Raw genomic sequence first — 56,464 nt, 5'->3', positions numbered from 1 at the left:
TAGGCCTTTTTCTATGTCTATTGCGGTGTGCTCGTCGCTATATGCTCCGGAAGTGTCATATAATAACAGCTCTGGTACGGGCGCTGTTTCGGCTAATGTGACTTCTCGTGCCGGAACCTTTATATCTGGGAATAGTTGCCCGCTAATATATAGTTTTTTTGAAGAAGGGAAAGGGCCAGTGCTAACTGTTAGGTTATCGCTAGCTGTTAGGGTGGTTTCGTGCATTTTTATACCCTGTTTAAGCAGTTCTGGAATAATATTTATCTAATATAGTATAATAATTAAATCTGCACGTAAAGGATATTATATAAAAAAAGCCCGACTAAACGCCGGGCTCAAGAGTATAGTTAAAGTTGATATTAGAATTTGTAGCCTACATGTAACAATGCTTGAATTTCATGTTTGCCTTTCAAGAAATTCGTTCTTGGGGCAGTTGTGCCAACAGTAAATGTCGTATTGTCATGCCAAGCAACATAAGAAAGTTCTGGTACGATTACGAAACCATTTGCTAGCCTGTATTCAATGTTTGCAGAAGCAGCAACAGTATTTACAGATGTAAAGCCAAGCTGGCCATTGATGTCAGCCTTAGGGGTCATTTTATAGGTAGCACCTACTAAACCTTGCCATCTGCCATCCCAATCTGCATAAGGGCTTCTTACGCTATTACGTAGGAAATATTTATCGCCTAGCAGCTTACCTAGCTCGCTAGTGTCTGCGGTTCCATCAGGCTTAATATTAGTAATATGCGCATCTTTCAGATTCTTTACAGAAGCCATGGCCCATAGGGTCATTCTGTCATTGATCTTGCCATCTACGCGTAGACGTCCAGAAAGACTTTCGTAATAACCGTCATAAGCGGCGGCGGCAATAATGTCACCCCAACCTTGCGCGTATTTTACACCAGCAACTAGGTTAAGATCTTCACCTTTACGACGTGTATCTGTCACTTTGTGTATGCCATCTCTTTGTAACCTGTCAACAGCTTTGTTGTAAGTTTCTGCGCCGATTATAGCAGATACACCGTTTTTAGCATTGAATGTATAATTCACTGTGCCCATTACTGTGCCAACTAGTGGGTTAAGTATGGTGTTGTTTTCTACTGCACCGAAAACGCCTGTCCAAGTATTAAAGATCGATTCATCAATACCAAAGCGAACGCCACCGATTTCAGCATATGCGAAGTGAACCTTAACGCCATTTGATTCTGCTTCGCGTTTTTCTTGATCAGCAAGGCCAATAAAGCCCAAACCGCTACCATAACCACCGCGAAGTTCTGCATAGGTATGTAATCTGCCTAGAGAAGTTGCTGTCATGGTAGATGCGCCAAGACGGCCTTGAAAGCTTATGCCTGCTCTTGCGTCGGTGTTAGTTTTGAATGTTGTGAAATAATCTGCATTCAAAGTGCTACCTAGCATAAGGTCACCTAGAAGACGGCCATTAAACTTTAGGCAAGTTGATGTGCCAGGAATTGTGAAATATCCAGGACCAAATGCATTGCAAGAGCGTAAAACAGTGTTTGCCACTACAGGCGCTTTTACTATTACCTTTTTAACTGGCTTATTTACTGCAGCTTTCTTTTTGTGATGCTCTACAGTTTTTGCCTTATGCTTTGCCTTTGCTTCATGCTTTGTTTTTTCTGCATGATGCACAGCTTGCTGTTTGTTAGCCGACTGCTCAGTTTTTTCTGCTTGTGCAGATGCCGAGGCGATTGTTAGAAGTAGCGTTGCTGTGGTGCTCAGCAATATACTTTTGATATTCATAATTTGACCTCCAGTCAAAATTTACACATTAGTTACCATACCAAAGAAATTAACAATAAATCAATCTTCTTTAATGTGATGTCAGAATACCCATCTGATTCAGGGATGCAATAGCTAATTGTAAAATAGTTTATTCTGTTGCAAAAAAGTCACTCTTGCTGTCGAGCATAGCTTTTAGCCATCAAAAATATTATTTGACAATAGGGTTGTTCTGTAATAAATATTTGAATAATCTAGGAGAGGTGGCCGAGTGGTCGAAGGCGCTCCCCTGCTAAGGGAGTAGGGCTCAAAAGGCTCTCATGGGTTCGAATCCCATCCTCTCCGCCAGTTTTTGGTTAGTGTGCTGGCCTGCCTTTGAGGTCGCTGACGATGTCCATGCGGCCTATTAGTTTTGTTTTATAAATTTCGTAATTTTCTAGCACGCGCATTACATAATTACGTGTTTCCGAGTAGGGTATTCGTTCAACCCAATCTATTTCTTGATAAAGATTCATTTTGCGCGGGTCGCCATAGCGCGCGACCCATTGGGCAGTGCGGTGCGGGCCTGCGTTATAAGCGGCAAAGGTTAGTAGATAAGAACCGTTGAAATTGTTTATTTGTTGTTGTAGAAAATTGAGCCCTAGTTTAATGTTGTAGGATGCGCTGCTTGTAAGTTTTTCGAGCGAGAATTTTTGCCCTGTTTTACGTGCAATCTCTTTTGCTGTTTGCGGCACTAGTTGCATTATGCCTAGCGCTCCAGCGCTGGAGACAGCTTTTGGGTTAAATTCGCTTTCTTGACGGGCAATGGCATAGGCCAGGGCTTTGTCTTGCGGCTTTAGCTTTAATTCTGAGGGTATGGCGCCAGTTATATGTGTAAGAATTCCTATGTCCATATTGCGGGCAGCAGCTATTTTAGCTATTTTTAAAGCGGCGTAATAATCCTTATATTCACACATTTTCTTTATTAATATGATAATTTCCTCGCGCGAATTTAAGTTATTAGCCAGGCTTATTGCCCAGATTCTGCTGTGGTCAATTGCGGTTATTTTATTGAGCTTATTTAAGATTTGCGCTTGAAAACTAGGGAGTTTTATATTTGCCGTGTCTTTTGGCATAGTTAGCGCTAGTTTGGTTTGGCCTAGGGCTGCTGCACTTAATTGACCATAATAATTGGTGTTAAATTTTGCCGAATTTTGGTAATAAGCTTGCGCTAATTTTGGCTTGCCTAATTTTTGATAGCATCTGCCAAGCCAATAATATGTTTTAGCTGCGTGCTTTTTATCTTTCTCATAGTTTAGTACATGCAGAAAATGTGCAATAGCCTTGGTAGGATTATTTAAAAATCTTAGACAAAGCCAGCCTGCCCGCAATTCTTGCTCTGCGGCTTGGTATGTGTTTTTTATGCTAGGCTTATTTATAAGTTCATATGCTAATTTTGGTTTGCCTGCATCCAGCAATTCCCAGCTTAGAGCCATGCGCAGGTGCCACCAAATAGTAGGATATACTAGAAAAGCATTTGTTTGCGGTAGATGATTTAGTCGCTCTGCGGCGAGTTGGTAGCTGTGGTTGTGTCTTAGATATTCTATATAAGCATATTGATATAGCGTACCAGTTTGCCATTTTTTTGGTATTTTTTTAAGAATTTCCAGGCTGTTTTTGTTATTTTTGGCTACGGCGATAAAAGCGCTAGTTATAGGCGCTGCATAGGCTAGGGGCGCTAATTGCTTCGCTTCTTCAAAATGGCGTGTAAGCAATAGCATACGCAGACGTTTCAAATGGTCTATAGAGCTTAATAGCTTCCCGCCATTGGCTAATATCAATTTTTGTATTGGTGTGCAAAAAGGTGTGGTATACCAATAATTTGCCAATTTGCTATAGGCGACCTGGGGTTGGTGCTTATAGGTGGCGCTTGCTACTAGCAGGGCCATGCCTTCTGGGGTTAGTGGGGTTTTTTCTTGGAAGAATTTTAAAATATCGCTGGCTTGTGCATTATTGATTTTTAGACTCATGGTAGAATTGTGTTGCGATAGCTCTGCATACAAGGCTTTTTCAAAATTCGCTTTCATTTTATTTTGCGCTGGCCATGTTTTTAATTCCTGTAGCGCTAGTTTAATAAGTTGGCTGGGCGTATTTTTTAATTCGCTTGTTGCCATGGCCCAAAGCATTAGTTTTGCTTCAATGGAATTTTTAGGTAGCGTATTTTGTATAATTATTGCCTTAACTATATCTTGCGCTTTTATGGCGGCAAGGCCAGTTTTTAAGTTTGCTAACGGTGTAGCGTAGGCTGTAGACAGATAGATATTTGCTGTTATATAGAAAATTATTGGACAGTAAAACAAACGCATTATAAAAAATATTACCAACAGTATTTTATATGACATTGTTAGTCTTATATATTATACTGGGCTAGTATAGCAACAAAATAAATTACTGATAGAATATTTATGTTGTTTGCTACTGTTGGTGTATGAATATGTGTACAATATGGAGCTAAACGATGGTAAAAGGAGCTTTAACCGCCCTTATAACGCCTTTCCAAGAAGATGGGGAGCTGGATGTCAATGCTTTTGAAAAGCTAATAGAATGGCAAATTAGTCAGAATATCCATGGTTTAGTACCCACTGGTACTACTGGAGAATCTCCAACACTTAGCCACGAAGAGCATAGATTAATAATTAAGCGCTGTGTCGAGATAGTTAATGGGCGTGTGCCAGTAATAGCGGGTACTGGTTCAAATAGCACGCGTGAGGCAGTTGCTTTGGCGCAATATGCGCAAGATAATGGCGCTGATGGTGTATTGGTAGTTACACCATATTATAATAAGCCAAATCAACAAGGCTTATTAGAGCATTACGGGGCTATTGCAAGAGCTATAACCATTCCTGTGTTGATTTATAATATTCCTGGGCGCTCTGTTATTGATATGAATGAGCAAACCATGCGAGCTTTGCACTTTGAGTATAGTAATATAATTGGCGTAAAGGATGCTACAGGAAATCTAGAGCGAGCTGTTAGTCAGCGCATAGTTTGTGGGCCAAATTTTAAGCAATTTAGCGGTAATGATTGCACAGCGCTTGCGTTTAACGCGCAAGGCGGAATTGGCTGTGTTTCGGTAACGTCTAATGTGGCGCCTAAGCTTTGTTCGCTTTTGCAAGAAGCTTGTGCGGCCGGGGATTATAAGCAGGCTTTGCAAATTAATGATCTTTTAGCGCCTTTAAATAATGCTTTGTTTGTAGAGCCTAATCCAACAGGTATAAAATATGCTGTTCATTTATTGGGTTTAGTTCAGCCGCATGTGCGCTTGCCTATGGTCCCCTTAACAGAGCAAACAAAGCGTGATATACGAGCTGGTATGGAGCATGCAGGACTTTTTTAAAAAATGGCACAAAAAAAGATTATAGCAGAAAATCGCAAGGCGCGTTTTAATTATGAAATAGCTGATCCGATAGAAGCAGGGATAGAGTTAAAAGGTACTGAGGTTAAGGCTTTGAGAGAAGCTAAGGGCAATATTGCCGAATCTTATGCTGCTTTTGAAGCTGGCGAATTGTGGCTTATAAATTCTTATATTAGCGATTATGAAGCTGGCAATAGATTTAATCACGACAATCGCCGTTTGCGTAAGCTTTTATTGGCTAAGCGAGAATTAAAGCGCTTATTTATTTCTGTAACGCGGGAGGGTATGACTATAGTGCCGCTTAAGCTCTATTTTAATCAAAGGGGGCGTGTGAAACTTGAAATTGCTTTGGCTAAGGGTAAAAAGCTATATGACAAGCGCGAAACAGAAAAGAAACGCGATTGGGGGCGGGAAAAGGCCAGGTTATTAAAAAGCTTAGCTTAATTCTACGGTTTGTTTAATGTTTTCAAATAGTCGATGAAACATTTCTTCGGTTAATCTGCCTGTATTTGTGTTATAGCGCGAGCAGTGATAACTAGAAAAAAGATATAGAGATTTTTTTGTTTTTATTTGGTATTTTCTATTATGCCCAAATGGGTAAAGACTAGTTTTTAGCCCTAGGGCTCTTAATGTTGAGTTATGTGCTATTGACCCTAAGGTCAAGATGGCTTTTAGTTTTGGTAGGGCAAAAATTATTGGTGCAAAAAATTGCCGGCAATTATTTATCTCTGCCCCAAGCGGTTTGTTAAGCGGTGGAACACAGCGTACCGAATTAACAATTGCTGTTTTTATTAGCTCTAGGCTATCGTTAACCTTAGCTTCATACTCACCTTTAGCAAGGCCATAGAGTTTTAAAGTGCTATATAGTAAATCACCAGCATAATCTGCTGTAAATGGTCGCCCTGTACGGTTTGCGCCGCGTAAACCAGGGGCCAGCCCGATTATTAATAATTGTGTATTTGCAGCGTTATCTGTAGGGTAAAACGGGGCTACCGGTTGATTATGCCAAGTTGGTTCTTGTTGCCGATTTTCTAAACGAAATTGAGATAGCCGTGGGCATATTTCACAATTGGTGGGCGGCTCAAACTTATCAAATATTACATTCTGGTTCATTTGCTAACGCTAGCATGATTTTTTTGCTTGGACAAGATAATAAAACTTGTATATAGCTTTAACATGTAATATAGTGACAAGTAACAAGTCAATATTCTTAAAAGAGGTGTCTATGGCCCGCGTAACCGTTGAAAACTGTATAGATAAAGTTGATAATCGGTTTGATTTAGTGTTGTTGGCTGCACATAGGGCAAAGCAATTGTCTAAAGGTGCTCTTTTAACGCTTGATAGAAACGGGGATAAAAACCCAGTTATAGCTTTGCGTGAAATAGCAGCCGAAACAGTAACGCCAACTTCATTGAAAGAAGATTTGATACATTCCTTGCAAAAGCATGTTGATGTTGATGAGCCAAAATTATATGGCTATCAATTGTTGGAAGGGCAATCTAGCACTGCGGCTTCTGAGCAAGTTAAGAGCTTTGATGCGTTGTCCGAAGAAGAGTTATTGGAAAAAATAGAAAAATTGGTGCCGCCAGAAAAGACTGAGGAAGTTTAGCTCAATTATTCTATTTGCAAATATTAGGTGAATAGAGTTTATGATTCCTGTAGAACAACTTATAGAACGTATAGGTTTTTATAAGTCACATGTAAACTCAGATCTTTTAGTTAAAGCCTATAATTACGCCAAGGAAAAGCACAAGCATCAGGTGCGCGCAAGTGGTGAGGCTTATTTTTCTCACCCCATAGCTGTTGCGCTTATTTTAACACAATTGCGTTTAGACGAAGCAACCATAGCTGTTGCCTTATTGCATGATACTATAGAAGATACTACAGCTACTAAGGCAGAGCTCGAAGAGCTTTTTGGCCAAGAGATAGCTGACTTGGTTGAGGGCTTGACGCATTTAAAAAAGCTAGACCTGATTTCTAAAAAAGCTATACAGGCAGAAAATTTACGAAAACTTCTTTTGGCTATTGCCAAGGATATACGTGTTTTATTGGTTAAGTTGGCTGACCGTCTGCATAATATGCGTACCTTGGCTGCGTTATCGCCGCAGCGTCAGCATAATATTGCGCAAGAAACATTAGATATTTATGCCCCTCTAGCTGGTCGTATGGGTATGCAGGATATTCGTGAAGAGCTAGAGGATTTGTCTTTTTGTTACCTGAATGATAAAGCCTATCATGTAATAAAAACTAGGTTGGATAAAATTTCTAGCGAAAATAAGAATTTACTAGAAATTATAGGAAATGAGTTACAATCCTTATTTACACAGCATAAAGTGACAGCCATTATTAAGCGGCGTATGAAAAAGCCATATGCTATTTTTCATAAAATGGAAACTAAAGGGCTAAAATTTGAAGAGCTCTCGGATATTTTTGGCTTTCGTGTAATTGTACCAGATATTATAGCTTGCTACCAGGTATTGGGGTTGATTCATACTAGGTGGACCATGGTGCCTGGGCGGTTTAAGGACTATATCTCAACGCCAAAGCAAAATGATTACCAGTCGATACATACTACAGTAATAAGCCATTTGGGGCAGCGTATAGAGTTACAGATTCGTACTGATGATATGGATGAGATAGCAGAGTATGGTATAGCAGCTTATGCTAGTTATAAAGGGCAAGATGTTTTTGCCGAGCTAGGTAAAATAGGCAATACCAAAGCTTATGCTTGGTTGCGCAAAACTATTGAGCTTTTGAATGAGGGCGAAGGGCCTGAGGAATTTTTAGAACATACCAAATTGGAGCTGTTTCAAGATCAGGTATTTTGTTTTACGCCTAGAGGTAAGTTAGTTATATTACCGTTGGGTGCTACAGTTTTAGACTTTGCTTATGCTGTACATACCGATGTAGGCAATAGTTGTGCTGGGGCTAAAATTAATGGACGAGTGGTTTCGCTTGTTACGGAGCTGCAGAATGGTGATGAAGTAGAAATTTTATGCGAGCCAGATGCAAAAACTTATCTAGTTTATGAGCAATTTGTGCGTACAGCTAAAGCTCGTAGCGCTATTCGTAAAGCGACAAAAAACGCTGCTTACGAGAAATATTGTACTATAGGCTATATAAAATTAACACGATATTTTAAGAAATATAAGCATTCTTTTGTTAAAGAATCTTTGCATAAATTATTAGAACAATTTTCTTATAAGGACATTAATAGCTTACTGGCGGCCGTGGGACGTGATGAGCTGAAAAGTAGAGATATATTTACAGCTCTTTATCCAACCGCGTTGGCGGGCTTGGTGTCTGTGCCTGCTAAAAAACGCCCAAGGCTTAAATTTGCATGGCGTAGCTTACCCAAGCTTGCTAATTTATCTTTTATTCGTTTGCGTAAGATCAAAAAGCGAAGGGCGCAACGTAAACCTTCGCAGTTATATCTGCATGGTAAGGATTATCCTATTTACGGCATTAACAATGACATCAAAGTTAGTTATGCTGCAAAGGGAATTGTGCCTGGCGATAAAATTATAGGTTTACTTGATAAAGCTACAAAAGAAATGGTAATTTATCCGATAAAAGCAAAATTACCTCACCAATCTTACCAAGATGGGCAAGTAATTGATATTGTTTGGTCTGACGAATTGCCGTGTGAGCGATATAGGGCGCATATTTGTGTTTATGTCGCCAATACGCCAGGCGCGCTTAATAAGATAATGGCAATTATCGCCGCTAATGACGTAAACGTTAAAGACGTAAAGATAGTTGATGCACAGGCTGATATAGGGAAAATTGAATTTATTGTAGAAGTTTGGAATGGCAAGCAATTAAAACGTGTTTTGTCGCAAATAAAAGATGAGCCTTTAGTTAGTAAGGCGTTGCGACTTTATGATTAGATAAAGGAATTTTATGAATAGCGAAGATGTTTTAGCAATATTTAGTAAAGCAGGAGCGATACTAGAAGGACATTTTATACTTACCTCTGGTCGTAGAAGTGCTACCTATATGCAAAAGGCAAAAGTGTTTATGCATGCTGATTTAACCGAGCAGCTTTGCCAGGGTTTAGCGGCAAAAATAAAAGCTGAAATTGCGCAGCCTATAGATTATTTAGTCGGTCCGGCCATTGGCGGTCTTATACCTGCTTATGAAACATCACGACATATGCATCTACCAGCTATCTGGGTTGAACGTGTAAACGGACAATTTTGTTTAAAGCGTTTTGATATAAAGCCGGGCGCTAAAATAGTGATAATAGAAGATATAGTGACTACGGGGTTGTCTATAAAAGAAACTATTGCCGCTATGCTGGCTGCTGGAGCAAAAGTTTTGGCCGCTGCATGTATTATAGATCGTTCTGCTGGTGCTGTGGATGTGGGGGTGCCATTGATTTCTCTATGTAGCTACAATGTTCCATCTTATTCGGCTGATGAGTTACCAGCAGAGCTTGCTGCAATTCCTCCGGTTAAACCGGGAAGTAGGTATAATTAGCGTGTTATGATTTCGGTAGAAAAGCTGCGATAATATTAGCAGCGATTCTACCGAATAGCTATGCCTCAGAGCTTAGGTTATTATATTTTTATCTTCGAAATTTGGTAAAAATATAGCTAATATACCCAATATCGGTAAAAATGAGCATAAGATAAAGAGCTTATGCAAGCCAATATAGTCTCCGATATATCCCATAACAGCCGAAGAAAGCGCAGCTATGCCGAAGGAAAGTCCGTACATGGCCCCGCCTATAGTACCAACTTTGCCAGGTATTAATTCTTGTGCATATACTACAATAGCAGGAAAAGCAGAAGCTAATATCGCTCCTATTATTACCGATAGAATTGCTGTAGGAATTAGCCCAACAAAAGGCAGTATAAGAGTAAATGGCAATACACCCAATATCGAGATCCATATAACTACTCTAGCTCCTATTTTATCCCCTATAGGACCGCCAAAGATAGTACCAATAGCTACGCCACTAAGGAATAAAAATAACATCAACTGGGCTTGTTTTACGCTTACTCCAAATTTTTCTATTACATAAAGCGTATAATAATTTTGAAAAGTGCTCAAATAAACATATTTCGCAAACATTAGGCCTATAAGTATCGCCAGGCTGGTGGCTATAGCAGATTTGCTAAGTGTGTGTGTGGCCGTAGTTTCGGTACGCTTTGTTTTTTGCTTTAATTGCCCGATATACCAATTACTAGCATATTTCAATAACATGGCCCCAATTACAGCAAAAGGCGCTATCCAAACTAATTGCTGTTGGCGTGAAATAAATAAAGCGGCTATTAATGGGCCAACAGCTGTGCCAGTATTGCCGCCTATTTGGAATACAGATTGTGCAAAGCCATAGCGACCGCCAGATGCTGTGCGGGTAACGCGCGCGGCTTCTGGATGAAATAGCGAGGATCCAAGGCCCAACAAGGCTGAGCCTAAGATAAATAAGCTATAATTCTGTGCAAAGGCTAGACTCAGAATGCCAAGTAGAGAGAAAACAAATGATATTGGTAACGCTATAGGCATGGCAGTTTTATCGCCATAAAACCCAACAATTGGCTGCAATAATGAGCCAGTGATTTGGTAGGTTGCGGTGATTAAACCTACCTGTAAGAAGCTTAAGGCGTATTTATCGTGCAAAATAGGATAAATAGATGGTAGTAAAGATTGCATAGCATCATTGATGAAGTGTCCAGCACAAATAACCAATATTATTGACATGACGCGTTGATTAGCAGAGGAAGCGACGGCTTGCATGAAGACAGACCTTTAAAATGTGTAAGATAAATGTTATGGATCTTATAGCAGAAGATTTTTGAAAAGTATAGAAAATTTTATTTACAGGAAATTAAAAAATGATTATCGGCATAGGCAGCGATATAGTAGATATACGTCGTATTTCTGGGCTTTTGCTGCGATATAACCAGGTATTTATAACTAAATTATTTACAAATGCTGAAAGGTGCGCGGCATCTTCGCAATTTAGCGAGGCAGCGCATTATGCTAAACGTTTTGCTGCTAAAGAAGCTTTGGTAAAGGCTTTGGGCGTTGGGTTTCGCAAAGGCATTAGATGGCGTGATATAGAGGTTAGAAATGACGCTTTTGGTAAACCACATATATATGTGTATGGTATGGCTGAACAAAGGCTAAAGCTTTTGGCAAATGGCCAAAACACTTCAGAATCAAAACAGCCTCGCTTACATTTGTCGCTAAGCGACGAATATCCTTATGCTCAGGCAATGGTTGTGTTAGAAATATGAATAAAATATATTGTATTTGCCATGTTATGAGTTTAATATAGCTTAAATTATTTAAATTAAGGCATAGAACATGGAAGAAGCTACAGCATCGCAAGATAGTAAAATTGTTTTTAAGAAAAAAGAAAATAGCACTTTAGAACATATTAGCGTTTTTGTGCAAGCTATATTAGTTGCGTTGCTTATTAGGACATTTTTATTTCAGCCTTTTGTTATACCTTCAGGATCTATGCGCCCCACTTTGCTTGTTGGGGACTATATATTTGTTTCAAAATATTCTTATGGCTATTCGCGCTTTAGTTTACCTTATGGTTTACCTTTATTACACGGTCGTATATTTGGCCATCAGCCAAATCGCGGTGATGTTGTTGTATTTAGTCATGTAGACACTTATGACAGCCAACGCAAGGATTTTATTAAACGTCTTATTGGCCTACCAGGAGATCGCATCCAGGTGCGGGACGGTGTGTTATATATAAATGATAAGATGGTTTCGCGGCGTAAATTATACGCTGTTAATGATTATGACGTAACAGGACATTATGGCCCGGTTGATTGCTATTTGGAGACCTTGCCGAATGGGATAAGCTATAATACTTTGGATTTGGACCCGCAGATGCGTGGTAATAATACTCAGCTATTCACGGTGCCTGCAGAACATTATTTTATGATGGGTGATAATCGAGATGATTCTGAGGATAGTCGCTTTTCGTTGCATTATATAGCTAAGGAAGAATTGGTTGGGCGGGCGAACTTAATATTTTTTTCTTTGGGTAAAAATACAAGTGGCTATCAGTTTTGGCGTTGGCCTAGTTCCATTCGGTGGAATCGATTATTTACTTTTGTAAATAAACTTAATTATAATGTTTAATGGCTTTGAAACATCTATAATTAAGCGATTAGAGCAACTTGCTGGGCATAAATTTGTCAATACTGAATTATTGAGCCAAGCTTTGACGCATTCGAGCTTCTGTGCTAATGAGATAAATAGGCATAAAAAAAATTACGAGCGGCTTGAATTTTTGGGCGATAGGGTATTAGGCCTATGTGTAGCCAATATGCTGTATGCTAATTTTCCTGATGCTAAGGAAGGCGAGCTTTCAAAGCGCTTTAACGCTTTGGTCAATACTGAAATATGTGCTAAAATAGCAGAAGAAATAGGGCTGATATCTTTGGTGCGGTTGGGTAGCGAGCTGCAAAATAATAACGATAAGCCGCATATTAATATTTATGCTGATATCATAGAATCTTTTATTGCTGCTATTTTTTTGGATGCTGGGTTAGAAACAGCCTGTAGTTTTGTAGAACAATATTGGCAGTCTTTAGTACAAGAAGATTATGCAGAAAAATCTGATGCCAAAACTGCTTTGCAAGAATGGGCCCATAAGCAAAATGGTGCTCAACCAGTATATCGCTTATTAGAGCGAAGGGGCTCTGATCATGACCCCATATTCTTAATAGAACTGGCTGTTGTTGGCTTCGAACCAGTGCGCGCAGAGGGTGCGTCAAAACGTAAGGCTCAGAGTAAAGCCGCTAAAAAAATGCTGCAACGGGAAGGAATTTGGTAGTTATGGCTGAAATTGAAGAATTATCGCGCGCGGGGTTTGTTGCTTTAATAGGGGCTTCAAATGCTGGTAAATCTACTTTTCTTAATAAGCTAGTTGGATCCAAGGTTTCTATCGTAACGCATAAGGTGCAAACTACACGCACCAAAATACGCGGCATTGTAAATTATAAAAACGGGCAAATTGTATTTATTGATACTCCTGGCTTGTTTGAGCCCAAATCGCATATGGATAAACTTATGGTGCACTCTGCTTGGGGCGGAGCTGAAGATGCAGATATTGTTACCATATGCGTAGATGTCTCTGTAGGGTTAAATAGCGAAAATATAATTATTTTGGATAGGGCAAAAACTTTAAAACAGCCAAAAATTCTAATATTAAATAAGATAGATTTAATAACTCATGCTAAATTATTAGCGCTTATAGCAGAGATCAGTACAATTTATGAATTTGCGCATATTTTTATGGTTTCGGCTTTAAAAGGTGTGGGTTGCGAAGATTATTTAAAAACTTTGGTATCTATGCTGCCTTTGGGGCCACATTATTATCCGGATGATCAAATTTCGGACATGGCTGTTCGGCAATTAGCCGCTGAAATTACTAGAGAAAAATTATATCTGCGTGTACATAAAGAATTGCCCTATAGCGCAGCTGTAATAACCGAAAGCTATACCGAGCAAACAGACGGCTCGATCCGGATTGAGCAAATTATTTATGTGGAGCGTCAGGGACAAAAGAAAATTGTTCTAGGCAAGCAGGGCGCTGTGATAAAGGCTATAGGGCTTGCTGCGCGAAAAGAATTATGTGACATTTTAGGCAAAAAGGTGCATTTATTTTTATTTGTTAAAACGCGGCCAAATTGGAAATCGCACGCGGAGGATTATATAGGCCATGAATAATATGTTCTAGGATTATAAATGAAATGGCAAGATGAGGCTATTATTTTGGGTAGCCGACCCTATGGTGAAACCAGTGTAATTTTAGAAGTTTTAACGAAAAATCATGGCTATCACGCTGGATTGGTAAAAGGCGGTGCCTCTAAGGTAAAGCGCTCGATATTACAGCCAGGCAATTTGGTACAAATTAATTGGCGCGCTAGGCTAGAAGAGCAGCTAGGGAATTTTTCGCTAGAGGTTGTTGTTTATTATGCTGTAAAATTAATGAATCATGCAGATTTGCTTTATGCTTTTTCTATTCTACGTTTTCATATAAATTTGCTTACTGAGCGAGTGAAGCATGAATTGCTATACGATATTTTGTTAATTTTGCTTGAATATGGTTTTAAAGCCGATGAGGCAAGTGCACGATTTTTTTTAGCTGAGTTAGTTTTGCGGTTTGAATTTGTTTATTTGGCAGAATTAGGTTTTGGCATTGATACCAATTCTTGTGCTGCAACTGGGACAACGGTAAATTTATGCTATGTTTCGCCTAAATCTGGGCAGGCTGTGTCTCGCGCAGCTGGCGAGCCGTGGAAGCACAAGCTGCTTTTATTGCCGCAATTTTTACTATATCGAGAACAAAGGTTAGATAAGATAGAGGATATTGAAGCTGGACAAAAACTGCTAACTTATTTTCTATATAAAAATATATGGCAACCAGACAATATCAAACCGCTTGCTACTAGAAGCTGGTTTTTTGAAAATATAATAGAAAATATTCAAAATCTATAAGCTAGTTAATAGTTACTATTTTCTCGCCTACGCGTATGATTTTTGCTTGTTCGAGATGATCTAACCGTAAGATAGCCAAAGCTTTTGCGCCTTTGGCTGTAGCTATAGTTCCAATAATCTTTTCATCGGCTAAGATAGCTTCGCCAGTATTTAGTGCTTGTTTGGCTGTAACTATGAATAGTCGTTTTTTTACGCTAGTTTTATGCTGCATTCTTGCTACTACCTCTTGGCCAATGTAGCAACCCTTGGTAAAAGAAACGCCTTGTAGCAAGTCATAATTTATATTATGGGGATAGATGCTGTTTGGCAGAAAATCGGCCCCCATTACTGCTATGCGATAATTTATGCGTAGCTCGTTAAAATCCTCTGCTAGAGTCTTGTTTTGATTAAGCCCACTATATTCTTGATGTAAAATTTTATAAATATGTCGAACATTTAACGGGGAAAATCTTGAGTCGTAAAAGCCATAATTCTGCTCGTTGGTGAGTATTATGTGCTCACTATCATGTTCTATAATTTCAACATTTGAGCGTAGCTTATACATAGCAAGACGCTGTAAAAAACTCTCTTTATATTGCTTATTTATAGTAAGATAAAATGAGCTGTTATTGGTGGTGAGTAAAAAGTCAAAAATAATTTTGCCCTGTGCATTTAATAATGCGGCAGGATAAAAATGATTTTCTGAAATTGCTGCTACATCAGCGGTAATGAGCGATTGTAAAAATTTTTGCGCGTCTTCGCCTCGTATTTCTAAAAGGCTGCTAGCTTCAGTACTATAATATTTAATATTGTCCATTTATAAAATTTAGCATAAAATGTAAAAAAGATAAATAAGCTAGAGGATCTCTTATGGTTTTTTCGCCTGATGATATGCGCTTCGATAAAATTTTTAGCAATGGTACTGTTGTTACGCCCGCAGGGGTTATGCGGTGTGATGTTGGTGTTGTGGGTGAAACTATAGCTTATTTGGGTGATTTAAATAAAGCCGCGGCTGAAGAGATTATTGATTGCACAGATTTACATATTTTACCTGGTGTTATAGATAGCCAGGTGCATTTTCGTGAGCCAGGGGCGGAACATAAGGAAAATTTGGTGTCTGGTTCACGTGCGGCTGTTTTGGGTGGCGTAACTTCTGTTTTTGAAATGCCCAATACAAATCCGCCAACAGTTAGCGCAGAAGCTTTGCAAGATAAGGTTGCCCGAGCTGTGAATAGGATGCATTGTGACTTTGCTTTTTGGGTAGGCGGCACGCATGAAAATGCGGCTAATGTTGGTGAGCTAGAACGCTTGCCTGGTGCTGCCGGAATAAAGATATTTATGGGCTCCTCTACGGGTGATCTTTTAGTGGCTGATGATGCTGGTGTGCGTGCTATATTACAAAATACTAAGCGTCGCGTAGCTGTACATAGCGAAGAAGAATCACGGCTTAATGAGCGTAAAGATTTGCGCATAGCTGGTGACGCTTCCAGTCACCCTATTTGGCGTGATGAAACAGCAGCGATATTGTGTACCGAAAGGTTGGTGAAAATAGCACATGAAACAAATAGCCCTATTCATGTTTTGCATGTTTCTACTAAGCAGGAGATCGCGTTTTTACAGTTGCATAAGGATCTGGTAACTTTAGAAGCAACGCCGCATCATCTTACTTTTAGCAGTGATGATTATGCTAAATACGGAAATTTAATACAAATGAATCCACCAATTAGAGGCCCTGAGCATCGCGAGGCTGTTTGGTGGGGAGTAGAGCAAGGATTGATAGATGTTCTGGGCTCTGATCATGCCCCTCATACATTAGAAGAAAAGGCGAAGCCTTATCCCGCGTCTCCATCTGGCATGCCTGGCGTGCAAACTACACTACCTATTATGCTGAACTATGTAAATATGGGCAAATTAACTTTAGAGCGCTTGGTTGATTTGACATCCCATGGGCCAAATCGTATTTTTGGTATAAGTAGAAAAGGGCGCATAGCGGTTGGGTATGATGCAGATTTAGCTATAGTGGATCTAAATCGTGAAGAAATTATTACTAATGCTAGCTCTGCCTCTAAAGTGGCATGGACGCCTTACGATAAGATAAAAATTAAGGGTTGGCCTATAGCTACAGTGCTGAGAGGAAAAATCGTAATGTGGCAAGGTAAAGTAATTGGCGAAGCCATCGGGCGTGTGGTAAAATTTATATAAAATTTTCTCTAATCTTGATTTTGTCTTTGGCCAAGTTGTGTTATTAAAGAGGCACTTATTGCCAGAGCATCTGTTTTGTAGATATTGTATGCTTTGCGGGCAGACTGTGTGCAGCTTCTGTAATTAGTGCTAAACGCGTTATAGGAATCATTAAACGCTCCGAATAGATTCTTTTTTCTTAGGTCATTTAATTTTTCACTTTGTGCTAAATCTTCTGCTTTTTGCCTAAATTGCATCGTTTGTTCAAAGCATATATTAGTTAAAAAATGCAAAGCTCCAAGCGCGCTGTATAGCTGCGCTAATCTATCGTCGTAAATCGTTTCGGTTATTTTATTTGCATCTGTAGTTGTTATAGTAGCTTTGTCATTAATCCCAGTGGCGACAGTTGGGTTATCGGTGGCGTAAGCTAGCTTTGTGCTGGCGAGCAAGATATATATAAATAAATATTTGAGCTTAATATTCATTATTTTCCACTATTATTTAGCATAATTATATTAAATAGGGTATGTTTGGCAAAACGCAAACTTAAATTTTCTTGGAGAAAGATTATGTATCAATTGTGGCTTTTTAATACATTAACCAGGCAAAAGAATCTTTTTACGCCTATAGATAAAAAAAATTTGCGTATGTATGTTTGTGGACCAACCGTATATGATTCTATTCATATTGGTAATGCTCGGCCACTTATTGTTTTTGATATATTGTTTCGTTTATTGCGTTATATTTATGGAGAAGAGCATGTTGTATATGTGCGTAACATTACGGATGTTGATGATAAAATTAACGCTAGAGCAAAATCACGTTATGGTGATATAGATCTGAATGCTGCTATACATCAATTAACGACGCTAACTAACCTTTCTTTTCAAGAAGACGCTGCTGCTTTGGGTTGTTTGCCGCCTAGCTCTCAGCCCCGCGTTACCGAACATATGGAAAATATAAAAGCAATGATAGAAAGATTATTGCAAAAAAAACGGGCCTATATCGAGCAGGATCATATATTATTCAGTGTAGAAAGTTTTGCAGATTATGGCAAATTATCTGGACGCTCGGTAGGCGAAATGTTGGCTGGCGCTAGAGTAGAAGTAGCGCCATACAAGCATGGAGATATGGATTTTGTGTTGTGGAAGCCTGCAAAGCCGGGCGAGCCTTCTTGGCCTTCGCCAGGGGGCATTGCCGTAGGCGGTCGCCCAGGTTGGCATATTGAGTGTTCTGCAATGTCTATGGCCGAATTATTAGAACCTTATGGTGGCGGCTTAGAATCTACTGAAGCAGAGAAAAATGTTTTTGATATACATGGTGGGGGTATAGATCTTATGTTTCCTCACCATGAAAATGAGATCGCTCAAAGTCGTTGCAGCTTGGGGGCCACTAAAATGGCAAATTTTTGGCTTCATAATGGCTATCTCCAGGTTGATGGCAAAAAAATGTCAAAAAGCGAGAATAATTTTATTACGGTAAAGGATATTATTGGCAGCGACGAAGCCATGTTTAGAAATAAAGGTAATGTGGTAAGGTTTGCTATGCTGCAAACGCATTATCGTAGTAATTTTAATTGGACGAATGAGCGCTATGAACAAGCGCATAATGAGCTGGCTAAATGGCAAGAAAAATTGCAAGGCGTACCTACGCAAGATGTCGCTATTGATGAATTTATTGAAGCTTTGTGCGATGATTTAAATACACCTTCAGCTATTACTCATATGCGTGAATATTTTAAGAATAATGAATTGGTAAAATTAAAGCTATCGCTAGAGTTTTTGGGGATAAATGTTACAACAGCAGCGCAACTTAATAAGCTTGAGCAGTATAAACATCTTATTGAGCAGCGGGCTAAGGCTATAGCAAATAGAGATTGGCACACAGCAGATGAAATTCGTCTTATTTTGCAAAGTAAAGGCGTTGAGGTACGAGACTGGAAAGATGAATCAGGGGCCAGACAAACTGAATATTTACATAAAACTTAGCTGCGTAAGATTTTAATAATTTCTGGGACGTTTTTAGCAATAAGCGGTGAGAAGCCAGCTAAATCATGGATAAAACCGCTGGACTCCATATGTCGTAGTAAATCTATTAAAGGCTGCCAAAAGCCAGCGATATTTGCAATGATAATAGGCTTGCTATGCCTATTCAGCTGCGCCCAGGTGGTTATTTCTGTTAGTTCTTCCAGCGTGCCGATGCCGCCAGGTAGGGCTATGAAGGCATCTGCTTTTTCGAATAGCAGCTTTTTTCTTTCATGCATAGTTTGCGTTATAATAACGTCATCTCTACCATATGGGTTAGAGTCGGCAGCCTCACGCTCAAGTAAAAATTCAGGAATAATGCCTAAGACGTTACCGCCAGCTTGGCGCGTTGCTTGCGAAATAAAGCCCATAATTCCACTATCTCCCCCGCCATATACTAAAGCAACGCCATTTTGTGCTAGAGCCGCACCAAGCTCTATTGCGGTTTCTTTAAACACTAACTGACTACCAGGGCGCGAGCCACAATAGACGCATACAGAATTTATCTTTTTCATAAGACAATTATGCTGTATAATAATCTCTAAAGCAAGAATTTTTTTAAAATCTTGCAAAGAACGGTAAAATTATCTATAAGTTGTAGCTATGAAAAATATTGCTCCAGATTCTAATGCAAATAGTTCTGCTGTCCCGCAGGAGAAGAAAACGCTTAAAACTATAGGCCAATTATGGAGCTACATGTGGCCGCAGAATCGGCCAGATTTAAAGCTGCATGTTATTTTGGCTATAGGCTATATGATTCTGGCGAAATTTATTCTGTTAGCCGTGCCATATTTGTTTAAATATGCTACGGACAGTTTGGCACCGCAGGGTGCTGGCTTTATTCAGCAACACAAAACTTTGCTCTGGGTAGCTTTGCCGATAATATGGGTATGCTCTTATAATGCAGCTAGGCTAGCGCAGGCTGGGTTGAATCAATTGCGGGACGCTTTGTTTGCAAAAGTTGCACAACATGCTGTACGCCAATTAGCTGGTAGAGCTTTTATACATATGCATGAGCTTTCATTACGTTTTCATTTAGAGCGCTATACAGGTGGGCTGGCAAGGATAATTGAGCGAGCCATAAAATCGGTAGAATCTATGGTTCGGTTTACTATTTTGAATAGCATACCAACTTTACTAGAGTTTGTTCTGGCGGCTGCAGCTTTTTGGTATTCTTATAATTTTTGGTACCTACTTATAGTAGCTATTATGCTAGTTGTTTATATCTGGTTTAGTGTAACTACCAGCACTAGACGTATAGATATTCGCCGTGATATGAATAAATATGATACCGAAGCAAATAGTAGGTCGGTTGATGCTTTGTTAAATTATGAAACCGTAAAATATTTTGGCAATGAAAAGTTAGAAGCGCAGCGCTTTGACGAAGCTATGGCGGTGTATGAAAAATCGGCAATAAAGGTTTGGACCTCCCTTGGCTGGTTGAATTTTGGTCAGGCGGCTATTTTGGCCATAGCTATGGCAATTATCATGTCGATGTCGGCTTATCAAGTAATGCATGGTACACAAACGGTAGGCGATTTTGTCTTTGTGAATAGTCTTTTGATACAATTATCTTTTCCGTTAAATTTTATTGGCACAATATATCGCGAGTTACAACAGGGGCTTACAGATGTAGAAGCGCTATTCAATTTGTTGGATACTAAACCAGAGATAGTCGATTCTAGCGCTGCTTTGCCCTTGCAGATAAGCAAGGCGAAGATAGAGTTCAAGAATGTAAGCTTTTCTTATAATCAAGATAGAGAAATATTGCATGGCATTAGTTTCTCGGTAGAGGGTGGCAAAACAGTGGCCATTGTTGGACCAACTGGTGCAGGTAAATCTACTATATCCAGATTGTTATTTCGATTTTATGATGTAAGCAACGGTCAGATTTTGATTGACGGACAGGACATTCGCGATGTTACCCAAAATAGTTTGCGGGCGCAAATCGGCGTAGTGCCGCAAGATACAGTATTGTTTAATGACACTATCGGTTATAATATTCGCTATGGAAAGGTTACTGCCAGCAACGAAGAAATGGTAAATGCCGCGAAACAGGCGCAAATAGATAAGTTTATAGCGCGCCTTTCAGAAGGCTATAATACAATGGTTGGGGAACGTGGTTTAAAGCTATCTGGCGGTGAAAAACAGCGTGTAGCTATAGCTAGAACCATTTTAAAAAACCCGGCAATCTTGTTATTAGATGAAGCTACCTCTGCTTTAGATTCTGGTACCGAGCGGCAAATACAAGAAGCGCTTGATACAGTGCGTGTTGGTCGCACTACCTTAGTTATAGCGCATAGATTGTCTACTATCGTAAATGCAGATGAAATTTTAGTATTGAGTGAAGGCCAAATAGCCGAGCGCGGCTCGCATGAAGAACTTTTGAAAAAGCAAGGTATATATGCTATGATGTGGTCCAAGCAAAAAGAAATAATGAAAGCCCAAGAGATTTTGTCTGATAATGCGTCTTATTGATTTTTTTGTGTAAGAGATAGAACTTTGTTATTAATATGATCGTTTATATTATGATTTTTTTGTTTGGCTGTTTTTGATAAGGTAGATCTATGTTGCAAGATATTTTTAGTATTATACCTCCTATACACCGTGAGGGATATCCTTTTATTGCCGGTTTTTTTATTGGTTCTGTAGTTTTGGGATTTATATGGCCTCCTTTATTTTGGATAGGCTTATTGTTGACCATTTGGTGTATATATTTTTTTCGCGACCCGCTACGTGTTATTCCGTTAGATAAGGATTTGGTAATTTCCCCTGCTGATGGTGAGATTTCGTGGGTAGGGCTAAGCAAGCCGCCAGCAGAATTAGGGCTAGGCGAAGGTGAATTACAGCGTATTTCTATCTTTATGGATGTTTTTTCGGTGCATGTTAACCGTATGCCTATGGCAGGTGTTGTAAAAAACATTGTTCATAAAGCTGGGCGCGTTATGAACGCTAAGTTGGATAAAGCAAGTGAAGTGAACGAGCGGAATAGCTTGGTGTTAGAAACGGCACATGGAAATATAATTCTTGTGCAAATTGCTGGATTAATTGCTAGGCGCATTCTGTGTTGGACGCAGCTAGAAGAACAAGTGCATGCTGGACAAAGATTTGGTTTGATACGCTTTGGCTCTCGTGTAGATATTTATTTACCAGCAGGAGCTAAGCCCTTAGTTGCTTATGGGCAAAAAACCATTGCTGGTGAAACCTGCATTGCTAGTTTTAAAGAAGATCATGCGATAGAAGATTTTCTATGCGAGTGATTGTAGATTATTATGCCGTTAAGAACTAAAACACAGCCTTTGCAGATAAATGGTGGTAGTAATATGCCAGCACCTAATCTTCCTATACGTTATTATATACCCAATTTGGTAACGATATTGGCTGTTTGTGCTGGTATGAGCGCCATACGACTTGCCTTTGAAAATCATTATGAAAAAGCTATTTTTATGGTTTTAGTTGCTGCTACCCTCGACGGATTAGACGGAAGAATTGCTAGATTGTTGAAGGCCACGAGCGCTTTTGGAGCGCAAATGGATTCACTAGCGGATGCTATAAATTTTGGCGTTGCTCCTGCACTGATAGTATATAGCTATATGTTGCATGAGGCTGGTGGTATTGGTTGGATAGCAGTTTTGATTTACAGCTTGGCTTGTTGCTTGCGCTTAGCGCGTTTTAATGTAATGTTAGAAGACAGCTTTTTGGCTGCATGGCAAAAGGACTATTTTGTAGGTATTCCAGCGCCAGCTGGAGCTTTGCTAGCTTTATTGCCAATGTATTTAGGTGCTTTGGGAATGGAGCACGGTCCAAAAACTGTATTATTCTTTAGCTTATATATCGTTATCATAGCTTTTTTAATGGTTAGCAAATTGCCCGTTTGGAACGCTAAAAATATTGCCAATAGCTTGAAGCGGGATATTATGATTCCTTTATTATTGATCCTAGTTGCTTATGTTAGTTTTATAGCAGTTTATCCTTGGCAAACACTCACTTTTACAACTTTTTTCTATATTTTGTTTTTGCCTTTAAGCTATATCTCGTATGCTAAAAAAGAGAATTATTATAGAAATCAGGGTATTGGCCGGTAAAATAATGATCAGTTAGCTGCGGGTTGTTATCGTTACGTTTTTCATTGCAAATGGCCTTGTATACCCCATCTAGCGAAAGAAAGGCGATACTGTCTACGCCAAGATGCTTAGCCATGGCTGCTGCATCAGTATAGTTATAGCTAAGCAATTCTGTTTTGGTTTTGATATTGATACCGAAATAATCTGGATAAAGCAGCATGGGGCTTGCTATTCTGATATGAATGCTTGCTGCGCTTGCTGCTTTTAATTGCTTTATAATTGCTTTTAGTGTGGTGCCACGTACTATTGAATCGTCAACTAAAATTATGTTTTTGCCTGCTATAAGCTGTTTATTAACATTATGTTTTATTTTGGCGGCCCAGGTTTGTTCGGTAATATCGGCAGCGATAAAGCTGCGCCCGGCATAGCTGCTAGCTGAAATGGCGAGTTCAAAAGGGATACGGCTCTGGCAGGCATAACCTAAGGCAGAAGCTGTACCACTATGTTGAATTGGTACAACTATGTCTGCCTGTATATAGGCTTCTGTTGCTAAAATTTTACCCATATGCTTGCGTATATTATAAATATTTTGTCCTTTTATCTCGCTGTCATTATGTGAAAAATAAATATATTCGAATATGCATAATTTTGCTGGCTTCGTACATGGTTTTTGCAGTTGTATAATCTCTACGGAACCGTTTGTTAATTTTTTGCAACAAATTATTTCACCATTTTCTACTTCTCTTACAAACTCAGCGCCTATGATATCTAAAGCGCAGCTTTCAGAGCAAAATATCGGGCTGCCATCCAGCATTCCCATGATTAAGGGGCGAATGCCTATAGGGTCACGAGCAGCAAACAATATATTTTCATTTAGCGCGACTATAGCAAATCCGCCGTTAATAGCATTTATAGTGTTGGTAAAAGCTGATTCTATAGTTGCGTTTTTTGCTAAGCTGTTTAGCTTAATAAGCTTTATTAAGCCATGGCTATCACTTGTATTTGATTTGGCTGAAGTCGAGATTAATAATTGCCCGTTATGAGCTAGGCTTAGATTTTGCGCTATTGGCGAGTTTACCAAGAGTGGTTGTATATTTTCAAGTTCGGTATCACCTAAGGTGCTATAACGTACGTGGCCTATGGCGCTTTCGCCTGGTAGTTTAGATAAAGCTTCGCCAGCATTAAAATTGCTTAATACGGTACCTAGCGCCTTTTTTTGGTATATTCGCGTTTTTTCATAAGAAATTATGCCTACGGAATCTTGCCCTCTATGCTGCAAGGCATGCAAGCCTAACATGGTTAGATAGGCAGCATGCTCGTGGCCTAAAATTGCAAAAACGCCACATTCTTCCTGTAATTTGTCAATTGGCAAAAAATCATGGTGCATCCTTGGCTGTCTCCGAGACTTTTTGTTTAATTAAGGCAAATATTTGGTCTAGATTTAGCAAATCTGGAGGTATCGCCCCATAAATGCTTTGTCCCATTTTGTAAAGCAAAGGATAGGTTTTTGCAGATACAAACCATGCTGGTTGCTTCTGCGGTTCAAAGATATTGCTTATTAATAAAGAGCTTAGCGCCATTATAATTACTGCTCTAGCAACGCCATATACTAGGCCTAGAAAGCGGTCTAAGGGGCCGATGAAGCTGGTAAGGATAAGGTCTGATATTTTTAATGTTAAGAAGGATATAATTATTAAGCTAATGCAGAAAATTGTAGCTAGGCCAATGATTTTCTGTAAATTATGGCTAGAAGTAAGGTTTTCTAAAATCGGTATGAGTATAGGATGTAGCTTATAGGCTAAATAAGCCGACAGAATCCAGGATAAGAGTGATAATACTTCGCGTGAAAAACCGCGTAGCATAGCTATTATGCCAGAAATTATACTAAAGGCGATGGTTATGATGTCAAATATTGTCATAAATTTTTAGTCCTCTCTTAAGCCTTGTCTGTTTTTTCGCTCGCTATAGCTGCAACTAATTCGGCCAAATCTCTATATTTAGTATAGGAAAAATTTTCTAATAATGGTAAATCTTTCGTATTTTGCGATATTATAGCATGTTTAAAGCCTAATTTCTGTGCTTCTTTTATACGATGCGCAGAAAGTGAAGCAGGGCGGATGGTGCCAGAAAGGCTAACTTCACCAAAATAGATATGATCAGCAGGTAAGGGCACTCCGCTTATGGCAGAAATAAGCGCTGCTGCGGCCGCTAAATCTAGGGCGGGTTCTGTGGTTTTGTAGCCCCCAGCAATGCTTATATAAATATCATGATTGTTTAATTTTAGGTTGCAATAAGAGGATAAGACAGCCAAAACCATTGACAGGCGATTGGTATCCCAGCCTACTACGGAGCGACGTGGCATACCGAGCGAGGATTGTGAAACTAGTGTTTGTACCTCTACCAACAGAGGTCTTGTACCTTCCATGCCAGCAAAAACGGCAGAGCCCGGTGCATTTTCGCTGCGATAATTTAGGAAAAGTTCGGAGGGATTTTGTACCTCGTTTAAGCCATCATAAGACATTTCAAATACGCCAATTTCATCTGTTGGGCCAAAGCGATTTTTGATAGTGCGTAAAATTCTATAATGGTGGCTTTTGTCTCCTTCAAAATATAATACGGCATCGACCATATGTTCTACAACTCTTGGTCCTGCTATTTGGCCTTCTTTAGTTACGTGGCCCACTAGGATTACTGTTGTACTGCTATTTTTTGCAAAGCGTATCATTTCTTGCACGCTTGTTCTAACTTGTGTTACCGTGCCAGGCGAGGAATCGGCTAGGTCTGACCATAAAGTTTGTATGGAATCTATGACTACTACGTCTAAATTTTCACATTTTTGCAATGTGGCCAAGATATTTTCTACATTTGTTTCGGCGGCTAATTTTACATCGCTTTGTAAAATGTTAAGTCTTTTTGAGCGTAGTTTAATTTGGGCTATGGCCTCTTCGCCAGAAACATAAACAACGTTGTAATTTTTATTGCTAAGTGCGGCGCAGGCTTGGGTAAGCAAAGTGGATTTACCAATGCCAGGATCGCCACCTAATAAAATTGCGCTACCGGGAACAAAGCCCCCGCCAGTAACCCGGTCTAGCTCATTTATTTTTGTTACAATTCGCGGCAATGTTTCTATCTCGCCGCAAAGTGAGGTCAAGGCGATCTTTGTACCGCGAAGCTGCTTTGCTTTTGGCCTTGTACCTATGCCTATTTCACCATCTAATTCTATTATACTATTCCATTCATCGCAGATATCGCAACGCCCAGCCCATTTATTATGGATAGCATCGCATTTACTGCATATGAATTGTGCTTTTGTTCGCATTCTTTAATAGTTTCTTGCTGGCGTATAGCTTTCTGTGGCACGATCATAAAAGCGAGTATATTCTGCTTCAAAAGCTAATTCGATATTGCCAGTAGAGCCATGTCTTTGTTTCGCGATTATAATTTCTGCTGTTCTTCGTACCGCATCCATTTCTTCTTGCCATATGTCGTGTTGGTCTGTTCCTGTAGCTGGTTGCTCTTGCAGTTTATAATAAGCAGCGCGATACACAAACAAAACTATATCGGCATCTTGCTCAATCGACCCAGATTCTCTGAGATCAGAAAGTTGCGGGCGCTTATTCTCGCGATGTTCTACCTGCCTGGATAATTGAGATAAAGCTATGATTGGTACATTTAGCTCTTTTGCTAGAGATTTCAGAGCAATGGTTATCTCGGTTAATTCATTAACTCTGTTTGCTGAAGTGTTTTTGCTGCTCTGGATTAATTGTATATAATCGATAACAAGCACATCAAGTCCGTGCTGGCGTTTTAAGCGGCGCGCTCTAGAGGCGATTTGCGCTATTGAAGCGCCTCCTGTTTCGTCTATATATAGTGGTAAAAATTCTAATTTGCGCGCTAGACCGCTTAGTTTAATGAAATCATTTTCTGTAATATCTCCACGACGTATTTTGTGGGACGAAATTTCCGCTTGCTCAGAGATAATACGTGTTGCAAGCTGCTCGGCTGACATTTCTAATGAAAAAAAGCCAACCATGCCGCCTTCTTGTATGCTTTCTTCTTCCGTTTCAGTTTTTGCTTTCGCTGCTTTATAGCGATTCGCTATGTTAAAGGCTATATTGGTGGCTAGCGAAGTTTTGCCCATGCCTGGCCGCCCAGCTAATATAATCAAATCTGAGCGCTGAAGCCCGCCCAATGCATTATCCAACGTTACAATATAGGTCGGAAAGCCAGAAAGTTTGTTTGGTCTTTTATAAGCACTCTGCACCAGCTCAATAGATTTTTGCAGAGCAGTTTTGAATGGAGCAAAGCCAGTATTGATTTGGCCTTTTTCTGCTAGATTGAATAATGCTTGCTCGGCCAATTCAATTTGGTCATAAGGCGAAAGCTCTAATGGTGCGTCAAAAGCTGTTGTTACAATCTGGCCGCCAATATCTATTAAGGAGCGCCTTAAGAATAGGCGATATATCATAGTAGCGTAGCCAAGGGCGTTTCTTATTGTAACGGCTTCTATTGTTAGTTGAACCGCATATTCATAGGCGCTGATATCGCCTATATTTTGCTCTTTGTCCAGAAATTCTTTTAGCGTTAGCGGTGTCGCGACTTGGTTTATATTAACTTTTCGAGTTATTAGTTCATATAAAGTCCGATGAAAAGGCAGAATAAAATGCTCAGCTCTTAAAAAATCGGAGATTTTGTCAAGACCATCATTATTTATTAAAAGCTCGCCTAATAAAGCTTGTTCTGCTTCTAATGAATGTGGCAAATGGCGAAGTGATGAAGCTGCGCCCCCCGTACCAGACGGCGCGCCTGCATAATCACCCATAATAGTTTTATTACGCTCCGCTATGTTTGCCACTTCTTCTCACTATATAATATTACTATCAAGAATTTTCTGGTTCTAACTCTTCTTCATGTTCGACAGTTTCTTCTTTTCCGTAGATCGCCTCTGCGGTATTCAATTTTTCTCCCGCTGTTTGGCGGTTAGCCTCTTCGATGGATCTGGCGATGTTTAGCACTACTGCAGACTCAACCTCTGGGTGTAGGCTTATAATTATATTGTGCAAACCTATAGTCTTTAGTGGTTGGTTTAGAATAATTTGATTTTTTGCTACTTCAAATCCACCTTCTGAAAGTAAATCGGCTATATCACGGGCAGACACAGAACCATATAAATGCCCTGTTTCGCCAGCGGAGCGCACTGCTATAAAAGTTTTGCCTGTTAGAATTTTTGCGACTTTTTCTGCTTCGCTTTTTCTTTCTAAGTTTTTAGCCTCTAGCTGAACTCGTTGATTTTCAAAAATTAGCTTATTTGCATCATTAGCACGAATAGCTTTTTTTTGTGGTAACAAGAAATTTCTAGCATAACCATTTTTAACTTTTACTATATCACCCATTTGACCTAAGCGCGCGATGCGTTCTAGAAGTATTATTTGCATGTGTTTTTCCTTTCCATTTCAAATAAAATATTTATATTGTCCATAATATTTCAGTGTTGACCACAACCCCATTAAAGTTAATGTAATAAATAGTGGTGCAGTAAAAATTACACTACTAGCCAGGCTTACATAGATTAATGTTAGCAAAAAGAATCTACCATACATCGGCCAGGTTAAATTGTGTAAATAAGCTAATCCAGCAGCAAAAAAGGCAATTATAAAGCTAACTAACCCAACATTGGCTACTAGCTCTATTGCATGACTTGTTGGTACAAAGCTAAAAAAAAGAAACAAAGGTAGTAACAGCATAGAAATTAAGGGTAGAAACAAATCTTTTGGCCAGGAAAAATATAAGGTTTTTAGGCTATTAATTTTTTTGCTTAATAGAGTAGCAAAATATAAATTACTAAGGCTAAAGCATAAGCAATATATTGCTAGCATATTTGCTAAGATTAAATTGAAATGTTTTTCTAGCAGATTCTTTGCCTCAATAAGTTTCTCATGCAGATTAATATCGATATTGTAAGCTTGGCCCACAGTCAGTGCATGATTTATCTTTGTGAGTATAATATGTTTTAAACTATCTTGCAGGGCTGGCATATGTTCTAACAGCAACAATAAAGTGCTAATTATGATAATATTTGCGCATATCAAATCAAAAAATACAGTAGATAGTGTAAGTTTTGCGTTATTAGCTAACCGAAAATAACTAAAGTATAACAGACTAGCGCCAAAAAAAGCTGGTAATAAAAACACTCCAGTATGCATTATAGCGTATAATGGGGTAGTTAGTAATAATAAGCCAGCTGTTGTGGCTAGTAAAGCACCTAATCCGGCATAGATGTTTATATTTAATGTTATCAAATATAACGGTACAGTAAGGCAGCAAGCTAATGGAATAGAAAATATTGAACCATTTCTTAATAAATAAACAAATAGCAAAGCAGAGCTAAGCAAGCCTAACACTGCAAAAAGGGTCATGCGTAATTCGTACCAGAGATATATAGCTTTGTTCATTAATTTGCTGTCCTGCTTAAATTGCAGTTAGAGAATATACTCAACTTTTAAGTCAGCATTTTTGCTGACTTAAAAATATAACAATATGTTATTTTACTACATAAGGTAGTAAGGCCAAAAAGCGCGCACGCTTGATTGCTTGGGCTAATTCGCGTTGATGCTTATGTGCTACAGCTGTTATGCGTGAAGGCACAATTTTGCCACGTTCTGAAATATATTTTTGCAATAGCTTTACATCTTTATAGTCAATTTTGGGTGCATTTTCAGCGCTGAAAGGGCAACTTTTACGACGACGTATAAAAGCTCTGCGTATGGTGGAACTAGTAGTTGCTGACATTACAGATCTCCTTGCATTGCGGTTGTATTAATGTCTTGGCGAGATGGACGAAAGCGGTCGTCAGATTTAAAATTATATTCATCCTTATCTCGCTTAGCTAGCACCACAGAGGGGCCCTTTTCATGCTCTTTAACGCGAACGGTCATATAACGCAAAATATCCTCATTTAATCGCATTTGGCGCTCTAGTTCTGCAATTACAGGGGCTTCAGCATCTAGATCCATTAATACATAATGCGCTTTGCGGTTTTTATTAATACGATAGGCTAGGGTACGCAGGCCCCAATATTCTACCCTACCAACTTTGCCGCCGTTAGAAGTTATTACCTCTTTATAATTGCTAATCAGCTGGTCGACTTGCTGCTGCGTGATGTCTTGCCTAGCCATGAAAATATGTTCATAAAGTGCCATAGTTTTACCTTTCTTCAAACTAATCTAATTAAACTTAGCGCTAAGCCTCACTTCCGTCTCCTGATAATTGAAGAAAGGATAATGCTTGAGACAATCGAGAGCGGAGACAAGGGAGGAAGTGAGCTTTATGCCCATACACAAAATGCGCCTCCGTTCAGCCCCCAGCCAAACTTAATCATTAATTTTTCTTCTACTACATTGTTAAAAGTTTTACAAGCTTAATTTTAACTTTTGAATTGTAAATGTGGATATTTTTTTATATGTTGCTTTAGTCGATTAATTTTTAAAGAATGAGATTATGTTAACAAATATAGATAATTTTTTATTGCTACATATGGCTGGTAAATATATGTATCCGGGGGCAATAGTTCCCCACGGTCTATTCTTTTTTGCTATAATATGCGCAAAATGGCTTACATATTTTATCCCCTTGCATCTTTTGTGGTTGAGCATTAATTGGCTAACCAGCAGCTCTACCATAGCAGCAGAAGGCTGCAGATTTCGACGACTTGTTTCGCCGCTAGTGGCAAAAATTTTATTATCCATTGGCATTGCTTTGCTGCTTTCTTTTTTGTTTGGTTGCTTTTATCATAGGCCTCGTCCTTTTGTTGTTTATCCTGATATTGCTTTGCTGTTGCATACAGCCAGTCCTTCTTTTCCAAGCGATCATGCTACGATATGGGCAGCTTATTGCTATATGCTTTATAAGAATCAGCAATGTAAGAAAGACTCATATAATATAGTATATGTCGCTATTGCTTTAGCTTTGCTAACATGCTGGGGGCGGATTTTTGTTGGAATACATTATCCTTTTGATATTTTGGGTGGCGCGATTTTAGGGCTTTTTTGCGCTTTTGCAGTAGACAAATTTGTGCCTTGTAGTAATAAATAATAATTTTTCATAGAGGTAATTGTGACTATAGCATTTATATTTCCTGGTCAGGGTAGCCAATCAGTAGGAATGGGCAAAAAATTAGCAGCAGATTTCAGTGTTGCGCGTGATGTATTTGCAGAAATAGATGAAGCTTTGGGGCAAAATTTGTCGCAGCTAATGTTTGAGGGGCCGCAAGAGGAGTTAGATTTAACGTCGAATACGCAACCAGCTATCATGGCCGTTTCTATGGCTGTGTTAAGGGTTATGGAAAGCTTGGGGCTGGATATAAAGCGGCATGTAAAATTTGTTGCGGGACACTCTCTTGGAGAATATTCTGCTTTGTGCGCAGCGGGCATGTTTAGCTTAAGTGACACAGCAAAATTATTACGTATAAGGGGGCAGGCAATGCAGCAAGCAGTTCCGGCTGGCAAAGGGGCTATGGCTGCGATAATTGGCTGTGAAGAAAACGAATTAGCAATGATTTGCGATAAAGCAGCAACAAAAGGCCAAGTTTGTCAAATAGCTAATGATAATGGCGGAGGCCAATTGGTTATTTCTGGCTCGGCGGACGCTGTTGCCGCTGCTGTTAATTTGGCTAAAGAAGAATTGCGGGCAAAAAAAGCTGTTTTCTTAGCAGTATCGGCTCCTTTTCATTGTGCTTTAATGCACAATGCGGCATTGACGATGGAAAAAGCGTTGGCTAATGTTGTTAAATCAGAGCCAAAAATAGAATTGATACCTAATATTAGTGTAAGTCCGCAAAAGGACTTAGATATAATTGTTGACCTTCTTGTACAACAAGTTACAGGTCGAGTTCGGTGGCGAGAAACTATAGAATGGTTTGCGGCCAATGGGGTAAATAGTTTATATGAAATAGGTTGGGGGCAAATATTAACTAAATTAACTAAGCGCATTGATAAGAATCTAAGCGCTTACAGTGTATATGAAGCAGAAGCTATTGAAACTAGCTTAAAAGCTTTAAACTTATGATTTAAGGTAACCTTGTAGAAAGCACTAATAAATGTTTGATTTAACTGGAAAAAAAGTACTCATAACTGGCGCAACCGGGGGTATTGGGCAAGCTTTAGCTAAAAATTTCTATAGTCAGGGATGTATAGTTGGATTGCATGGTAGCAACGAAGAGAAGCTGAATAATTTAACTAACAGTTTGACCCAAATTGGGTCTATTACGGATAGGCAAGTTTTTACATTTGCTGCAGATTTGGCAGACCGTGTTGCTACCAAGGAATTTGCCACCAAAGCTCTGCAAGATATGGGCGGAGTAGATATTTTAATAAATAACGCTGGCATCACAAGGGATGGGCTGTTCATAAGAATGTCGGATAAGGATTTTGACGATATTATAGCCGTGAATTTGTCTGCAGTTTTTAGCTTAACGCAGGAAATTTCTAGGTCTATGCTAAAGCAGCGTTTTGGTAGAATCATAAACATCACTTCTGTAGTAGCAGTTACAGGAAATCCCGGACAAACTAATTATTGTGCTACTAAGGCTGGACTAATTGGTTTTTCTAAGGCTCTGGCGCGTGAATTAGCTACAAAAAATGTAACGGTTAATTGTATTGCTCCTGGTTTTATAGAATCAGCAATGACAGAAAAGTTAAATGATAAGCAAAAAGAAGGTATTTTGGCTTCTATTCCGATGAAAAGGATGGGAATGCCAATAGATATCGCGGCAGCTGCCATATTCCTGGCGAGCACAGAAGCAGCATATATAACGGGGCAAACTATACATGTAAATGGCGGCATGGCAATGTTATAATTGTGGAGTAAAAGTAATTTTGTTTAAAAGATGTTGCTTTTTTTATAGATAAATGTTATTTGCTTAGCTAAGCTGTTAAGCTCTCGCCAAGATGTGGTTGTGTAGACATTTATTGTTTGTTATAATCATATCTTATTTTAACTTGATACTTAATTGTATATATTAATTTGGAAATGAGTCGGAGTTACGACATGAGTGATAAAGCAGAACGTGTTAAAAAAATTGTTATGGAGCATTTAGGCGTAGATGCCGATAAGGTTACCGATAACGCAAGTTTTATTGATGATCTCGGTGCAGACAGTCTTGACACTGTTGAGCTTGTTATGGCGTTTGAAGAAGAATTTGGTATAGAAATTCCTGACGATGCTGCAGAACGAATTTTAACAGTTGGTGACGCTGTTAAATTTATCGAAGATGCTTCTGCCTAAATAAGGTTTTATATAATTTTAGACAGCGCTATGGTTTGTCTTTGCCCATATGCTTTTTCGGCTAATGGGAGTATATAATGCTTATTCTTTTGAGATAAATTTTAAAGGACTGCAAGCAGTATGAGGCGTGTTGTTATTACAGGATTGGGGCTGGTGTCTCCACTAGCTGGCAATGTTAAAGATAGCTGGTCGCGCCTGCTGGCTGGCGAGAATTCTGCTCAACGTATAACACAGTTTGAGGTAGAAGACTTACCATGTAAAATAGCCTGCTCTATACCTTTAGATAGTTCTTTATCTTATAGTTTTGATGCGAATAGATATATGGATCCGCCAGCGCAACGCAAGGTGGATCCTTTTATTGTATATGCTATTGCAGCAGCAGATGAAGCGCTGCAAGATGCTAATTGGCACCCTGAAAATGATGAAGATCAAATAAAAACTGGTGTGTTAATTGGCTCTGGTATAGGCGGGGTACAGGGGATTGTAGAGGCCGGATATACCTTGCGCGATAAGGGCGCGCGGCGTATTTCGCCTTTTTTTATCCCGGGGCGGCTTATTAATCTTGCAGCAGGACAGGTTTCGATTCGTCATAAATTGCGGGGCCCCAATCATTCGGTGGTTACTGCTTGCTCTACTGGCGCGCATGCTATAGGCGACGCTGGGCGTTTAATAGCTATGGGTGATGCTGACGTTATGCTAGCTGGAGGCACCGAATCTCCTATAAATAGAATTTCCCTAGCTGGATTTGCTGCTTGTAAGGCGCTGAGTTTGTCGCATAATGATGACCCACAGAATGCTTCGCGGCCATACGATAAAGACCGAGATGGTTTTGTGATGGGCGAGGGCGCGGCTGTTTTAGTTTTAGAAGAATTAGAGCACGCTTTAGCCCGCGGAGCTCATATTTATGCCGAATTGGTTGGCTATGGTCTGTCAGGTGACGCTTACCATATTACTGCGCCTTCGCCAGAGGGCGAGGGGGCGCTTCGTTGTATGCAAATGGCGGTGCGCAAAGCAAATCTTGATATTGCGAAGATTGATTATGTGAATGCCCATGGCACTTCCACTATGGCTGATATAATTGAATTAGGGGCTGTTGAAAGATTGTTTGGAGAGCACGCTGATCGAGTTTCTATGTCTTCTACTAAATCATCTACGGGGCATATGCTGGGTGCAGCCGGAGCAGCAGAAGCTATTTTTTCTGTGTTAGCTATACGAGATAATGTAGCACCAGCTACTTTGAATTTGGATAATCCTGAAGTTGAAACTAAAATTAATTTAGTGCCGCATGTGCCGCAAAAACGCGAAATTAATGTTGTATTATCTAATTCTTTTGGTTTTGGTGGGACCAATGCTTCGTTAATTATGCAGCGCTTCAAGCCTTGATTATTTTATAGTTAGCTGATAAATGCGTTGAGTGAAGTGTGAAAAGGCTGGCTTTGTATAAAAAATTTGTTTTACCATTAGCTATACTATTTTTGCTTCTAGGTCTTTGCGTTAGTAGTGTTGTTTATTATGGGCATAAGGTTTTTGCTCAAGATGGGCCTGCGATATATGATAGTTTTTTTGTGGTGAATAACGGCGCTAATATTGCAGTAGTTGCGCATCAGCTGAAAAAAGAAAATTTAATTAAATCAGCCTTTTATTTTAAATTATTCGCTCGCTTATATGGCGGTGGGTTTAAGCTCAGGGCTGGTGAATATAAATTTCCAGCGCACAGCTCTATGCATGATATATTGTCACATCTCATTTCGGGAAAGCTATTTGAGCGTAGTTTTACGATTGCAGAGGGACTTACGGTAGAGCAGATTATGCAAAAATTGCAATCTGAAGCTGCTTTAACGGGTAATTTGCCACAAAATTTACCGAAAGAAGGTAGCTTATTGGCCGATACCTTAAAGTTTTTGCGTGGCCAAACTAGAGAGCAGCTTGTGCGCCGCTTAACGGTTAAGCAGCGTAAGCTTGTCGGGGATATATGGCAGCATCGAGATATGTCATTGCCGCTAAAAGATTCGGACCAGCTTATAATTTTGGCTTCAATTATAGAAAAAGAAACTAGCCTAGATGCAGAGCGCCCTTTGGTCGCCTCGGTGTTTTATAATCGCTTAGCACAAAATATGCGTTTGCAATCAGATGCTACGGTGATTTATGGTAGGTATGGTGGAAAGGGCAAGCCGCCTAAAGAACCAATTTATATCTCTGATTTGGCAAATGATAATGCTTATAATACTTATAAAATTTTTGGCCTGCCAGTTGGAGCAATAGCAAATCCGGGGCGCAAGTCTTTATGGGCTGCGGCGCACCCTGCAAAAACCCACTATTTGTATTTTGCTGCTGACGGTAGCGGCAAGCATATTTTTTCTACTAATTTAGAAGATCATAATTTGGTGGTAAAAAAATTGCGTATTCATGAAAAAATTATAAGGTCGGCCAAGCAATTGGCAGTTAGTGGAGGCGGAGCATGATAGAAAATATTTCGGCAAAACGACAAGGCATGCTTTTTGTCTTATCTTCACCTTCGGGAGCAGGTAAGTCGACTTTAGCAAGATTGATGCGAGAAAATTTGGCGCTAACTATCTCTATAAGTGCTACTACTAGAGCCCCGCGTGGGGGTGAAAAACATGGGCAGGATTATTATTTTTTTACTGTACAAGAGTTTAAGGTGTTAATAGATAAAGGCGCCTTTATTGAATGGGCGGAGGTTCATGGAAATTATTATGGTAGTTTTACAAAGACCGTTTTGGATTCTATAAATAGCGGGCAAGATTTATTATTTGACATAGATTACTGTGGTATGCTGCAATTGCAGCAAAATATGCCAGAGCATTTGGTCTCTGTTTTTATATTGCCGCCATCAATAGAGAATCTTCGTCAAAGATTAATGAATAGGTCTGAAGACACTGCAGAGGTTATAGAGCAGCGTATCAAAAATGCTTATAAAGAGATGGAGCATAGCGATAGGTTTGATTACGTATTGATTAACGAGACGTTGGACCAAACTTATCAACAATTAAATGCGATTTATGAGGCTGAAACTCTAAAACGAAAGCGAGCTTTATGGGTAGTGGATTTTTTAGATAAACTCAAGGTAAAGAGCGCGGGTTAGTAGCTTTTTGCCAATTTTTTGCTAGGGCTACAAACTCTTCTAGCGTTAGCGTTTCTGGTCGGCGTTCGGGGTTTATTTTGGCTGACTCGATAAGCTTTATGCCGCCTAAATTTTTAAGACTTTGTCTTAGCATTTTTCTTCTTTGCGAAAAGGTAGCAAAGGTAATCTTCTCTAAGCTTTCTACATTGCAATTAAGAATTTTTGTTTTGGGTATTAGTTGTACTATCGCAGAATCTACTTTTGGACGTGGCGTAAAAGCTGCCGCCGGTAAATTATAGATAATTTTTATATAACAACGCCAATTTGCTAAAATGCTTAATCGGCCATAGGCTTTTTGACCTGCTTGAGCGGTGATACGCTCTGCTACTTCTTTTTGAAACATTAAAATAAGTGATTCATAAAATGGTGGCCAGCTTGGTTGTACTAGCCAATTGAGCAAAAGCTGTGTTGCTATATTATATGGCAGGTTTGCAATGATTTTTGGTTTGGTCGTGCATTTGGCCGCAATTTCGCTATAGTTTTGCTTTAAGGCGTCACCATAGATTACTTCTAAGTTATTATTATATGCCTTGCTTAAATTTGTTAAAACAGGGCGAAATCGCTCGTCTGTTTCTATTGCGATGATTTTGGCCCCGCGGTCTAATAGCGCTCTGGTTAGCCCACCAGGGCCAGGGCCAATTTCTATGACATAATTATTTTCTAACGGGTCGGCAAGGCTAGCAATTTTTGCTGTTACATTGCTGTCTAGCAAAAAATTTTGGCCAAGTGATTTATTTGCGGATAAATTAAATTCTTTAATTATATCGCGTAGGGGGGGTAAGTTTTTTATTGGCATTGGATATTGGCCATTTGTGCTGCGATTTGCATAGCTTTTATCAAGCTTGCTGGGTTTGCTAAGTTTTTTCCTGCTATATCGAAGGCAGTACCATGATCGGGCGAAGTTCTGATAAATGGCAAACCTAAAGTAATGTTTACTGCGCTATCAAATTCCAAGGTTTTTATAGGAATCAGTGCTTGGTCGTGATACATGCATATTGCGACGTCATAGTTTTTGCGGGCTGTTTCATTAAATAAGCTGTCTGCTGGAAACGGCCCAGAGGCTAAGATATTTTCTTTTTGCAATTCTTTGATAGCTGGAGTAATAATTGTTTGTTCTTCTTGCCCCATGCTGCCTTCTTCACCCGCATGCGGATTTAGTCCAGCGAAAGCAAGTCGCGGGTTTTTTATATTAAAGCGCTTCTTCATATCGTAGTGTACTATGCGGCTTAAGTTTAATATGGATTCTTTTGTTAGCAGTTTTGGCACAGTTGCTAATGACGTATGGATTGTAACTGGTACGGTTGTTAATTTATCGCCTTTTAACATCATTACTGGTAGAAATGTTTTGCCATTAGCGTCAAATTTCTGGGCTAGATAGGCTAAAAATTCTGTATGGCCAGCATAAGTAAAGCCAGCCTTATATAGATTGTTTTTTGCTATGGGGCAGGTGACTACGGCTCCACAAATTTTTTTATTCACCAAATCTACAGCTTTTTCAATTGCCTCGATAATAGCTGGTGCATTTTCTGTTTTTGCTATGCCGGGGCTAAAAGTTACAGAATTAGCTACTTGTATTATTGGCAAACTAGAATTGTCTATTTGGCTGTGCTCTAATTCTTTAAGGTTAAGCTGATGAAATTTTACTTCTAGTCCGTAACTTGTAGCATATTTTTTAAAGCTATTAATATCGCCAATGGCGATAAAATTTGGTAAAGCTTGCTTGCTTTTTTGCAACCAAGCTTTGATTATAAGTTCATACCCTATTCCAGATGGGTCTCCGGCACTTATTGCTAGTGGTTTCATAGTTTTAAAAATTAACGATACGTGCTTTTGCTTTTAATTCTTCTAAATATTTATCGTTAAGCGTTTTTAGTTGTTGTGGGGTATTTTTCTTAGTTTCTTGCATAGAATAAACAATTTGGGCCACACGGTCATCGGAAACCTTACGAGCGGAGCATATTGCCAACGCTGTTAGTCCTTCAGGACTTTGTATAGCATTGGTGAGATGGCCTATTTTGGTGGTTTCTATTATTTGTTTCCACTCAGTAGGTAATTGTGGAGCCAAAACACTACCAACATTTTGTATTATCACATCTTGAAGATTTGCTGCTATCTCACGAGAACTGTCACAGCTAGAAAAACGCTTTTTAAAATATGCCGCATTTTTTTTGGCCTGTTGCAAGGCTTTTTGGCTTGGATGGTCTGGCAATACAAATAGCACTTTTTGCAAATTATATTCTGTAACTTGTGGCTTTGTGCCGCCATGCGCTAGTTCTCTTTGTATGGTTTCTGTTTGGCTTAACATCCCATTATTAGCATTTTCGGCTCTATAGCGCATTATTACTAGATTTTGCCAACCAATTTGTGTAGCAATATAGTTTTTAAAATGCTCTGGACTTAAATTTGCATTCAGTAGCATCATGGATAATTGTGGGACCGTCATATGATTTTTCTGCGCGAAATCCTTGTAGCTATTATCCACCTCGTCATTACTTGGCAGAGCATCGCGGGCCCTTAGTTCTGAAGCTTGCAATTCTTGCTCTATTAACTGTTGTTTAGCTTTATTTTCTAGGTCGCCAGTTTGATGTTGTAGGTGCAAAAGGGCTACACGTTGCTGTATATCGGTGTCAGTTATAGCATTGTTGTTAACGCTTATTTTAATTTTAGCCTCGCTGACAGCATTTTGCATAAAAACAGTGTTGGCTAGTATCAGGCTAAAAATTAAGGGTAAAATAGTTTTTTTCAACTTAGTTTTCTCTATAGATTTATACATATTTATAATCTTTATATAAGGCTGGTTTTAGTTTATGCATATAAGCGTCTTATATTAAAATGCAATTTTCTAAATAAGCCATTAATATTACAGGTTTAATTATTGTGCAAGTCCATTATAGTTCTTAGATTAAGTCTAAAGCCAAAACTATTATTTGGTAAGGTTTTATCAAACTCACGGTTGTGGCTGTATAGCAAGGTTAGGGCTAAGCAATCATTTTGATAAGTTAAAGAGCTACCTAAATTTATCAACTTATGTGTTGTTAGGTCAATATTTTGGTAAGCGCCTATTTGCCAATTTTCTGTAAGTTTTAGATTTGCCAAGCTGGCAATTTGTGCTTTTGAGCTTTGATTCGTGTTTTTATTTAGCTGTGTGTAATGCAATGCTGTGCTGAAGCGTGACCAAACTTTGCTTAAATCTATTTCAGTTTTTCTCAGCGAAAAATCTTTGTAATAGAATCTATTGCTTATATTTAGGGACAGATTATATGGGTTGCTTATTTGTATCATAGAAACATAGTCAGAGCGTGGATGTTCTAGTCCGGAGTCTTGCCATATATTCGTTAGCAGATCTTGCGAAAAAGGGTTTTTACTAGAAAGTTGAAAGGACTGGCCAGCTATGGCATACAGATTTAGGTAATCTTTTATTTTGCTATAATAGCGAAAGCCTAGGTTCGCGCGCGATCCATATTCTATTTTGTCGTAACCAGAAAATTTATCTCGTTGGAATAGCGATAAAGCATTAAAGCTTAATTCTTGCGCATCTTCATTTACGAAAACTTCAGCATTTTTTAGATTATTTCGTAAATAAATTTGGGCGATGGGTTCTAATATTTGTGTGCCGTATTGATTTCGTATTGATATGGGGTAGCGTATTTCTAGTCCTGCGGTAGCCAAGCCATGTACGGCTTTATTTGGTAAGTTTATGTCTTTTCCTTGGTTGCTGTAAACGCCTCTTAGATCAGCGCGTAAAGCAAGAAGTGGGCGTAGTAAAAAGCCAGTTTTATTTATTATAAGTTTTTCCCAGCTGAGCTCAGAGCTAAGGCGAGTATTTGAGCCTGGAAAGCCTGGATAGCCATAGTCTGTATTGTTGCGATATATGGTGCGTGTGTCAGTAACAAGCTTTACGGTACCGCCATATATTGGCTTTGGCGCGCGATAACTATAGGTGATTTCTGGCAGCACCCATGGCTGCAGATAGGTATATTTATTTTTTTTCTTGCTGTCATAAGCTAAATAGGGGTCTTGCACCTGAAAATGATAAAAATTTAGCTTAAAATAATTATAGCGTCCTAGGCCTTCTAAATAAAGATTCGACGCATGGACATATTTATTGTAGCTGTCTATACTGTAGGTGCGTGAGAAATCTTCATCTGATTGTAGCAATAAGTCCCAACCAAATTTCCATCTAGCATTGATATTATAGGAAGCCTTTGTGCCGATCATAAAGCGGTTTTGTGTTTTAGAATCCACGCTGTTTTTTTGGAATATTTCAGGATGCTGCTGCCGAACATAAGCAAAGCTTAGGTCATATATTCCGTTTTGCAAGCGATGCCGCCATGTGCCACTGGCAATGATGCCTTGTCGTGTATAAGTGCCAAGGCGTAGCGTTAAGTCATATTGCGGCTTTAGGTTAAAGAAATAAGCGCCAATTGCACCATAACCCAGATATTTATTATAATTTATGCTAGGAGATAAGAAACCACTATATCGCTTTACGCTATAATCCGGTATGGTAAAATTTGGCAAATTGGCTGCTTTGTTGCCAAAAATCTCAAAATGGCTTTTTTTGAAAGTTAGCTTTTTTTCGCCCTTGTTCCAAATAATCTGTTTGGCTTTTATACGCCATAAAACTGCGCCTGTTTGTTGCTTAGTATCGCAGCTTTTGCAGGCTGTATAAGAGGCATTATTAAAAATTACTAAGCGGCCATTTGCTAGGCGCTGCGCGCCTTTGGCTGTAAAATAAGTGTTTTGCGACGTTTCTGCCTGTAGTTTTTGAATAAAGCCAGACGAAAGGTCCTTTGTAAGATCGGCTTTATCTGAATGTATGATATTGCCGTTTTTATCTGTTAGTGTTACATGGCCAATAGCCAAAATTTTGTTGGTGCGTTTATTGTATTGCAATAGGTCAGATGTTGCATGATTTCCATTGTAGTAAAGCTTTACATTACCCTTAGCAATAACAACGTCCCGCGTTTTATTGTAGATAAGCTGGTTTGCGGTTAGGTTATTCACAGCAGTAGTCGCAGCTATGGCGTTGCTAAGCATAAAATAAGCAGCGAGCAATAACAATAAGCGAGCGCTATAATTATAGATAGGTAGCTTCATTTAACCATCTTCTCGTCGTAAAATAAAGGAAACTCCGGTGAAAAGGGCTATAACCACGGGCGTCCATGCGGCGATTATAGGGGGAACTATGCCTAATTTGCCGAAATCTTGGGATAATATGGTGATTAAATAGAGGCAAAACCCGGCTATTAGGCCGCCTAACATGTATAATTTTATATTGTTAAACCTGGCGAATCTTATAGAAACAACAGCGGCTATTAGTACCATAGCTACATCTAATATTGGCAGCGCTATTAGTTTATGTAATATCATTTGCAGCGGGTAAGGTTTATAGCCAAAAGTTTTTGCCATTGTAATTTTGTCGCATAATTCATAGAAGCTTACGCCATTTGGGTCTCTTATATATTCCTCTAATGCTTTTTGCTGAATAGAGGTTTGTATAGTAACAATAGAGGGTAGATTAAGAACAGACTCGTTATTATACTCTATAGGCTTTAGCAATAGCCAATAGCCGGGTAATAATATAGCATTTGTAACATAACGCCATTCTGGTACAGTAGAGCTTGGTTTATTTATTGTTATGAAGGTGGCGTCTATTAGCCCTAGATACTCTTGTTTTCCTTGGCTTGCCAATTGTTTTACATTATTTATAACATTTTCTATGTTTGGACTTTGGGGTAGCGCCACTAGTTTTGCAATTATGTCTTGGTAGTTGATATGTTTATTTATCGCTGTTACGCCTATGGAGGTTTCGCTTTTGTCAGAGTTATTTTGTACTATCCAAGGGTTATATGGCTTGTTGTTTTCTAACCCAATGGCACCGCGCCATTGCGAAATTAGGTCGCTAGATTTATTAAGCCCATAAGCGCTGAGGGGGTTTAGGATAAATATGCCGATAATGCCGAATAAAAAAGCACCGCAACACATGGGTAATAAAAATTGCCAGGCTGAAAGGCCGGAGGCGCGCATGATTACCAACTCCAATGATTTGTTTTGCATGAAAAAAGCTATAAGAGCTGCCAATAAGCTTATAAAAGGTAGTGCTTCTAGTAATAAAAAGGGGGTGCGTAGACCAGAAATTATTATGGCGTATTTTGCAGTATAATTTGGTATAGAGCTTAGGCGAGAAGCTGTTTGCGTAAAATCTACTAAAAGGCAAAGAGCGCAAATTATTAGCGCCAGATAAAAACATATTTTAATGTATTTTGCTAGGATATATAGCCATAATGTTTTGCCAATCATGTTATATTGCGCACCAAGCCATTAAACAATTTAGAAAAATTTCTAGCATGAGTGTATAGATATTGTCCAGCAAATAAAATAATTATTGGCACTAAATATAGGGCAATTATGTAATTTTGATTTGTTTCCGCTTTGTTCTTAAACACATAGCTAAGTAGATATATAGTTAGTACAAGCATTGCAGTAGAAATCAAGGCTGTATTGCTTTTGGCGTCCCTATGCGTTATGGGGCCTGTATTAAGGGCTAGAGCGATTATAGCAAAAACCAAAGGATACAGCCACGAGATGAGCCGGTAATGTAACTCCGCCACATATTTTTTATATTCAGCTGCTTGCTTAGGATAATTTAGCAGCGTGCTTAGATATTGATCTTTCGGGTATAGATAGCCTTTGCCACCTGTAGACATAAGTGTACCTAAATCAAAATCGGCGGAGCTAAATTTTACTAGCGAGGTTTCGCCATTTATTTTATTCCTTTTGGCCAGCTGGCCTTCTATCATTACCAGTATTGAGCTGTTATCTTGCTGTATGATGTGTCCATTGGTGGCATAATAATAGCGGTTCATAATTTTATCGCGCTCATCTGCTATCATTATGTTGTTTATTCCAGCCTGCTGAGAGTGTTTGCCTATTTTTATAAAGAGATTCTTTTGCAACTCTATAAATCTGTCTTCTTGTATAACATTGTTTAAAAAATTTGCATTGGCATTAGCTATTATACTGCGCATATCTATGCGCGCCATTGGCACCAGCAGATTTGCTAGAAGAAACATGGCAATAGAAAATAGTAAGCTAAGAGCAATAATAGGTCGCCAAATATAAAGACGCGAGCCAGCAGCATTGGCTATAATAATAATTTCGCTATTTTGATTAAGTATATGTAGGCTTTGCGCTATGGTAATTGTTAGGGCAAATGGTATAACCGTTACCATAATAGTTGGTAAAAATAATATAGATAAATATAAAAACGACAATAGTCCCTGACCGTTTGTGGTTACAAAATTAATACGGCCTAATGTCTCTATGCACCAGGAAATAGCTATGGTTATGGCTAAGATGGCTGTTAACAAGGCTAATATATGCCGATAAATATATTTTTCTATAAGCGTCATAGCGCAAGAATATATACCATATCTTAAATTTAATAAACTAAATATTCTATATGAATTTTACTAGGAGGCTTGCTATAATGTTTAATATAATCAATTACAAGGATTTTTCTGCAGAGGCTCTTAATAATAGCAAAAAGCTTGGATTCATGGCTGTGCATAGCGCGCAGAATGAAGGGTTAGAAATTATCTATACGCTTTTTGGTAAAGCTTTTGTAAAGAATTTTTACACAAGCAGTGATTTTAAAGCAGCAGCTTTTTCTCATATCGAAACCACAGTGCCGTACTACAAAAATGTAGCCAAGCTCGCTTTTATCGGCACGGGCGAAGGAACAAATCTGCCTGGCGATGGCTATGTAAAATTAGGCTCTATAGCGGCCAAATTACTAAAAACTAGGGAAGAATCATTTATATTCTTTGACAATAAGAATGTGGAGACGCTGATAGATTTTTTAGTAGGTGCGGCCTTAGGTGCGTATAGATTTGATAAATATTTTGTGGCGAAAAGCAAAAAAGATAAACAGCCTATGGGGCAAAAAATTACCCTAGTAGTTAGCGACATGTTATCTAGTGAGGCGATAAATACGGTGCTATTTAAGGCAAAAGCTACCGCAGAAAGTGTGATTCTTGCCAGAGATCTAGGTAATGAGCCAGCTAATATTTTAACTACTACAGAATTTAAAACACGCATTGAAAACTTGTCTGGTAAGGGGCTAAAGATAGAGATATTGGAGCAAAAACAGTTGCAAGAGCTAGGCATGAATGCACTGCTGGCGGTGGCACAGGGTTCTAAAAATCCGCCCTATATGGCAATAATGCGTTGGTCGGGGGCTGCAGAGGCAAAAACAGCGCCATTAGTATTTGTAGGCAAAGGAGTGGTTTTTGACAGTGGTGGTATTTCTTTAAAACCAGCGGCTAATATGGAGGCGATGAAGGGTGATATGTGCGGAGCCGCTGCAGTAGCAGGAGTAATGCAGCTTTTGGCCATGTGTAAAAGCAAAATAAATGCCATAGGCATTATCGGTCTAGTAGAAAATATGCCCGGAGCCGAGGCTATGCGCCCTGGGGATATTGTAACATCTATGTCGGGACAAACCATAGAAATAGTAAATACCGATGCTGAGGGGCGTTTGGTATTAGCAGATTTATTATATTATGCTAAAGAGAATTTTGCCCCGAGCGCTATAATAAATCTGGCGACTTTAACTGGAGCTATATTGGTAGCTTTGGGAAAAAACTACGCTGGTTTATTTAGTAATGACGATAATTTAGGGGGCCAATTGCTAGAAGCTGGCAAAGAAAGTGGTGAAAAACTGTGGCAAATGCCTCTGCATGAAGAATATGATGAGATGCTTGATTCTAAATTTGCTGACATGTTAAATAGCCCCGGTCGCTATGGTGCTTCTATCACAGCCGCGCAATTTTTAAAGCGTTTTGTGGCAGAAACTCCTTGGGCCCATTTAGATATTGTCGGTACTGCTTTTGATGCCAAAAGATATTCTTATGGCTCATCTTGGGCGACAGGATTTGGCGTAAGATTGCTTGACCGTTTTGCCCAGAAATATTATGAATAGATTCTGAGCGAGACGATTTTGGTAGAGATATTTTTTTATCACATAACAGAAAATACAGTACAAGATGCTATAGCAAAATTGCTTGCCAAAGCTATGGACCAGCATTCGCGTGTAATAGTGCGGGTGCTTGGCGCTGATTTTATGCTTAATCTTAGCCAAGAATTATGGAGCAAATTTATACTGCATGGTATTGAGGGAGAAGAATTTGCACAAGAGCAGCCAATATTGCTAACGCTAAGCGCAGCAAACATAAATAGAGCCGAGCTTTGCTTTTTGGTAAATGGTGCCGATTGTGAAGATTATGAGGATTTTGATAAATTCAAGCGCGTGGTAGTATTGTTTATGGCTAATTCTACGCAGCAAATAACCAAAGCTCGAGCACAATGGCAAGAATTTAAGCGAAAGGGTTATTCACTTACCTATTTTCAGCAAAAAACCGACGGTTCTTGGTTTAAAAACAATGTGGATTGATATATGCGTTATTTAGCCCAAATGCTCAGTGTGCTTTATGGTGCTTTAATAAGTTTTTTCTTACTATACTTGCTGGGTAGAACAAACTTGCTTTCCAGCCTTGTTTCTAATGTATATTTACCTGTTATTCTAAATGGCTTAATTATAGTGTTGGTTTCTGTAGCCAGTTTTGCTGTTTGGCAATTATTTGGTTCACGAATCCAGAGCAGCTGGGCCTTTGGGTTGCTTGTTTTTCTATGGCTGGCTTTGGGCAGCTTCTTCTTCTATTATAGCGCTATAATTTAGCCACAGATCTTCTAATTTTTGTTTTTCTTCTTCTAAACTTTTTCTTTGTGCTGTTAATTGCTTGAGCTCGGAGTTTAGAGCTTTATATATTTCATCACTAGCTAGGCTTTTGTCTATAATAGCTAATTTATTTGCTATTTCTTCTAACTTTTTTGCTAACTCCCTGACTTCCTTTTGTATGTTTTTTGGCCGTACAGTTTTATTGGCTTTCTCTGTCTTTGCATAATTTTTCTTAGCGCTTAATATTTCTTTTTTATATTCCGCAATAGTGCCGTTATATTGGGTCAGCCTGCCGTCTTTTATTTGCCATAAACGATCTACGGTAGCATTTAATAAATGCTGGTCATGCGAGATTAATATTATGGCGCCTTTATATTCATTTATAGCTTGTATAAGCGCTTGCCTACTGTCTATATCCAAATGGTTGGTGGGTTCATCTAATATTAAAAGGTGGCTTGGCGTTGCCGTTGCTAGCCCCATTGATAAGCGTGTTTTTTCGCCGCCAGATAGATTCTTTGTTGGTGTAAAGATTTTTTCTTTATTTAAGCCTATCTTGGCCAATATAGCGCGTAATTTAACTTCTTTTTCTGCTGGAAAGGCTTGGGCGATATGCTCCAGTGCTGTTTGCTCTGGGGCCAAGGCATTAATGTGATGTTGGTCAAAATAGGCGATTTTTAATTGCGGGGCTTTAACATAGTCTCCACTGAGCTGTTGCAATTTGCCAGCAATAAATTTGGCAAAAGTAGATTTACCGTTACCATTAGCGCCAAGCAAAGCTATTCTATCGTCATTATCTATACGCAAACTGATGTTTTTTAGTACAATCTTGTTGCCATAGCCTAATTGAATATCTTCTAATTTTATTAATGGAGAAGAGAGGCTTTTGTCGAAATCGTTAAAATAAAATGGCGCGGTCAATTCATCATTCAAGATTTGTATGGTTGTTAATTTTTCCAAAGCCTTGATGCGCGACTGCGCTTGTTTCGCTTTCGAAGAAATAGCGCGAAAACGCTCAATAAAGCTTTCTATATGTTTACGTTGCTGCTCTTGTTTTTGTACTTGTTTTTGTAGCAAATTCAGCTGCTCGGCTCGAAGCTCTACGAATCGGTCATAATTTGCAGACCAAAGAGTAATTTTGCTATGCTCAAGATGCATGATTTGCGTTACACATTCATTTAACAAATCTTTGTCATGACTTATTAGAATCACAGACCCTTTGAAGCGTTTAATATATTGGCTTAGCCACATAACACCTTCTAGATCTAGGTAATTGCTCGGTTCATCTAGCAATAGTAAATCTGGGTTAGTAAATAATGCAGCGGCTAATGCGACGCGCATGCGCCACCCGCCAGAAAAGCTTTTTGCTGGCATATGGTGTTGCGGTTCATTGAAGCCTAGGCCAGATAAGATGGTTTGTGCTCTTGCAGGGGCGCTATATGCATCTATATCTGCCAGTCTTTCATGAATTTCGGCAATCTCCATGGGGTCATCATTATTTTCTGCTTTGGCTAATAATTCATAGCGCTCTTTATCTTGCGCCAAGATTAAGTCTAACAAGCTAGTGTCCCCGGTTTCTACCTCTTGCTCTACTGTGCCGATTTTTAGATTCTTTGGATAAGTTATGCTGCCTGCTTGCAGAGGTATTTCTCCTAATATAGCTCGAAAAAGTGTAGATTTGCCAGTACCATTATGGCCAACAAATCCTACTTTGGCAGAAGAGGGGATATTAAGGCTAGTATTTTCTATTAATAGACGTCCAGCGACATTTATAGCGATATTATTTAATATTAACATAAGCTAAATGTTAAATCCTTTTTAATTATTTCGCAATAAGCTGCAGCAAATATAATTAATTAGGGATCTTAAATGGCTATTGAACATACATTTTCTATGATAAAACCTGACGCAACTAGGAGAAATTTAACAGGCGCTATAACGCAAATGTTAGAAGAAGCTGGCTTGCGAGTTGTTGCTTCGAAGCGTGTTTGGATGAGCAAACGCCAGGCCGAGGCTTTTTATGCTGTGCATAAATCTCGCCCATTTTTTGCAGAGCTTACTGAATTTATGGCCTCTGGCCCAACAATTGTGCAAGTGCTAGAAGGTGAAAATGCTATAGCAAAAAACCGTGAGATTATGGGCGCTACTAATCCGGCAGAAGCAGCTTCGGGTACTATACGGCATTCGCACGCGCTTTCGATAGGCGAAAATTCTGTGCATGGTTCGGATTCTGCAGAGGCCGCAGCACAGGAGATTGGTTTTTGGTTTGCTGGTTGTGAGATCGTAGGCTAAGTATTAATCATGTATATGTTCTATACCGTGTTTAAAATATTCCCACCCGGTGACTAAGGTTAGAATTGCTGATACCCATAACAAAGCAAGACCAGCTAGGCTAATATCGGGCATTATTTTATCGCCAGCTGGGCCGCTTAATAAAAATATTATTGCTACCATTTGTGCTGCGGTTTTCCACTTTGCCAATCTTGATACGGGCACGTGAATTTTTAGTTCAGCTAAATATTCTCGTAGCCCAGAGACTAAAATTTCCCGGCATAATATTATAATAGCAGCTAGCAAGCTAAGCCCGCTAATAGTGTGATTTGCAGAAAGTAAAAGCAGGCAAGAGGAAACTAGTAGCTTATCGGCAATTGGGTCTAGCATTTGTCCGATGCTGGACGTTTGTTGCCATATTCGGGCCAAAAAACCGTCTAGAAAATCGGTTAGCCCGGCCAATATAAATATAGCAACTGCTGCCCAATGGCCAAAATCGCTGAGCCTATTATTGGTTTGTATAAAAAAGCATAGTGTTACAAGCGGTACGCTGGCTATACGTCCATAGGTCAGGATATTAGGCAATGAGAAAGTATGTTTTTTCATGTAAGTTTCCTAAGCTCTTTATGGCACCGTTTCACTATATTGTATTCTTCTGCTTGTTGCAACTTATAACTGTTTTATACTATTCATTAAAGTGGTTGAAAATTTTCTGTGCTAGGGGCAGGGATATTCCTTCAACCCTTGTTAAATCCTTAACAGAAGCGCCAGCGACAGCTTTGGCAGAGCCAAAATGATGCAACAGAGCCCGCTTGCGGGCTGTGCCTATGTGGCTTATTTCGTCTAAAGGATTTTGCATCATAGTTTTTTTTCTTCTAACTCGGTGCGAGCTTACTGCAAAACGATGTGCTTCATCACGTAAATTTTCTATAAAATATAATAGGCTAGAATTGGGCGCTAAATTGCAAGAAAAGCCATTGGCCATATGAAAAGTCTCGAGACCAGCATTTCTACCTATGGTTTTTGCTATCGCTATTATGTTTAGATGGTTTAGAATATTAATGTTTTCATTATTTAGCGCTGTTAGGCTTTTGATAACGCTTGATAATTGCCCTTTGCCACCATCAATTATTAGTAGATCGGGCCAATATGGTAAATCGCTTGGCTGCTGCCCATTCGCTTCTAGTTCTTTTAGCAGTCTGGTAAATCGCCTAGTTAGAACTTCCTGCATCATGGCAAAATCATCGCCGGGGGTTAATTCTTCACTCTTGATATTGAATTTTCTATATTGGTCTTTTTCAAAACCATTTGGCCCAGAAACCACCATTGCGCCTATAGCATTGGTGCCCATGATATGCGAGTTGTCGTAGATTTCGATGCGCCGTGGTATATGGGGCAGGGCAAATGTTTCGGCTAATTCTTGTAATAATTTTTGCTGATTGGCTGTATTGGCCAAGTTCCTTGCTAATGCTTCGCTAGCATTATTTATGGCTTGCTCTATTAGTATTTTTTTCTTTCCGCGTTGTGGCAGGGTGATGGTTATATTATAGCCAGCCTTTAGGGCCAGGGCTTCTTTTACCATCTGAGAGGACTCTAACTCGTGGGATAATAATAATTGCTTGGCTATAGGTTTATTGTCATAAAATTGTAGTATAAATTGCGACAATATCTTCGCTGGCGAGGTATCTTCTCCCAGCTTGAGGAAATAGGCGTGATTGCCCAAATTTTGGCCCAAGCGAAAAAAGAATACTTCAATACAGGCCATGTTCCCTTTTACAGCTAGGGAAAATAAGTCTGCTTGTGCCAAGCTGGGGTCGTTAATATTTTGTTCGCTTTGGATATGAGCCAGGGCAGTTAGTCGGTCGCGGTAGATTGCTGCTTGCTCAAAGTCTAGCTTTTTTGACGCGTTTTCCATAGCTTCGACGATGTTTAACCTAATTTTTTCGCCTTTACCATTCAGAAAATCCTTAGTTTCAGCTACAAGATTTTCATAATTTTGGGGGCTTATAATATCTGTGCAGGGGGCTGAGCATCTTTTTATCTGATACAGTAGACATGGCCGAGTGCGATTGGTAAAAAATGAATCGCTGCAACTGCGCAATAAAAAAGCTTTTTGTAGGCTAATCAAAGTACGATTAACGGCACCGGCATTGGCAAAAGGCCCAAAATAGTCTCCGGGGCGTGCCTTTACGCCGCGATGTTTATAGAGCCCAGGAAATTTGTGATCTTTGGTTAATATTATATAGGGAAAGCTCTTATCGTCGCGCAATAGAATATTATATCTTGGCTTTAGCTTTTTGATTAGATTGGCTTCTAAAAGTAACGCCTCTGTTTCTGTTTTGGTGATGATAAATTCCATATTGCAGGTTTCGCTAATCATACGCAATATGCGTTGTGACTGGCCCAACTGCCGGATATAATTGCTAACACGGTTTTTTAGATTTTTTGCCTTGCCTACATATAAAACCTCCCCTTGGGCACCTAACATGCGATAAACACCGGGCTTGTTTGGCAGTAGTTTAACAAAATTTTCTATACAAGATGTGCCGTGAAGTTGCGCAGACATGGATTCTCAAATGGAGCTTAGGTTTTAATCGTTTGTTTAGGAATTATAAGCATATTACTAGAATATATAAGCTTTATAGTATTTGTACAAGTATAGTATATAGGAGTCAGTATGTGTATTAAAAAATTATCTTTATGTACAATAATAGGTTTGCTTGGCGCGCCTGATTATCTCTTTGCCCAGGCTCAGCTATATGACTATAACTCTGGGTCATCTGCAAATATACAAACTACAAAAGCTAGCGTGCCTGCTGTTTTGCCAAAGACACAATTTACTAATTGGAGTTCTGGTTATTTAGGAATAAATGCGGGATTTGGTCAAACAAATTATAAGATTTCTGATGCGATGCATTTACGTGGCGCTGTCACTTCATTGGGGTTGTTTTCTGGGTTGAATTTGCAAAGCGCAGCCTTGGTTTATGGTGTGGCGGCAGATGTCGCTTTGCCTTTTGCTAAAAAAAAGAATAATAAAATAGTGGCGCGGCGCAGATTTGATAGTTCTTTGCGGGGCAAATTGGGTTTGGATATGGGAAACTTCATGCCTTATGGTACCATAGGGTTAGCCAGTGATTATATTTCTTTTACTGCTAATGATGCGACTAGAAAATCTACTGGCAGGTTTCGTTTTGGTTATGTTTGGGGCGCTGGTGCAGATATAAAAATTATTAATAATTTTATCGGGGAAATCGAGTGTAGAAAAAGCACGTTTAGCCAAAAGAGCTATCGATTGTTAGGCAAGGATTTTTCTAGTGGGCTTGCCAATTACAGCTTGCGTTTGGGCGTGGCCACCAAATTTTAAGTCAAATTTCGTACAGATAAGCTAGCTTTTTCTGTTTGTCCCAAGCCCTTTATTAGATAAGGGCTAAGGGTTTGCAATTCAGCTGCAAGTATATAAGGCGCGTTTACTAATATTAAGCCACAACCCGGCATGGCAAATTTTGTTTTGTCTGATTCTTTTATGGTTTTGTCAAAGCTATTAATGAATAATTCGATATTAGTTATTTTTGCTATGCCTAGCTCCGTTAGACTTTTTATAAAGTTTTTATGAGTGGCATAGTATTTTATGGGATACCATAAAATATAAGTAGCTGTTGCGCACCTTTTATAGGCTTGCGCTAAGCCATAAACCAAGCGTTGATGCTCGGCAGCCTCTTCGAATGGCGGATCTACTAGTACAATGGCTCGTTTTTCTTTTGCTGGTAATTGTGCTTTTAAGGCTAACCAGCCATCTAGCTTGATGGGTTTGCTTTGATAGTCGCCAGTAAGGTTGGTTTGGAGCTGCAGGAAATCTGCTGGGTGTAGTTCTATTGCGGTTAGCCGATCTTGTTTTCTGAGTAGGCGCCTTATTAATAATGGGGAGCCTGGATAAAACCGTAATGGTTGTTCTGCTTCGTTAAATTGTTGAATAACATTGCGCCACGGCGCGAGTAATTCCAGCGCAGTTTGGCTAAAGTCTTGTGCCAAAAAGCGTTCTAGTCCATTTTTATATTCATGAGTTTTTTGTGCTTCTTGCGCTAATAAATCATATAGGCCGGGCCCGGCATGGGTATCTATAACTCTAAAGGCTTTTTCTTTTAGCTTAAAATACTCTATTATTCGTGCCAGGATAATATGTTTTAATATGTCGGCAAAATTGCCAGCGTGATATATATGTCGGTAGTTCATTTTGTGCTCTTTACTAGAGCGGCATTTTACATTATAAATCTTATAAAAAGCTAGCGAAATTTTATTAAGAGGCTGCAATGCTGGATATTAAGTGGATTAGAGAAAACCCAAATTTATTGGATGAGGCTTTGGCGAAGCGCTCTATGTCGGTGAAATCTGCTGAAATTTTGCGCCTAGATAAAGATCGCCGGGCCGCTTTAGCCAAATTGCAAGTTTTGCAAGAGCAACGAAATAAGCTAACAAGTGAGATAGCTGCCGCTATGAAAGCCGGAAAGGCTGAACAAGCTGAGCTTCATAAGCAAAAAGTGCTAGATATTAAAGCCGAGCTAGCTTTGTGCGAAGAGCGAAGCAATCAGGTGGCAGAACAGCTTAGGGCTATATTAGATTCCATACCTAATGTTCCACTTGATGATGTACCTGTTGGTAGCGATGAAACCGGAAATGTAGAAATACATAAATATGGTATACCGACTGAATTTTCTTTTACAGCAAAGCAACATTTCGATTTGGGACATCAATTAGGTTTAATGGATTTTGAAAAAGCTGGGCAGATGGCTGGCGCAAGATTTACTATTTTAAAAGGTGCCTTGGCGCGGCTAGAGCGTGCCATAGGCCAATTTATGCTTGATATTCATGTAGGCGAGCATGGCTATAGAGAAGTTTCGGTACCTCTTTTAGTACGCGATAATGCGGCCTATGGTACAGCGCAACTGCCAAAATTTACCGAAGATTTATTTAAAACCACTGATGGCCGATGGCTTATTTCAACGGCAGAAATTCCGCTTACTAATATGGTTAGTAAGGAAATTTTGGCAGCTGCGGATTTGCCTATACGCCTTACAGCTCTTACGCCATGCTTTCGCTCAGAGGCTGGGGCTGCTGGACGTGATACCCGTGGCATGTTGAGGCAACATCAGTTTTGGAAGGTAGAGTTGGTTTCTATAGCCACGCCAAGCCAAAGTCAGGCAGAGCTAGAGCGTATGCGTAATTGTGCTCAGAATATCTTAGAATTGTTAAAATTGCCATATCGCACTGTTGTATTATGTACGGGAGATATGGGCTTTGCTGCGCAAAAGACGTATGATATCGAAGTTTGGCTGCCTGGCCAGAATGCTTACCGTGAAATTTCTAGCTGTTCTCTTTGCGGGGATTTTCAGGCGCGGCGCATGGATGCCCGCTATCGAGAAGAGGGACAAAAAGATTTGCGCTTTGTTCATAGTTTAAACGGTTCTGGCACTGCAATTGGACGCTGCTTAATTGCGATAATGGAAAATTATCAGCAAGAAGATGGCAGTATAATTGTGCCAGAAGTACTCGTGGACTATATGCGTGGGCAAAAAATTATTCAACCAGAATAATATAGGCAAAAAATTTACTTATCTTTTACCATATGCCTTTATAACCTTGTACTAGATTGTTAGTAATAATCTTTTTTATTAATAAGGCATGTGGACATGGCAAAAGGTATAAGACAAAAAGAAGACTCAATTGGTCTTGGTAAAGTTAGTATAAAGTTTTTTGCTGCATTGTGTTTTTCTTCAGCTTTATCTGCTTGTGGTGGGCATATGTCATCTAATGTAGACACGCAAGTTATTTTGCCAGCAGACGCTAGCTTTGCGGATGTAGCAGAAGCTGATAAGGTATTAGTTAAACATCGTAGCAAGACAGCGCATTCCATGCATGTTAAACAGCATCATAAGCCTAAGGCAAAGAAGTCAGTAGAAATAGATGCATATAAAGTTTCGCATGATAACTGGACAGTTAAGCATAACACAAAGGGCGAAGTGTTCTATTATCCAGAAAAGCCAGCTGCTAATAAGTCTGTTGTGTCTGCTACGCCAAATAAAATTGTAGAAACTGAGCCAAAGCCAGATAACACAAAAAAGATAGAAAAAAAACCAGCAATAGTGCCTGAAAAACTTGTGCCTAAGGATGCGCCTGTAGTCTACCCACCTATCCCAAGCAAGGAAATTTTGGCTGCTGCTAAGCCAGTAGAAGCTGTAAAGGCCCCTAAAGCGGAGCCTAAGCCTATAGTTGCTGTAAATAAGTTAGAACCTTCTCCCTCAGCCAAGCAGGCTAAGTTTGACTGGCCTGTACATGGTAAGGTTAATAAGGAATTTTTTGGCCCTGATCAACAAGCGGTTAAAAGTATAAATATAGCTGTGCCAGTTGGTACGCCTGTTCATGCTGCAGCAGATGGTTTGGTTATTTATGCTGGCAATGGCTTAAAAGAATTTGGTAATATTGTATTGATCAAGCATGATAATAATTTTGTTACTGTTTATGGCAATAATAGTGAGTTGCGGGTTGAGCATGGCCAAAATGTTAAAAAAGGCGCTATTATAGCTTTGTCTGGTAATTCCGGTGAAGAAAAAGAGGCTGGTGTGCATTTTGAAGTGCGCGATAATTTAAAGCCAGTGAATCCTATGGATTTTCTATCTGCAATGCCGGAGTAAGGAGCACCTATGTTTTTACAGCCAGCCTATGCTGAATCAATGAGTGTTAAGGACATTGCTGCTAATTTTGGTAGTTTATGGGTCTTTGTGGCAGTGGCTCTAATAATGTATTTTATGATTATTAGACCACAGCGCTTGCAGGTAAAAAAGCGGGAGCTAATGCTGTCTAGTATTCAGCGCGGTGATAATATAATAACAGCTGGTGGTATTATTGCCAAAGTAAAGCGCGCTGTTGATGACCGCGATGAGCTAGAAATTGAGATTGCTGAAGGCGTGGTTATACGAGTTTTGCGTACTACTATTTCTGAAGTTTTACCCAGATAATAATATGTCTGATGCAATACAAATGAAGCCAGTTTATTTCGCTGCTCGTATGCCAATAGATGCGTATGGCGATGGTGGTTTTCGCTTTGGCGATTTTTCTCACAAAGGCGCTATTATGTGCTTTCCCACTGCTATTTATGCTATAAAATTAGCTGCTTGCATTCCTACAAGCGCGGAGTTGCAACAGTTTTTTTTGCATAATTGTAATACGCAGCTGCTATTGTTGGGCACTGGCATTGATATTGAATATGTGCCCGACGAGATTAGAGAGGCCCTGAAAGCTCGTAATTGTACGCTAGAAATTATGAATACTGGCGCCGCGGTTAGGACATATAATGTATTACTAGCCGAAGAACGCGACGTAGCTGCAATTCTATATCCGGTATGATTACATATTTGCAAGCAGCTGCTTGACAACCCAATTATTAACCTTAAGCGGATGTTGTTTATTTGCTTCCAGCTCTATAGCAAATAGCAGATCGTTTTTTAGACTTTCGTTAAATTGTTTTACGAGATCTTCTGCTGAATTTGCAGCTGTTTGCTCGCCTTTATAGATATTCGCAATATGCAATATTAGCCTAGTTTCGCTAGTTGCGCCGGGCTGCACAAAATTATTATTTTTGCTGTATGATAATATAGTTTGATATGTAGAATCCGGAATATTTGTATCGCCGCTACCATGCGCACCGCTTCTATCTATAGCCTTTATTTGTTTGACTTCTAGATTGTTTTCTTCGGCAAGCTGAGCAACGCTAGCACCGTCATCTAGCTCTTGTCGTAATTCTTCTGCTCTTTTGTCCATAGCTTTCTGCGTATTTGCTTCTTCATAGGATTTTATGATTTCGCTTTTTGCTTCCTCAAATGTTTTTTGTCTAGCTGGGGTAATGTTTTTGACCTTGTACCAAATATAACCATCCTGGCTCAAGGCTACATCTTGTGGCTTTGCATTAAGGTGAGCATGGAAAATAGATCGGGTTATTTTGCCCCAATCTGTTTGACTAGCTATGGGGGCTGTTTTTTCTCCCAGCTTTCCGTCTGTGTCTATAGTATAGCTTAGTAGTTCTAGTTTGTTATCGGCGGCGGTTTTTGCTATATCACCCTTTTCCGACATGGCTCTATTTATTCTTTTATAGCTATTATCTAGTTCTGTGTCGGTTTTG

At 39.3% G+C, this 56,464-nt stretch carries 57 protein-coding genes and 1 tRNA gene (2 of these 58 only partly in view); 31 read left to right on the top strand and 27 right to left on the bottom strand.

Features of this window, described 5'->3' with window-relative positions:
- Together thiC and QVL57_RS00890 are read right to left on the bottom strand one after the other, a co-directional pair.
- Positions 1–225 carry the 5' end (the start) of a phosphomethylpyrimidine synthase ThiC gene (gene thiC, locus QVL57_RS00895; RefSeq protein WP_290076728.1) on the bottom strand. It extends 1,557 nt beyond the left edge of the window, so the window shows 225 of its 1,782 coding nt (coding positions 1–225); it begins with the start codon at positions 223–225; its stop codon lies off the left edge, out of view.
- A 134-nt stretch (positions 226–359) separates the two neighbouring features.
- Complete coding sequence (locus tag QVL57_RS00890; protein WP_290076726.1) at positions 360–1,760, bottom strand: porin; 1,401 nt, start codon at positions 1,758–1,760, stop codon at positions 360–362.
- A gap of 236 nt (positions 1,761–1,996) precedes the next feature.
- Here QVL57_RS00890 and QVL57_RS00885 point away from each other — a divergent pair.
- Positions 1,997–2,087, top strand: a tRNA-Ser gene (locus tag QVL57_RS00885).
- An 8-nt stretch (positions 2,088–2,095) separates the two neighbouring features.
- Here the strand turns inward: QVL57_RS00885 and QVL57_RS00880 are convergent.
- On the bottom strand, positions 2,096–4,120 hold the full coding sequence (locus QVL57_RS00880) for a lytic transglycosylase domain-containing protein (protein ID WP_290076724.1): 2,025 nt from the start codon (positions 4,118–4,120) through the stop codon (positions 2,096–2,098).
- Between the two features lie 116 nt (positions 4,121–4,236).
- On the opposite strand from QVL57_RS00880, the gene dapA reads away from it, so the two are divergent.
- The gene (gene dapA / locus QVL57_RS00875; protein WP_290076722.1) at positions 4,237–5,115 is read left to right on the top strand and encodes a 4-hydroxy-tetrahydrodipicolinate synthase; all 879 of its coding nucleotides are present in this window, start codon (positions 4,237–4,239) and stop codon (positions 5,113–5,115) included.
- Positions 5,116–5,118: 3 nt separating this feature from the next.
- On the top strand, positions 5,119–5,577 hold the full coding sequence (smpB, locus tag QVL57_RS00870; RefSeq protein ID WP_290076721.1) for an SsrA-binding protein SmpB: 459 nt from the start codon (positions 5,119–5,121) through the stop codon (positions 5,575–5,577).
- On the opposite strand, the gene QVL57_RS00865 is transcribed toward smpB, so the two are convergent.
- Positions 5,569–6,246 carry a uracil-DNA glycosylase gene (locus QVL57_RS00865; RefSeq protein ID WP_290076720.1) on the bottom strand — a complete coding sequence of 226 codons (678 nt, stop codon included), beginning with the start codon at positions 6,244–6,246 and terminating at the stop codon, positions 5,569–5,571. The genes smpB and QVL57_RS00865 overlap by 9 nt on opposite strands.
- A 112-nt stretch (positions 6,247–6,358) precedes the next feature.
- Here QVL57_RS00865 and rpoZ point away from each other — a divergent pair, with 112 nt between their 5' ends.
- The 3 genes from rpoZ to pyrE are packed head-to-tail and all read left to right on the top strand — an operon-like array spanning position 6,359 to position 9,615.
- Complete coding sequence (rpoZ, locus tag QVL57_RS00860) at positions 6,359–6,742, top strand: DNA-directed RNA polymerase subunit omega (protein ID WP_290076719.1); 384 nt, start codon at positions 6,359–6,361, stop codon at positions 6,740–6,742.
- Positions 6,743–6,782: 40 nt separating this feature from the next.
- Positions 6,783–9,023 carry a bifunctional (p)ppGpp synthetase/guanosine-3',5'-bis(diphosphate) 3'-pyrophosphohydrolase gene (locus QVL57_RS00855; RefSeq protein WP_290076718.1) on the top strand — a complete coding sequence of 747 codons (2,241 nt, stop codon included), beginning with the start codon at positions 6,783–6,785 and terminating at the stop codon, positions 9,021–9,023.
- Between the two features lie 13 nt (positions 9,024–9,036).
- Positions 9,037–9,615: an orotate phosphoribosyltransferase gene (gene pyrE, locus QVL57_RS00850; protein WP_290076716.1), complete on the top strand. Its 579-nt coding sequence runs from the start codon at positions 9,037–9,039 to the stop codon at positions 9,613–9,615.
- A gap of 72 nt (positions 9,616–9,687) precedes the next feature.
- Here the strand turns inward: pyrE and QVL57_RS00845 are convergent, their stop codons facing one another.
- Positions 9,688–10,878 (bottom strand): MFS transporter, encoded by a 1,191-nt coding sequence (locus QVL57_RS00845; protein WP_290076714.1) that lies wholly within the window; start codon positions 10,876–10,878, stop codon positions 9,688–9,690.
- Positions 10,879–10,976: 98 nt separating this feature from the next.
- Here QVL57_RS00845 and acpS point away from each other — a divergent pair, with 98 nt between their 5' ends.
- The 5 genes from acpS (at position 10,977) to recO (ending at position 14,613) form a co-directional block, all read left to right on the top strand.
- On the top strand, positions 10,977–11,381 hold the full coding sequence (gene acpS, locus QVL57_RS00840; protein ID WP_290076713.1) for a holo-ACP synthase: 405 nt from the start codon (positions 10,977–10,979) through the stop codon (positions 11,379–11,381).
- Positions 11,382–11,451: 70 nt separating this feature from the next.
- Positions 11,452–12,249 (top strand): signal peptidase I, encoded by a 798-nt coding sequence (gene lepB / locus QVL57_RS00835; protein WP_290076712.1) that lies wholly within the window; start codon positions 11,452–11,454, stop codon positions 12,247–12,249.
- On the top strand, positions 12,242–12,946 hold the full coding sequence (gene rnc, locus QVL57_RS00830; RefSeq protein ID WP_290076711.1) for a ribonuclease III: 705 nt from the start codon (positions 12,242–12,244) through the stop codon (positions 12,944–12,946). Before lepB ends, rnc begins: the two co-directional genes overlap by 8 nt.
- 2 nt (positions 12,947–12,948) lie before the next feature.
- On the top strand, positions 12,949–13,842 hold the full coding sequence (era, locus tag QVL57_RS00825) for a GTPase Era (protein ID WP_290076709.1): 894 nt from the start codon (positions 12,949–12,951) through the stop codon (positions 13,840–13,842).
- An 18-nt stretch (positions 13,843–13,860) separates the two neighbouring features.
- Positions 13,861–14,613, top strand: a complete 753-nt coding sequence (gene recO, locus QVL57_RS00820; protein WP_290076707.1) for a DNA repair protein RecO — start codon at positions 13,861–13,863, stop codon at positions 14,611–14,613.
- 1 nt (position 14,614) lies between these two features.
- On the opposite strand, the gene QVL57_RS00815 is transcribed toward recO, so the two are convergent.
- On the bottom strand, positions 14,615–15,409 hold the full coding sequence (locus QVL57_RS00815; protein WP_290076703.1) for a hypothetical protein: 795 nt from the start codon (positions 15,407–15,409) through the stop codon (positions 14,615–14,617).
- Positions 15,410–15,483: 74 nt separating this feature from the next.
- Here QVL57_RS00815 and QVL57_RS00810 point away from each other — a divergent pair, with 74 nt between their 5' ends.
- Positions 15,484–16,794, top strand: a complete 1,311-nt coding sequence (locus QVL57_RS00810; protein WP_290077422.1) for a dihydroorotase — start codon at positions 15,484–15,486, stop codon at positions 16,792–16,794.
- A gap of 8 nt (positions 16,795–16,802) precedes the next feature.
- On the opposite strand, the gene QVL57_RS00805 is transcribed toward QVL57_RS00810, so the two are convergent.
- Positions 16,803–17,258: a TIGR02301 family protein gene (locus tag QVL57_RS00805; RefSeq protein WP_290076702.1), complete on the bottom strand. Its 456-nt coding sequence runs from the start codon at positions 17,256–17,258 to the stop codon at positions 16,803–16,805.
- 84 nt (positions 17,259–17,342) lie between these two features.
- On the opposite strand from QVL57_RS00805, the gene cysS reads away from it, so the two are divergent.
- On the top strand, positions 17,343–18,761 hold the full coding sequence (gene cysS / locus QVL57_RS00800; RefSeq protein WP_290076699.1) for a cysteine--tRNA ligase: 1,419 nt from the start codon (positions 17,343–17,345) through the stop codon (positions 18,759–18,761).
- Here the strand turns inward: cysS and QVL57_RS00795 are convergent.
- Complete coding sequence (locus QVL57_RS00795) at positions 18,758–19,312, bottom strand: TIGR00730 family Rossman fold protein (protein ID WP_290076697.1); 555 nt, start codon at positions 19,310–19,312, stop codon at positions 18,758–18,760. The two genes, cysS and QVL57_RS00795, sit on opposite strands and share 4 nt — an antisense overlap.
- A gap of 88 nt (positions 19,313–19,400) precedes the next feature.
- Between QVL57_RS00795 and QVL57_RS00790 the strand changes: the two genes are divergently transcribed.
- From QVL57_RS00790 to pssA, 3 genes are all read left to right on the top strand, one after another.
- Positions 19,401–21,275: an ABC transporter ATP-binding protein/permease gene (locus QVL57_RS00790; protein ID WP_290076695.1), complete on the top strand. Its 1,875-nt coding sequence runs from the start codon at positions 19,401–19,403 to the stop codon at positions 21,273–21,275.
- Between the two features lie 89 nt (positions 21,276–21,364).
- Complete coding sequence (locus QVL57_RS00785) at positions 21,365–22,057, top strand: phosphatidylserine decarboxylase (RefSeq protein WP_290076693.1); 693 nt, start codon at positions 21,365–21,367, stop codon at positions 22,055–22,057.
- Positions 22,058–22,120: 63 nt separating this feature from the next.
- Entirely contained in the window at positions 22,121–22,882 is a 762-nt protein-coding gene (gene pssA, locus QVL57_RS00780) for a CDP-diacylglycerol--serine O-phosphatidyltransferase (protein ID WP_290077420.1), read from the top strand.
- On the opposite strand, the gene QVL57_RS00775 is transcribed toward pssA, so the two are convergent.
- The 8 genes from QVL57_RS00775 to rpsF form a co-directional block, all read right to left on the bottom strand.
- Complete coding sequence (locus QVL57_RS00775; protein WP_290076691.1) at positions 22,839–24,248, bottom strand: amidophosphoribosyltransferase; 1,410 nt, start codon at positions 24,246–24,248, stop codon at positions 22,839–22,841. The genes pssA and QVL57_RS00775 overlap by 44 nt on opposite strands.
- Positions 24,238–24,780 carry a CvpA family protein gene (locus QVL57_RS00770; RefSeq protein WP_290076690.1) on the bottom strand — a complete coding sequence of 181 codons (543 nt, stop codon included), beginning with the start codon at positions 24,778–24,780 and terminating at the stop codon, positions 24,238–24,240. The genes QVL57_RS00775 and QVL57_RS00770 overlap by 11 nt, the downstream gene beginning before the upstream one ends.
- A 17-nt stretch (positions 24,781–24,797) precedes the next feature.
- On the bottom strand, positions 24,798–26,180 hold the full coding sequence (gene radA / locus QVL57_RS00765; protein WP_290076688.1) for a DNA repair protein RadA: 1,383 nt from the start codon (positions 26,178–26,180) through the stop codon (positions 24,798–24,800).
- A gap of 3 nt (positions 26,181–26,183) precedes the next feature.
- On the bottom strand, positions 26,184–27,683 hold the full coding sequence (locus QVL57_RS00760) for a replicative DNA helicase (RefSeq protein WP_290077418.1): 1,500 nt from the start codon (positions 27,681–27,683) through the stop codon (positions 26,184–26,186).
- Positions 27,684–27,741: 58 nt separating this feature from the next.
- On the bottom strand, positions 27,742–28,296 hold the full coding sequence (gene rplI, locus QVL57_RS00755) for a 50S ribosomal protein L9 (protein ID WP_290076686.1): 555 nt from the start codon (positions 28,294–28,296) through the stop codon (positions 27,742–27,744).
- 18 nt (positions 28,297–28,314) lie between these two features.
- Positions 28,315–29,313 (bottom strand): hypothetical protein, encoded by a 999-nt coding sequence (locus QVL57_RS00750; RefSeq protein ID WP_290076684.1) that lies wholly within the window; start codon positions 29,311–29,313, stop codon positions 28,315–28,317.
- 88 nt (positions 29,314–29,401) lie between these two features.
- A complete protein-coding gene (gene rpsR / locus QVL57_RS00745) occupies positions 29,402–29,650 on the bottom strand; it encodes a 30S ribosomal protein S18 (protein WP_290076682.1) in 249 nt (82 codons plus the stop codon).
- A complete protein-coding gene (gene rpsF / locus QVL57_RS00740; RefSeq protein ID WP_290076679.1) occupies positions 29,650–30,060 on the bottom strand; it encodes a 30S ribosomal protein S6 in 411 nt (136 codons plus the stop codon). Before rpsF ends, rpsR begins: the two co-directional genes overlap by 1 nt.
- A gap of 298 nt (positions 30,061–30,358) precedes the next feature.
- Here rpsF and QVL57_RS00735 point away from each other — a divergent pair, with 298 nt between their 5' ends.
- The 7 genes from QVL57_RS00735 to gmk all read left to right on the top strand — a co-directional run bounded on the left by QVL57_RS00735 (position 30,359) and on the right by gmk (position 36,245).
- Positions 30,359–30,952: a phosphatase PAP2 family protein gene (locus tag QVL57_RS00735; RefSeq protein ID WP_290076676.1), complete on the top strand. Its 594-nt coding sequence runs from the start codon at positions 30,359–30,361 to the stop codon at positions 30,950–30,952.
- Between the two features lie 21 nt (positions 30,953–30,973).
- The gene (fabD, locus tag QVL57_RS00730; protein WP_290076675.1) at positions 30,974–31,924 is read left to right on the top strand and encodes an ACP S-malonyltransferase; all 951 of its coding nucleotides are present in this window, start codon (positions 30,974–30,976) and stop codon (positions 31,922–31,924) included.
- Between the two features lie 31 nt (positions 31,925–31,955).
- Positions 31,956–32,714 (top strand): 3-oxoacyl-[acyl-carrier-protein] reductase, encoded by a 759-nt coding sequence (gene fabG, locus QVL57_RS00725; RefSeq protein WP_290076672.1) that lies wholly within the window; start codon positions 31,956–31,958, stop codon positions 32,712–32,714.
- 191 nt (positions 32,715–32,905) lie between these two features.
- Positions 32,906–33,142, top strand: coding sequence for an acyl carrier protein (locus QVL57_RS00720; RefSeq protein ID WP_290076671.1), 237 nt, complete (start codon positions 32,906–32,908; stop codon positions 33,140–33,142).
- Between the two features lie 120 nt (positions 33,143–33,262).
- Positions 33,263–34,525: a beta-ketoacyl-ACP synthase II gene (fabF, locus tag QVL57_RS00715; protein ID WP_290076669.1), complete on the top strand. Its 1,263-nt coding sequence runs from the start codon at positions 33,263–33,265 to the stop codon at positions 34,523–34,525.
- A gap of 53 nt (positions 34,526–34,578) precedes the next feature.
- On the top strand, positions 34,579–35,604 hold the full coding sequence (mltG, locus tag QVL57_RS00710; protein WP_290076667.1) for an endolytic transglycosylase MltG: 1,026 nt from the start codon (positions 34,579–34,581) through the stop codon (positions 35,602–35,604).
- Positions 35,601–36,245 (top strand): guanylate kinase, encoded by a 645-nt coding sequence (gene gmk / locus QVL57_RS00705; RefSeq protein WP_290076665.1) that lies wholly within the window; start codon positions 35,601–35,603, stop codon positions 36,243–36,245. Before mltG ends, gmk begins: the two co-directional genes overlap by 4 nt.
- On the opposite strand, the gene rsmA is transcribed toward gmk, so the two are convergent.
- The 6 genes from rsmA to QVL57_RS00675 all read right to left on the bottom strand — a co-directional run bounded on the left by rsmA (position 36,223) and on the right by QVL57_RS00675 (position 43,699).
- Entirely contained in the window at positions 36,223–37,080 is an 858-nt protein-coding gene (rsmA, locus tag QVL57_RS00700; RefSeq protein WP_290076663.1) for a 16S rRNA (adenine(1518)-N(6)/adenine(1519)-N(6))-dimethyltransferase RsmA, read from the bottom strand. The genes gmk and rsmA overlap by 23 nt on opposite strands.
- Entirely contained in the window at positions 37,071–38,087 is a 1,017-nt protein-coding gene (gene pdxA, locus QVL57_RS00695; protein WP_290076661.1) for a 4-hydroxythreonine-4-phosphate dehydrogenase PdxA, read from the bottom strand. Before pdxA ends, rsmA begins: the two co-directional genes overlap by 10 nt.
- Positions 38,088–38,091: 4 nt before the next feature.
- Entirely contained in the window at positions 38,092–39,057 is a 966-nt protein-coding gene (locus QVL57_RS00690) for a peptidylprolyl isomerase (protein WP_290076659.1), read from the bottom strand.
- A gap of 95 nt (positions 39,058–39,152) precedes the next feature.
- Positions 39,153–41,384 carry an LPS assembly protein LptD gene (lptD, locus tag QVL57_RS00685; protein WP_290076656.1) on the bottom strand — a complete coding sequence of 744 codons (2,232 nt, stop codon included), beginning with the start codon at positions 41,382–41,384 and terminating at the stop codon, positions 39,153–39,155.
- The gene (locus tag QVL57_RS00680; RefSeq protein ID WP_290076655.1) at positions 41,385–42,587 is read right to left on the bottom strand and encodes an LptF/LptG family permease; all 1,203 of its coding nucleotides are present in this window, start codon (positions 42,585–42,587) and stop codon (positions 41,385–41,387) included.
- Positions 42,584–43,699, bottom strand: a complete 1,116-nt coding sequence (locus tag QVL57_RS00675) for an LptF/LptG family permease (RefSeq protein ID WP_290076653.1) — start codon at positions 43,697–43,699, stop codon at positions 42,584–42,586. The genes QVL57_RS00680 and QVL57_RS00675 overlap by 4 nt, the downstream gene beginning before the upstream one ends.
- 77 nt (positions 43,700–43,776) lie before the next feature.
- On the opposite strand from QVL57_RS00675, the gene QVL57_RS00670 reads away from it, so the two are divergent.
- Together QVL57_RS00670 and QVL57_RS00665 are read left to right on the top strand one after the other, a co-directional pair.
- Complete coding sequence (locus QVL57_RS00670; protein ID WP_354669853.1) at positions 43,777–45,270, top strand: leucyl aminopeptidase; 1,494 nt, start codon at positions 43,777–43,779, stop codon at positions 45,268–45,270.
- A gap of 18 nt (positions 45,271–45,288) precedes the next feature.
- Positions 45,289–45,741: a DNA polymerase III subunit chi gene (locus tag QVL57_RS00665; protein WP_290076651.1), complete on the top strand. Its 453-nt coding sequence runs from the start codon at positions 45,289–45,291 to the stop codon at positions 45,739–45,741.
- A 234-nt stretch (positions 45,742–45,975) separates the two neighbouring features.
- Here QVL57_RS00665 and QVL57_RS00660 read toward each other — a convergent pair whose 3' ends face one another.
- Entirely contained in the window at positions 45,976–47,820 is a 1,845-nt protein-coding gene (locus QVL57_RS00660) for an ATP-binding cassette domain-containing protein (protein ID WP_290076648.1), read from the bottom strand.
- A 72-nt stretch (positions 47,821–47,892) separates the two neighbouring features.
- Here QVL57_RS00660 and ndk point away from each other — a divergent pair, with 72 nt between their 5' ends.
- On the top strand, positions 47,893–48,315 hold the full coding sequence (gene ndk / locus QVL57_RS00655; protein ID WP_290076646.1) for a nucleoside-diphosphate kinase: 423 nt from the start codon (positions 47,893–47,895) through the stop codon (positions 48,313–48,315).
- Positions 48,316–48,318: 3 nt separating this feature from the next.
- On the opposite strand, the gene pgsA is transcribed toward ndk, so the two are convergent.
- Both pgsA and uvrC read right to left on the bottom strand, forming a co-directional pair.
- Positions 48,319–48,900 (bottom strand): CDP-diacylglycerol--glycerol-3-phosphate 3-phosphatidyltransferase, encoded by a 582-nt coding sequence (pgsA, locus tag QVL57_RS00650; protein ID WP_290076644.1) that lies wholly within the window; start codon positions 48,898–48,900, stop codon positions 48,319–48,321.
- 79 nt (positions 48,901–48,979) lie between these two features.
- Positions 48,980–50,860 carry an excinuclease ABC subunit UvrC gene (gene uvrC / locus QVL57_RS00645; protein ID WP_290076642.1) on the bottom strand — a complete coding sequence of 627 codons (1,881 nt, stop codon included), beginning with the start codon at positions 50,858–50,860 and terminating at the stop codon, positions 48,980–48,982.
- Between the two features lie 111 nt (positions 50,861–50,971).
- Here uvrC and QVL57_RS00640 point away from each other — a divergent pair, with 111 nt between their 5' ends.
- The gene (locus QVL57_RS00640) at positions 50,972–51,658 is read left to right on the top strand and encodes an outer membrane beta-barrel protein (RefSeq protein WP_290076640.1); all 687 of its coding nucleotides are present in this window, start codon (positions 50,972–50,974) and stop codon (positions 51,656–51,658) included.
- Here the strand turns inward: QVL57_RS00640 and rlmJ are convergent.
- Positions 51,655–52,524: a 23S rRNA (adenine(2030)-N(6))-methyltransferase RlmJ gene (gene rlmJ, locus QVL57_RS00635; RefSeq protein WP_290076638.1), complete on the bottom strand. Its 870-nt coding sequence runs from the start codon at positions 52,522–52,524 to the stop codon at positions 51,655–51,657. The genes QVL57_RS00640 and rlmJ overlap by 4 nt on opposite strands.
- 77 nt (positions 52,525–52,601) lie before the next feature.
- On the opposite strand from rlmJ, the gene serS reads away from it, so the two are divergent.
- The 4 genes from serS to QVL57_RS00615 all read left to right on the top strand — a co-directional run bounded on the left by serS (position 52,602) and on the right by QVL57_RS00615 (position 55,692).
- The gene (serS, locus tag QVL57_RS00630) at positions 52,602–53,882 is read left to right on the top strand and encodes a serine--tRNA ligase (RefSeq protein ID WP_290076635.1); all 1,281 of its coding nucleotides are present in this window, start codon (positions 52,602–52,604) and stop codon (positions 53,880–53,882) included.
- 96 nt (positions 53,883–53,978) lie between these two features.
- Entirely contained in the window at positions 53,979–54,980 is a 1,002-nt protein-coding gene (locus tag QVL57_RS00625) for a M23 family metallopeptidase (protein WP_290076633.1), read from the top strand.
- Between the two features lie 9 nt (positions 54,981–54,989).
- Positions 54,990–55,304, top strand: coding sequence for a preprotein translocase subunit YajC (gene yajC, locus QVL57_RS00620; protein ID WP_290076632.1), 315 nt, complete (start codon positions 54,990–54,992; stop codon positions 55,302–55,304).
- Positions 55,305–55,308: 4 nt separating this feature from the next.
- Positions 55,309–55,692 carry an MTH938/NDUFAF3 family protein gene (locus QVL57_RS00615; protein WP_290076629.1) on the top strand — a complete coding sequence of 128 codons (384 nt, stop codon included), beginning with the start codon at positions 55,309–55,311 and terminating at the stop codon, positions 55,690–55,692.
- On the opposite strand, the gene QVL57_RS00610 is transcribed toward QVL57_RS00615, so the two are convergent.
- Positions 55,693–56,464: the end of a peptidyl-prolyl cis-trans isomerase gene (locus tag QVL57_RS00610; RefSeq protein ID WP_290076626.1), read on the bottom strand. Its footprint extends 1,124 nt past the window's final position; 772 of the gene's 1,896 nt are visible here — the last part of the coding sequence; the start codon falls outside the window, past its right edge; the stop codon is at positions 55,693–55,695. It abuts the gene before it with no gap.

It is taken from the genome of Bartonella sp. TP (assembly GCF_030406085.1).
Classification (GTDB): domain Bacteria; phylum Pseudomonadota; class Alphaproteobacteria; order Rhizobiales; family Rhizobiaceae; genus CALTWN01.
Note: the sequence above shows the minus strand (reverse complement) of the source record. Positions and strands in the feature narration are given on the sequence as shown.

What these genes read in the sequence shown, in the direction of transcription:
- QVL57_RS00640 (WP_290076640.1), top strand. Translation starts at nt 50,972, where the DNA reads ATGTGTATTAAAAAATTATCTTTATGTACAATAATAGGTTTGCTTGGC.
- QVL57_RS00760 (WP_290077418.1), bottom strand. Translation starts at nt 27,683, where the DNA reads ATGGGTGATTATGCAGGCGCGCCGTCTGGTACGGGGGGCGCAGCTTCA.
- lepB (WP_290076712.1), top strand. Translation starts at nt 11,452, where the DNA reads ATGGAAGAAGCTACAGCATCGCAAGATAGTAAAATTGTTTTTAAGAAA.
- rpsF (WP_290076679.1), bottom strand. Translation starts at nt 30,060, where the DNA reads ATGGCACTTTATGAACATATTTTCATGGCTAGGCAAGACATCACGCAG.
- radA (WP_290076688.1), bottom strand. Translation starts at nt 26,180, where the DNA reads ATGCGAACAAAAGCACAATTCATATGCAGTAAATGCGATGCTATCCAT.
- rplI (WP_290076686.1), bottom strand. Translation starts at nt 28,296, where the DNA reads ATGCAAATAATACTTCTAGAACGCATCGCGCGCTTAGGTCAAATGGGT.
- pgsA (WP_290076644.1), bottom strand. Translation starts at nt 48,900, where the DNA reads ATGAAAAAACATACTTTCTCATTGCCTAATATCCTGACCTATGGACGT.
- QVL57_RS00805 (WP_290076702.1), bottom strand. Translation starts at nt 17,258, where the DNA reads ATGAATATTAAGCTCAAATATTTATTTATATATATCTTGCTCGCCAGC.
- rpoZ (WP_290076719.1), top strand. Translation starts at nt 6,359, where the DNA reads ATGGCCCGCGTAACCGTTGAAAACTGTATAGATAAAGTTGATAATCGG.
- QVL57_RS00795 (WP_290076697.1), bottom strand. Translation starts at nt 19,312, where the DNA reads ATGAAAAAGATAAATTCTGTATGCGTCTATTGTGGCTCGCGCCCTGGT.
- gmk (WP_290076665.1), top strand. Translation starts at nt 35,601, where the DNA reads ATGATAGAAAATATTTCGGCAAAACGACAAGGCATGCTTTTTGTCTTA.
- QVL57_RS00845 (WP_290076714.1), bottom strand. Translation starts at nt 10,878, where the DNA reads ATGCAAGCCGTCGCTTCCTCTGCTAATCAACGCGTCATGTCAATAATA.
- dapA (WP_290076722.1), top strand. Translation starts at nt 4,237, where the DNA reads ATGGTAAAAGGAGCTTTAACCGCCCTTATAACGCCTTTCCAAGAAGAT.
- era (WP_290076709.1), top strand. Translation starts at nt 12,949, where the DNA reads ATGGCTGAAATTGAAGAATTATCGCGCGCGGGGTTTGTTGCTTTAATA.
- smpB (WP_290076721.1), top strand. Translation starts at nt 5,119, where the DNA reads ATGGCACAAAAAAAGATTATAGCAGAAAATCGCAAGGCGCGTTTTAAT.
- QVL57_RS00750 (WP_290076684.1), bottom strand. Translation starts at nt 29,313, where the DNA reads ATGAACAAAGCTATATATCTCTGGTACGAATTACGCATGACCCTTTTT.
- QVL57_RS00660 (WP_290076648.1), bottom strand. Translation starts at nt 47,820, where the DNA reads ATGTTAATATTAAATAATATCGCTATAAATGTCGCTGGACGTCTATTA.
- QVL57_RS00675 (WP_290076653.1), bottom strand. Translation starts at nt 43,699, where the DNA reads ATGACGCTTATAGAAAAATATATTTATCGGCATATATTAGCCTTGTTA.
- QVL57_RS00790 (WP_290076695.1), top strand. Translation starts at nt 19,401, where the DNA reads ATGAAAAATATTGCTCCAGATTCTAATGCAAATAGTTCTGCTGTCCCG.
- uvrC (WP_290076642.1), bottom strand. Translation starts at nt 50,860, where the DNA reads ATGTCTGCGCAACTTCACGGCACATCTTGTATAGAAAATTTTGTTAAA.
- QVL57_RS00670 (WP_354669853.1), top strand. Translation starts at nt 43,777, where the DNA reads ATGTTTAATATAATCAATTACAAGGATTTTTCTGCAGAGGCTCTTAAT.
- rlmJ (WP_290076638.1), bottom strand. Translation starts at nt 52,524, where the DNA reads ATGAACTACCGACATATATATCACGCTGGCAATTTTGCCGACATATTA.
- pdxA (WP_290076661.1), bottom strand. Translation starts at nt 38,087, where the DNA reads ATGAAACCACTAGCAATAAGTGCCGGAGACCCATCTGGAATAGGGTAT.
- QVL57_RS00625 (WP_290076633.1), top strand. Translation starts at nt 53,979, where the DNA reads ATGGCAAAAGGTATAAGACAAAAAGAAGACTCAATTGGTCTTGGTAAA.
- QVL57_RS00785 (WP_290076693.1), top strand. Translation starts at nt 21,365, where the DNA reads ATGTTGCAAGATATTTTTAGTATTATACCTCCTATACACCGTGAGGGA.
- QVL57_RS00815 (WP_290076703.1), bottom strand. Translation starts at nt 15,409, where the DNA reads ATGGACAATATTAAATATTATAGTACTGAAGCTAGCAGCCTTTTAGAA.
- lptD (WP_290076656.1), bottom strand. Translation starts at nt 41,384, where the DNA reads ATGAAGCTACCTATCTATAATTATAGCGCTCGCTTATTGTTATTGCTC.
- QVL57_RS00690 (WP_290076659.1), bottom strand. Translation starts at nt 39,057, where the DNA reads ATGTATAAATCTATAGAGAAAACTAAGTTGAAAAAAACTATTTTACCC.
- QVL57_RS00735 (WP_290076676.1), top strand. Translation starts at nt 30,359, where the DNA reads ATGTTAACAAATATAGATAATTTTTTATTGCTACATATGGCTGGTAAA.
- QVL57_RS00775 (WP_290076691.1), bottom strand. Translation starts at nt 24,248, where the DNA reads ATGCACCATGATTTTTTGCCAATTGACAAATTACAGGAAGAATGTGGC.
- QVL57_RS00680 (WP_290076655.1), bottom strand. Translation starts at nt 42,587, where the DNA reads ATGATTGGCAAAACATTATGGCTATATATCCTAGCAAAATACATTAAA.
- QVL57_RS00720 (WP_290076671.1), top strand. Translation starts at nt 32,906, where the DNA reads ATGAGTGATAAAGCAGAACGTGTTAAAAAAATTGTTATGGAGCATTTA.
- QVL57_RS00810 (WP_290077422.1), top strand. Translation starts at nt 15,484, where the DNA reads ATGCGCTTCGATAAAATTTTTAGCAATGGTACTGTTGTTACGCCCGCA.
- serS (WP_290076635.1), top strand. Translation starts at nt 52,602, where the DNA reads ATGCTGGATATTAAGTGGATTAGAGAAAACCCAAATTTATTGGATGAG.
- pssA (WP_290077420.1), top strand. Translation starts at nt 22,121, where the DNA reads ATGCCAGCACCTAATCTTCCTATACGTTATTATATACCCAATTTGGTA.
- acpS (WP_290076713.1), top strand. Translation starts at nt 10,977, where the DNA reads ATGATTATCGGCATAGGCAGCGATATAGTAGATATACGTCGTATTTCT.
- ndk (WP_290076646.1), top strand. Translation starts at nt 47,893, where the DNA reads ATGGCTATTGAACATACATTTTCTATGATAAAACCTGACGCAACTAGG.
- yajC (WP_290076632.1), top strand. Translation starts at nt 54,990, where the DNA reads ATGTTTTTACAGCCAGCCTATGCTGAATCAATGAGTGTTAAGGACATT.
- QVL57_RS00890 (WP_290076726.1), bottom strand. Translation starts at nt 1,760, where the DNA reads ATGAATATCAAAAGTATATTGCTGAGCACCACAGCAACGCTACTTCTA.
- rsmA (WP_290076663.1), bottom strand. Translation starts at nt 37,080, where the DNA reads ATGCCAATAAAAAACTTACCCCCCCTACGCGATATAATTAAAGAATTT.
- QVL57_RS00770 (WP_290076690.1), bottom strand. Translation starts at nt 24,780, where the DNA reads ATGACAATATTTGACATCATAACCATCGCCTTTAGTATAATTTCTGGC.
- pyrE (WP_290076716.1), top strand. Translation starts at nt 9,037, where the DNA reads ATGAATAGCGAAGATGTTTTAGCAATATTTAGTAAAGCAGGAGCGATA.
- fabG (WP_290076672.1), top strand. Translation starts at nt 31,956, where the DNA reads ATGTTTGATTTAACTGGAAAAAAAGTACTCATAACTGGCGCAACCGGG.
- QVL57_RS00880 (WP_290076724.1), bottom strand. Translation starts at nt 4,120, where the DNA reads ATGTCATATAAAATACTGTTGGTAATATTTTTTATAATGCGTTTGTTT.
- cysS (WP_290076699.1), top strand. Translation starts at nt 17,343, where the DNA reads ATGTATCAATTGTGGCTTTTTAATACATTAACCAGGCAAAAGAATCTT.
- rpsR (WP_290076682.1), bottom strand. Translation starts at nt 29,650, where the DNA reads ATGTCAGCAACTACTAGTTCCACCATACGCAGAGCTTTTATACGTCGT.
- QVL57_RS00615 (WP_290076629.1), top strand. Translation starts at nt 55,309, where the DNA reads ATGTCTGATGCAATACAAATGAAGCCAGTTTATTTCGCTGCTCGTATG.
- QVL57_RS00855 (WP_290076718.1), top strand. Translation starts at nt 6,783, where the DNA reads ATGATTCCTGTAGAACAACTTATAGAACGTATAGGTTTTTATAAGTCA.
- fabF (WP_290076669.1), top strand. Translation starts at nt 33,263, where the DNA reads ATGAGGCGTGTTGTTATTACAGGATTGGGGCTGGTGTCTCCACTAGCT.
- QVL57_RS00865 (WP_290076720.1), bottom strand. Translation starts at nt 6,246, where the DNA reads ATGAACCAGAATGTAATATTTGATAAGTTTGAGCCGCCCACCAATTGT.
- rnc (WP_290076711.1), top strand. Translation starts at nt 12,242, where the DNA reads ATGTTTAATGGCTTTGAAACATCTATAATTAAGCGATTAGAGCAACTT.
- recO (WP_290076707.1), top strand. Translation starts at nt 13,861, where the DNA reads ATGAAATGGCAAGATGAGGCTATTATTTTGGGTAGCCGACCCTATGGT.